Annotated in this window: 34 protein-coding genes; 18 read left to right on the top strand and 16 right to left on the bottom strand. The window is 44.1% G+C overall.

Annotated elements, in window-relative coordinates; genetic code table 11:
* Positions 1-275: 275 nt before the first annotated feature.
* Positions 276-719 (top strand): T3SS (YopN, CesT) and YbjN peptide-binding chaperone 1, encoded by a 444-nt coding sequence (locus ACTIE0_RS06475; RefSeq protein ID WP_006622096.1) that lies wholly within the window; start codon positions 276-278, stop codon positions 717-719.
* A gap of 218 nt (positions 720-937) precedes the next feature.
* Here ACTIE0_RS06475 and ACTIE0_RS06470 read toward each other — a convergent pair whose 3' ends face one another.
* A complete protein-coding gene (locus tag ACTIE0_RS06470) occupies positions 938-1,744 on the bottom strand; it encodes a COP23 domain-containing protein (protein WP_006622094.1) in 807 nt (268 codons plus the stop codon).
* 140 nt (positions 1,745-1,884) lie between these two features.
* On the opposite strand from ACTIE0_RS06470, the gene crtR reads away from it, so the two are divergent.
* The 4 genes from crtR to lepA all read left to right on the top strand — a co-directional run bounded on the left by crtR (position 1,885) and on the right by lepA (position 5,891).
* Positions 1,885-2,790 (top strand): beta-carotene hydroxylase, encoded by a 906-nt coding sequence (crtR, locus tag ACTIE0_RS06465; RefSeq protein ID WP_006618003.1) that lies wholly within the window; start codon positions 1,885-1,887, stop codon positions 2,788-2,790.
* A gap of 10 nt (positions 2,791-2,800) precedes the next feature.
* Positions 2,801-3,394: a signal peptidase I gene (gene lepB, locus ACTIE0_RS06460; RefSeq protein ID WP_006618002.1), complete on the top strand. Its 594-nt coding sequence runs from the start codon at positions 2,801-2,803 to the stop codon at positions 3,392-3,394.
* A gap of 165 nt (positions 3,395-3,559) precedes the next feature.
* Positions 3,560-3,883 (top strand): DUF1825 family protein, encoded by a 324-nt coding sequence (locus tag ACTIE0_RS06455; RefSeq protein ID WP_006618001.1) that lies wholly within the window; start codon positions 3,560-3,562, stop codon positions 3,881-3,883.
* A gap of 193 nt (positions 3,884-4,076) precedes the next feature.
* Positions 4,077-5,891, top strand: a complete 1,815-nt coding sequence (lepA, locus tag ACTIE0_RS06450) for a translation elongation factor 4 (RefSeq protein ID WP_006622093.1) — start codon at positions 4,077-4,079, stop codon at positions 5,889-5,891.
* A gap of 46 nt (positions 5,892-5,937) precedes the next feature.
* On the opposite strand, the gene ACTIE0_RS06445 is transcribed toward lepA, so the two are convergent.
* Positions 5,938-7,413: an MBOAT family O-acyltransferase gene (locus ACTIE0_RS06445; RefSeq protein ID WP_006616477.1), complete on the bottom strand. Its 1,476-nt coding sequence runs from the start codon at positions 7,411-7,413 to the stop codon at positions 5,938-5,940.
* A 102-nt stretch (positions 7,414-7,515) separates the two neighbouring features.
* The gene (locus ACTIE0_RS06440) at positions 7,516-9,246 is read right to left on the bottom strand and encodes a glycoside hydrolase family 10-like protein (RefSeq protein ID WP_006622092.1); all 1,731 of its coding nucleotides are present in this window, start codon (positions 9,244-9,246) and stop codon (positions 7,516-7,518) included.
* Between the two features lie 241 nt (positions 9,247-9,487).
* Here ACTIE0_RS06440 and ACTIE0_RS06435 point away from each other — a divergent pair, with 241 nt between their 5' ends.
* The 6 genes from ACTIE0_RS06435 to ACTIE0_RS06410 all read left to right on the top strand — a co-directional run bounded on the left by ACTIE0_RS06435 (position 9,488) and on the right by ACTIE0_RS06410 (position 21,970).
* Entirely contained in the window at positions 9,488-10,000 is a 513-nt protein-coding gene (locus tag ACTIE0_RS06435; protein ID WP_006622091.1) for a hypothetical protein, read from the top strand.
* Positions 10,001-10,287: 287 nt separating this feature from the next.
* Positions 10,288-14,523 carry a PAS domain S-box protein gene (locus tag ACTIE0_RS06430; RefSeq protein ID WP_006668654.1) on the top strand — a complete coding sequence of 1,412 codons (4,236 nt, stop codon included), beginning with the start codon at positions 10,288-10,290 and terminating at the stop codon, positions 14,521-14,523.
* 179 nt (positions 14,524-14,702) lie between these two features.
* On the top strand, positions 14,703-20,078 hold the full coding sequence (locus ACTIE0_RS06425) for an ATP-binding sensor histidine kinase (protein WP_006668655.1): 5,376 nt from the start codon (positions 14,703-14,705) through the stop codon (positions 20,076-20,078).
* A 110-nt stretch (positions 20,079-20,188) separates the two neighbouring features.
* On the top strand, positions 20,189-20,839 hold the full coding sequence (locus tag ACTIE0_RS06420; protein WP_006668656.1) for a DUF305 domain-containing protein: 651 nt from the start codon (positions 20,189-20,191) through the stop codon (positions 20,837-20,839).
* A 132-nt stretch (positions 20,840-20,971) separates the two neighbouring features.
* The gene (locus ACTIE0_RS06415; RefSeq protein ID WP_006668657.1) at positions 20,972-21,487 is read left to right on the top strand and encodes a hypothetical protein; all 516 of its coding nucleotides are present in this window, start codon (positions 20,972-20,974) and stop codon (positions 21,485-21,487) included.
* 132 nt (positions 21,488-21,619) lie between these two features.
* Positions 21,620-21,970, top strand: coding sequence for a hypothetical protein (locus ACTIE0_RS06410; RefSeq protein WP_006668658.1), 351 nt, complete (start codon positions 21,620-21,622; stop codon positions 21,968-21,970).
* 117 nt (positions 21,971-22,087) lie between these two features.
* Here ACTIE0_RS06410 and ACTIE0_RS06405 read toward each other — a convergent pair whose 3' ends face one another.
* From ACTIE0_RS06405 to ACTIE0_RS06395, 3 genes are all read right to left on the bottom strand, one after another.
* Entirely contained in the window at positions 22,088-22,237 is a 150-nt protein-coding gene (locus ACTIE0_RS06405) for a hypothetical protein (RefSeq protein ID WP_439516861.1), read from the bottom strand.
* A gap of 2 nt (positions 22,238-22,239) precedes the next feature.
* Complete coding sequence (locus ACTIE0_RS06400; protein ID WP_006668660.1) at positions 22,240-23,586, bottom strand: TldD/PmbA family protein; 1,347 nt, start codon at positions 23,584-23,586, stop codon at positions 22,240-22,242.
* Positions 23,587-23,709: 123 nt separating this feature from the next.
* Entirely contained in the window at positions 23,710-25,182 is a 1,473-nt protein-coding gene (locus tag ACTIE0_RS06395; RefSeq protein ID WP_006668661.1) for a TldD/PmbA family protein, read from the bottom strand.
* A 272-nt stretch (positions 25,183-25,454) separates the two neighbouring features.
* Between ACTIE0_RS06395 and clpS the strand changes: the two genes are divergently transcribed.
* Positions 25,455-25,736, top strand: coding sequence for an ATP-dependent Clp protease adapter ClpS (gene clpS / locus ACTIE0_RS06390; protein WP_008054756.1), 282 nt, complete (start codon positions 25,455-25,457; stop codon positions 25,734-25,736).
* Between the two features lie 47 nt (positions 25,737-25,783).
* Positions 25,784-26,647 (top strand): CPBP family intramembrane glutamic endopeptidase, encoded by an 864-nt coding sequence (locus tag ACTIE0_RS06385; RefSeq protein WP_006622077.1) that lies wholly within the window; start codon positions 25,784-25,786, stop codon positions 26,645-26,647.
* On the opposite strand, the gene ACTIE0_RS06380 is transcribed toward ACTIE0_RS06385, so the two are convergent.
* Positions 26,619-26,852, bottom strand: coding sequence for a 2Fe-2S iron-sulfur cluster-binding protein (locus tag ACTIE0_RS06380; RefSeq protein ID WP_006622076.1), 234 nt, complete (start codon positions 26,850-26,852; stop codon positions 26,619-26,621). The genes ACTIE0_RS06385 and ACTIE0_RS06380 overlap by 29 nt on opposite strands.
* A 52-nt stretch (positions 26,853-26,904) precedes the next feature.
* Positions 26,905-27,321 (bottom strand): secondary thiamine-phosphate synthase enzyme YjbQ, encoded by a 417-nt coding sequence (locus tag ACTIE0_RS06375; protein ID WP_006622075.1) that lies wholly within the window; start codon positions 27,319-27,321, stop codon positions 26,905-26,907.
* Between the two features lie 453 nt (positions 27,322-27,774).
* Between ACTIE0_RS06375 and ACTIE0_RS06370 the strand changes: the two genes are divergently transcribed.
* Positions 27,775-30,675 carry a response regulator gene (locus ACTIE0_RS06370; protein WP_006668662.1) on the top strand — a complete coding sequence of 967 codons (2,901 nt, stop codon included), beginning with the start codon at positions 27,775-27,777 and terminating at the stop codon, positions 30,673-30,675.
* 195 nt (positions 30,676-30,870) lie between these two features.
* Here ACTIE0_RS06370 and ACTIE0_RS06365 read toward each other — a convergent pair whose 3' ends face one another.
* Together ACTIE0_RS06365 and ACTIE0_RS06360 are read right to left on the bottom strand one after the other, a co-directional pair.
* Positions 30,871-32,277 carry a (Fe-S)-binding protein gene (locus ACTIE0_RS06365; RefSeq protein ID WP_006622073.1) on the bottom strand — a complete coding sequence of 469 codons (1,407 nt, stop codon included), beginning with the start codon at positions 32,275-32,277 and terminating at the stop codon, positions 30,871-30,873.
* Between the two features lie 58 nt (positions 32,278-32,335).
* Positions 32,336-33,661, bottom strand: coding sequence for an FAD-binding oxidoreductase (locus ACTIE0_RS06360; RefSeq protein WP_006668663.1), 1,326 nt, complete (start codon positions 33,659-33,661; stop codon positions 32,336-32,338).
* Positions 33,662-34,287: 626 nt separating this feature from the next.
* On the opposite strand from ACTIE0_RS06360, the gene ACTIE0_RS06355 reads away from it, so the two are divergent.
* The gene (locus ACTIE0_RS06355) at positions 34,288-37,566 is read left to right on the top strand and encodes an EAL domain-containing protein (RefSeq protein ID WP_006668664.1); all 3,279 of its coding nucleotides are present in this window, start codon (positions 34,288-34,290) and stop codon (positions 37,564-37,566) included.
* 107 nt (positions 37,567-37,673) lie between these two features.
* Positions 37,674-38,396 carry a DUF433 domain-containing protein gene (locus tag ACTIE0_RS06350; RefSeq protein ID WP_006622065.1) on the top strand — a complete coding sequence of 241 codons (723 nt, stop codon included), beginning with the start codon at positions 37,674-37,676 and terminating at the stop codon, positions 38,394-38,396.
* Positions 38,397-38,418: 22 nt separating this feature from the next.
* On the opposite strand, the gene glmS is transcribed toward ACTIE0_RS06350, so the two are convergent.
* The 4 genes from glmS to ACTIE0_RS06330 all read right to left on the bottom strand — a co-directional run bounded on the left by glmS (position 38,419) and on the right by ACTIE0_RS06330 (position 43,452).
* Positions 38,419-40,350, bottom strand: coding sequence for a glutamine--fructose-6-phosphate transaminase (isomerizing) (gene glmS, locus ACTIE0_RS06345; protein ID WP_006622064.1), 1,932 nt, complete (start codon positions 40,348-40,350; stop codon positions 38,419-38,421).
* A gap of 586 nt (positions 40,351-40,936) precedes the next feature.
* Positions 40,937-41,479: an REP-associated tyrosine transposase gene (locus tag ACTIE0_RS06340; protein WP_035759917.1), complete on the bottom strand. Its 543-nt coding sequence runs from the start codon at positions 41,477-41,479 to the stop codon at positions 40,937-40,939.
* Positions 41,480-42,026: 547 nt separating this feature from the next.
* Entirely contained in the window at positions 42,027-42,272 is a 246-nt protein-coding gene (psaC, locus tag ACTIE0_RS06335) for a photosystem I iron-sulfur center protein PsaC (protein WP_006616272.1), read from the bottom strand.
* A 268-nt stretch (positions 42,273-42,540) separates the two neighbouring features.
* Positions 42,541-43,452 (bottom strand): CoB--CoM heterodisulfide reductase iron-sulfur subunit B family protein, encoded by a 912-nt coding sequence (locus ACTIE0_RS06330; RefSeq protein ID WP_006668666.1) that lies wholly within the window; start codon positions 43,450-43,452, stop codon positions 42,541-42,543.
* 210 nt (positions 43,453-43,662) lie between these two features.
* On the opposite strand from ACTIE0_RS06330, the gene acpP reads away from it, so the two are divergent.
* Together acpP and fabF are read left to right on the top strand one after the other, a co-directional pair.
* Positions 43,663-43,911, top strand: a complete 249-nt coding sequence (acpP, locus tag ACTIE0_RS06325) for an acyl carrier protein (RefSeq protein ID WP_006622057.1) — start codon at positions 43,663-43,665, stop codon at positions 43,909-43,911.
* Positions 43,912-43,965: 54 nt separating this feature from the next.
* Positions 43,966-45,222 carry a beta-ketoacyl-ACP synthase II gene (fabF, locus tag ACTIE0_RS06320; RefSeq protein ID WP_006622056.1) on the top strand — a complete coding sequence of 419 codons (1,257 nt, stop codon included), beginning with the start codon at positions 43,966-43,968 and terminating at the stop codon, positions 45,220-45,222.
* Positions 45,223-45,310: 88 nt separating this feature from the next.
* On the opposite strand, the gene murI is transcribed toward fabF, so the two are convergent.
* Positions 45,311-46,165, bottom strand: coding sequence for a glutamate racemase (gene murI, locus ACTIE0_RS06315; RefSeq protein ID WP_006622054.1), 855 nt, complete (start codon positions 46,163-46,165; stop codon positions 45,311-45,313).
* Between the two features lie 59 nt (positions 46,166-46,224).
* Positions 46,225-46,353 carry a hypothetical protein gene (locus ACTIE0_RS06310; RefSeq protein ID WP_006622053.1) on the bottom strand — a complete coding sequence of 43 codons (129 nt, stop codon included), beginning with the start codon at positions 46,351-46,353 and terminating at the stop codon, positions 46,225-46,227.
* Between the last annotated feature and the right edge of the window lie 81 nt (positions 46,354-46,434).

Genomic DNA, 46,434 nt, shown 5'->3' with positions numbered 1-46,434 from the left:
ACTCTACCCAGGGACTGGAACGGTGCTTTTGGAATCTTTCTAAAAGCTTTGCGGGATACCGCCTCTGTTACCTTAACCGGTAATAGTGCTATCGTCGCATTGTCCGGGAACAACCGGAAAAATGTCGCGTAAATGTATCAGATCATGGTTGCCTGGTCGGGATATGATTTGTTGGTTGCCATTAATACCCACTAACACTAAAAAAGTTGTAGTGAGGACATTCTGGCACAAGTGTTTGGTAAAACTATGATCAATATACTGAAAGGGGGAAGCCGATGAAATTCGAGAGTGCAATACAGGAAGCCTGTTATGAGAAAATTACTACTTGGATGAGGGAACTTTACGGTAAATTTCCTTGTGCCAGACAGGATGTGCCGGGACTGGCCCTGTTTATGGGGTCAGCACTGGTGGAGGTGTTTGTTTTTCCGTGGGGAAAAGATGAGGCAATTATTAACACTCGTTCCTATGTGGTGACGGGAACAGAACTTACCCCAGACCTGATGCGGTTTCTGTTGCGGGAAAACAGCAATATGCGCTTTGGAGCCTTTGGCATTGATGATAATGGTGATGTTCTGTTCGAGCATACCATTGTGGGTTCGACCTGCGACAAAATTGAACTGGAATCTTCGGTAAATGCGGTGCTAGAAATTGCTGATGATTATGATGACAAAATTGTGGAGCGTTGGGGAGGAATGCGGGCTTTAGATCGGATTCGCTAGTATTATACTGTGGCCGATCGCTCTACCACCACCAAATTTTATCGAAAATGTCGGGCAGAATACCCCATCCTTTTTGCCAGGTGCGGATGAATGCCCGACCAATATACTCAATCTTCTCGCCGCTATCTACAGACGGCGCGTGACCTCGCTCCGGTTTTTTGGTGTTGACAAATCCTGACCCACCACCAAACCCCCGGATTTGGGGGTTTAAGGGGAGATTAGCGGAAGAAACGGCGATCCATGCGATTTCCAGTGCCGCCGTCTGCTGGGTCTAGGAAAGGTTTTAACAGAATCCCTTGGGAACGATTAGACGAACTCCTGGGAATGATGCCTTCCAGTGTACCAAGGGTTGAGCGTTCATTGACCAAAGTCAAAACTCCCTGGGTACTCTGTCCGCTGTCAGCAATTAACAAATTCTGAAAAATGCGATCGCGCACGACTTCGGCACTTTCGCCAGCCGGAACCGTCAGGACAATCCGACATTGAGGGATATCTTCCGTAGTAGCACAAACAGTGTTGTGGCCATTTTCTACAGCGGTCTGTAAAGCCACCAACCCATCAGGGCGATAGGACTCCAGACGGCTACTAATTTCCTGACAGCGACGTTGGGGAGTCCAACCACCTCCCATTTCACCAGGAACCGCCCAGGGGAAGCCTTGAGTTGGTTGGCTGACGGGATAATACATAACTGTATATTGACCGTTGACCACTTCACAGCGGAACCGGGGAATATTGGCGGTTTCTGTTTCTACTTCTACCTGGGGAATGGGAACTGTCTCCTCTTGCTGGGGAGGAATAGAGGTTTGTGTAGGGATTGGTTGTGGGTTTTGGGGAAAATTAATCCTAGGAAGACCGAGTTGATCAGTAATCTGGGACCAGGAGGGACTAAAATGGCGATCGCCTATGGACAGGGGCCTAGCTGTGGCCGCACCCTGATTGATTACCAGAGGCATGGCTAAGGATAAGCTGATCACCCCGAAAATAGGGGAAAATTTACGCCAACCAAACTTGAATTGTGTAAACATGGAATTTTTTTCCTCCTTCAGGTAAAGTAGTGATATTTTCTTAGGCAAGGTGGCAACTCATTTTGTTTACAAATATTTACAGTTGCTCAGGACTCGCGTAAAATACTCAGGTGTCAAACTTCTAAGGAGTGCAAACAATAATGTCGGAGGGCCAGAAGCTGCTGACGGTTCCCAAGGATTTCCTAGTCCCGGAAGGGGGTTTAAATATAACCCTCCTTATGTTCTTAGGGGCTATTGCGATCGTCATTAGTTCTACTCTAGGTTACTGGTGCTGGCACTGGCCTAATTGGTTCTGTTTTTTGTGTAATGTACTAGCCCTACATCTAGCAGGGACAGTCATTCATGACGCATCCCATAATTCTGCACACCGCGATCGCACCCTGAATGCGATTCTGGGACATGGTAGTGCTTTAATGTTGGGTTTTGCCTTTCCAGTTTTTACCCGGGTCCATATCCAACATCATGCCCATGTTAATGACCCAGACAATGATCCTGATCATTTTGTTTCCACAGGGGGGCCGTTGTGGTTAATTGCAGCCAGATTTTTTTATCACGAGATTTTCTTCTTCCGGCGGCGACTGTGGCGCAAGTATGAGTTACTGGAGTGGTTTTTAAGCCGTATGGTGGTCGTGGTAATTGTCGCCCTAGGGGTTCACTATGATTTTTTGGGCTATATTCTCAACTTCTGGTTTACTCCGGCTTTAGTGGTAGGACTGGCTTTGGGCTTATTCTTTGACTATTTGCCCCATCGTCCTTTTCAAGAACGCAATCGCTGGAAAAATGCCAGGGTTTATCCTAGTGCGCTCCTCAATATTTTGATTTTGGGACAAAACTACCACTTGATCCATCATCTGTGGCCGTCAATTCCCTGGTATAAATATAAACCTGCCTACGAAGCGACTAAACCTCTGTTAGATGCCAAAGGCTCTCCCCAAACCTTGGGATTGCTTAATGGCAAGGACTTCTGGGGTTTCATGTATGATATTTTCCTAGGGATTCGTTTTCACCATCACAAATCGCCTAAGTTGTCTAACTCAGAGGATTGAATCAACCAAAATGAGATCCCAGGAACAAAAACAGGAACCACAAGGGGAAACCAAGCCCAAAGACCCGGCTCCAACCGCTAAAGGGGGGAAATTTCGGGAAAATTTGGTGATTCTGGCGGTGGCTTTGAGTCTATCGTTACTAATCCGCATTTTTGTGGCTGAACCCCGTTATATTCCCTCGGATTCAATGTTCCCGACTTTGGAAATTGGCGATCGCTTAGTGGTAGAAAAGGTTTTATATAGATTCAGTCCTCCCAAGTTTGGGGATATTATTGTTTTTACGCCACCTGGACAGTTAAGGGTTCAAGGCTACACCAAAGACCAAGCATTTATCAAGCGTATTATTGGTGAACCAGGTCAACTGGTGGAAATTCGCGGCGGTAAGGTTTATTTAGATAATGATCCGATCGCAGAAGAGTATATCGCGGAACCTCCTGAGTATGATTGGGGACCGAATTTGGTACCTGACCAACAGTATTTTGTCATGGGAGATAACCGCAACGATAGCAATGATTCCCACATCTGGGGATTTTTACCCCAACAGAACATTATTGGTAGGGCGGCTTGGCGTTTTTGGCCTTGGAAACGATTAGGGCCGATCTAAGATAAAATTTGTCTATAAGGATTATAGCCCGAAGTGGTACGGCAATTGCGACCCTTGGGGGGTACAGTAGCCGAGATTTCGGTGTTACAATTGTAGACAAAATATAGGAGCAATTCCTGGGTTAAGGAATCGCGATCGCCTGTTGTATAAAAGATTTAACCAATTATGAGTTTCTTTGAATCTGAGATTGTACAGCAAGAAGCCAAACAGTTATTTGAGGACTATCAGTCTTTAATCCAACTGGGAAGCGATTATGGGAAATTTGACCGAGAGGGCAAAAAACTGTTTATTGAGAATATGGAATCGATGATGGATCGTTACCGTATCTTTATGAAGCGGTTTGAACTGTCTGAGGATTTCATGGCCCAGATGACTATGGAACAGTTAAAAACTCAACTAGGCCAGTTTGGGATTACCCCTGACCAGATGTTCCAACAAATGCACATGACCCTAGAAAAGATGAAATCGGAACTGGAAAAACAACCTTAGATGGTTTATCCAAAAACTTGAGCCTCAGAAAATGCTGTATATGGCATTTTGGGGGCTTATTTTGTCCGCTACAAGGCTATAACCGGATTTTGGTTTGATCAGTTGTGGGTGCGATCGCTACGGTCGCCAATTTTTTGTTAAAATACGTTAAGCACCCATCCTCCCACTGACTGGTTTTAAAAAGTTACCCCTTATGACTAACGTTCCTGTAACTCGGATTCGTAATTTTTCGATTATTGCTCATATTGATCATGGTAAGTCTACCTTAGCCGATCGCCTACTTCAGCAGACCGGGACTGTCGCTGATCGCCAGATGAAGGAACAGTTCCTAGATTCCATGGATATTGAACGGGAACGGGGGATTACCATCAAACTCCAGGCCGCTCGGATGAATTATACAGCCAAAGATGGTCAGGAATATGTTTTGAATCTGATCGATACTCCTGGCCATGTGGACTTTTCCTATGAGGTATCCCGTTCTTTGGCTGCTTGTGAGGGAGCGCTGTTAGTTGTGGATGCTTCCCAAGGGGTGGAAGCGCAAACCTTGGCTAATGTCTATTTAGCTTTGGAGAATGATTTAGAAATTATCCCAGTCCTCAATAAAATTGATTTACCTGGAGCTGAACCTGAACGGGTCGCTGGGGAAATTGAGGAAATTATTGGTTTAGACTGTTCCGATGCGATCCGCGCTTCTGCTAAGGAAGGTATTGGTATTGGGGAGATTTTGGAGTCTATTGTCAAATTAGTTCCGCCTCCCAAGGATACCGTATCCGAGAAACTGCGGGCGTTGATTTTTGATAGCTATTATGACAGTTATCGTGGGGTGATTGTCTATTTTCGGGTCATGGACGGGACGGTTAAAAAAGGCGATCGCATTCGTTTAATGGCATCTGGTAAAGAATACGAAATTGATGAGTTAGGAGTATTAGCCCCCACTCAAACCCCTGTTGATGAATTGCACGCCGGGGAAGTCGGCTATCTGGGTGCGGCGATTAAGGCTGTGGAAGATGCCCGGGTTGGTGATACCATTACTATGGCTAAAAATCAGGCGGATAACCCTCTCCCTGGATACACAGAGGCTAAACCCATGGTATTTTGTGGGTTATTTCCTATTGATGCTGACCAGTTTCCCGACTTACGAGAAGCCCTCGATCGCCTCAAGTTAAATGATGCTTCTTTGTCATACGAACCTGAAACGTCTAGTGCTATGGGGTTTGGTTTCCGGTGTGGTTTCTTGGGGTTACTACACATGGAAATTGTCCAAGAGAGATTGGAACGAGAATATGACCTAAATTTGATTGTCACTTCTCCTTCTGTGGTCTATAGGGTGACCACTAATACTGGGGAAGTGCTGATGATTGATAACCCGAGTAAATTACCCGAACCTAATCACCGCGAGAAAATAGAGGAACCTTATGTGCGGGTAGAAATGATTACCCCAGAGACTTTTGTGGGTACTTTGATGGAATTAGCCCAAGGTCGGCGGGGTGATTTTCTGGATATGAAATATCTGACTATGGGGCGGACAACTTTGGTTTATGAGGTTCCTTTGGCTGAGGTGGTGACGGACTTTTTTGATCAAATGAAATCGCGATCGCGGGGATATGCCAGTATGGAATATCATTTTGTCGGCTACCGTGAGAATCCTTTGGTTAAGCTGGATATTATGATTAATAAGGATACTGTAGACTCCCTGGCGATGATTGTTCATCGGGATAAAGCCTATAATGTCGGACGGGGAATGGCGGAAAAACTCAAAGAGTTGATTCCTCGCCATCAGTTTAAGGTCCCTATTCAAGCGGCGATCGGTTCTAAGGTGATCGCTAGTGAACATATACCAGCTTTGCGTAAGGACGTTTTAGCTAAGTGTTATGGCGGTGATATTAGCCGTAAAAAGAAATTACTCCAGAAGCAGGCTAAGGGTAAAAAACGGATGAAGGCTTTGGGGTCGGTGGATGTTCCCCAAGAGGCTTTTATGGCGGTTTTAAAACTTAATCAAGATTCCTAATTTCTGGCGATGTGGTTGGGGTATCACTGGGGGGGATTTTGGGGGCTTAAAAGTCAAAATAAATGTAGGGTAAACCACCTTCTGGGGCTAATAATAAGACCGCGAAAAAGCACAGGGGAACTAAAATTAACTTAATCGGCCAGTTGAGTTGTACTTTTAAACCCCGTCGAAATGCGGTGGCGATCGCCATGGCTATGATTACCCCAACTAGAATCCTGGCTAAATCAATTCTTTCAACTCCTAAAGCCTCCACATAAACTAGGTGGGCAAATTGAATGTCGGCGCGGGTGCCCCAAAGGTTTTGCACTACCCAAAATGAATCCTTTAAGTCAGGAAGTCTGAAGAAAATCCAAGTCCAAAAAACCATTAATTGGGTGATAAACCAACTGATAATTATACCTGGAAAAGTTAGCCAAATCCACTCTATTGATAACTGTTTAGATAGGGTGTCTGTCAGTCGGTGAATGACTAAAGCTACCCCGTGTAATACCCCCCATAAAATAAACCCCCAGGCTGCGCCGTGCCAAATTCCCGCAATTAACATGACAATTAGTAAGTTGAGACAGGTGCGCGTGAGTCCCACCCTTGACCCTCCTAGGGGAAAATATAGATAATTTCGCAGCCAGTCCCCTAGGGTGATATGCCATCGTCGCCAAAAATCGGCGATACTGGTGGTAAAATAGGGAGCATCAAAATTTTCTGGTAAGTTTAATCCTAGTAGTAATGCTGTACCTCTGGCTAGGTCTACATAGCCGGTAAAATCTAAATAAAGCTGTAAACCATAAGCCACTGTAGCCAGCCATAAGTCGCCACTTCCAGCCCGTTGTAAGTTTTCAAAACTTAGGTCTACGAAAATACCAATGCGATCGGCAAAAATTCCTTTTTTGACTGCGCCCATAGCCAGCAACCATAAACCATCTGTGATTTTTTCTGGTGTGGGAAATTGCAGGGTTTGGAATTGATTTTTGAGATGATGATAGCGGGTAATTGGGCCGGCAATGAATTTGGGGAATAAGAATTTATAGCTGGTAAATTCTAGTAAAGAATTGGTGGGGGGTGCGCCTCTATATACATCTATTAAATAGGCGATTATTTCAAAGCAGAAAAAACTCAATCCTAAAGGTGGTACAATATAGGAACTTACCCAAACCGCTGCATCTTGAATCTGATTATTATTGAAGATGCCGCCAATGATATTGAGCAGAAAAGGAATATATTTAAAGCCTAGTAATAGTAGGAGGTTGATGGTAATTCCAATCCACAATAAAATCAGGCGGCGACGGTTGAAGGAACTATTGGCAATTTGCCAGTCTTCTAAAGGCTCACCGATAGAGAGGGCTAAACCAAAGTTAAAGAAAATGCACAGTAACAGCAGGGGGATATATTGAATTTGTAGGGAGGCATAAAATATTAAACTGGCTGCTAATAGTATGATTAATCTGCCTTTGCGCCAGGGTGTTAGCCAATAAATCAGGAAGACACAAAACAGGAAGATAGCGTAATCGGTGGAGATAAAAGTCATAAATAGGGAAGTGGGAAGTTGCCATAATAAAGGCGGGTTATCTGCTCAGGGTCAATGGTGACCAATTAAGTGAATTAACCCGCCTCTTGATGAAGTTAGAAATTAACTGACATTAACGATCGCCTCTGAACTTTCGTTAGCCATGCGATCGACCGCTCGGACGGCGTAGGTTCCTGGTGAGACCCTGACCGCTGTGGTATTGCGATCGAGGACTCTCACCAACTGCCAACCATTGGTAAACTGCTGGTATAAAGCCCAAGATCGGATATCATGATCAGGAGATGGATTCCAGGAAATCATCCCGGAACTAGCTTGTAAACCCGTTGGGGGTTGTGGTGGTTCATTGTCTAGCCAAGGCATAGACGGCGGCAGAGCCGGAGTTGGGTAAACAGATGATTTAAATACCTCATTCACACCACTTTGATTATCCCGAAACATCTTCATGCTAAAAAAGATATTTCCCAGGGAAAGCTGATTAGCTTTTTGGCGAGAAATCTGGACTTGTCGCTGAAACTCAGACACCGGCCAACCATTAGCCAATTGACTCAGAAAGTTTCCCGCATAAATATGGCGCTGGAAGGGGTTATTCCGTACCCACCAATCCAATAACACCGGATAGCTCTGTTGTGGGGGGTCAATGCGCCAATAAAGTTGGGGAGAGAGATAATCTAACCATCCCCTATCCATCCATAATTTGACATCAGCAAAGATAGCCTCATATTGATCCATACCCACAATTCCCGGAGCCTTTCCAGGGCGATAAATACCAAAGGGACTAATGCCAAATTTGACATAGGGCTTAATTTCCTTAATCCCCTGATATAGGCGGAATATCATCTGATTGACATTATTTCGCCGCCAGTCAGCCAGGGAGAGATTACCCCCAGCCGCTCGATAGGCGTTGTAGGTTTGTCCGTCCGGGAAAGCAATTCCGGGTTTGGGATAGGGGTAAAAATAATCATCCAGGTGAACCGCATCTATGTCGTAGCGCCGGACAACATCCATAATCACGTTATAGGTGCGGTCTTGTACTTCTTTCGCACCAGGGTCCATCCAAATTAGGTCGCCGTAGCGGTAGGCGTATTGGGGATAAACCGCGGCCATGTGATTGGGTGCAAAAGGACCCCTTTCTGAACCCATGCGGGCGCGATAGGGATTAAACCAGGCGTGGAGTTCAATATTGCGCTTGTGGGATTCTTCAACGGCAAATTGTAGGGGGTCATAGAAGGGATTAGGGGCTTGCCCTTGTCTTCCCGTCAGCCAGGTACTCCAGGGTTCAATTTGGGACTGATAGAAAGCATCGCCAGTGGGGCGAATTTGCAAGACTAGGGCGTTAAGGTTTAATTCCTGCATCCGGTTAAGGATAGCTAGGAGTTCAGATTTTTGTTGGGCTACCGATAGATTGGAAGCTGAGGGCCAGTCAATATTAACTACCGAGGCGACCCATACTCCCCTAAATTCCCGTTGATGGCTGGGTTGATTGGCTTGGGGGCTGTTGCTGGCGGTTTCAAAAGGGTTTGGTAGGGGAATTTGGCTGAGTTCAAAATCCGGCCCTACCTGGGTTGGGGTGGGTGGCGGTTGTGGGGGGTTGGTAATGGCGGAAATTATGCGATCGCCTGCTGCGGCACAATAGGCGTGGGTTTGGCTAAGGACGAATCCGAGAATCAGCCCACATACCCAAATGCCGATTTTTCTCTGGAGGCTAGTGATGGGTTTAACCGTGATAGATTCCCGGTAGCCCCTAAATTTGGCGAGGCGGCGCGAGTCGTTGTTGGATGTCATAGATGGATCTTGAGCAGATAATTTGGTGATGATTTTGGTTAGGATAAACAATTTATCAGATTTGGCCTTATAGTGGCTACTGGCTATGGTAATGCGATCGTCACCAATCCTGAGTAAATAGATATCCGGGACAATAGTTTGGTTCCGGTAATAATATCAGTTGATATCTGAGGTAAAATTTGCTAGAGTTCCGAGATACCTCTGGCAAAAGTCTCAGGAACTTAGAATCCTAGGGCAATAGCCTGTAGGATGGATCGGCAAACCACTAGGTGATTTTGAGGAGATGAGTTTAATGAAGTCTAAACTGTTAGGTGGGTTGTGTGTGCTGATTACAGCATTCATGCCTGTCAAAGCCTTCGCTCAAATTGGAGTTCCCACAACTCCATCAGATTTTGATATCAGATACCAGCGACCAGATCCGCAAACTGGCAGAGTGACTCCCCCCAGGTACTACAGCTTGCCCGATTTGGCTAATCCTTTTCGGACTCTCCCTTCTGCTTTCCGCTATCCGATTATCTATGAATTAGGAGTTAACCGCAACATCAGAAGTGACGCAGTAATCACCGATGAAGTATTTATTCCTAATCTGCCACCAATTCCGGCCGGCATTACCCTAGATAATATTCCCCGCGTCCGCGCTGAATATACCCGCCGGGTTGAGGAGTGGGGCGAACGGGTTCAGGAATGCAAGAGACTTGATCCCCTGATCATTAAAACTGATACCGGAAACCCCGTGTTAATTAATCAACGTTCTGCTGGAAGAATTGTTCTGAACGCTAACAATATTTCTGTTTGTCCCAGATAACAGAATCATAGATTATCCGTTGTTGCCCAGGTGTTGTTGCTAATCCCCTCTTGGTATCAAGACGGGGATTATTTCTATTTAGCACCGAAAATAGACTAAAATTATGCCACCTATGGCGACTGGAAATATTTTGAGCCATAATTAATCATAATCGCATCCGTCTTGGTTTTCTAAGGGTCCGAAAATTTTATGACTGCTCAAGTGATGACTCATCCCTAGGTAGTCCCTAAAGGTGGCACAGGAAACGAGGGAGTCTGCCCACAAGTTCTCTGTTATCTTAATTGATTATGATATTCTCCAATCAAATCCAGGTTTTATCTGCTCATTCCCGTCATAGGGTTAAACCGAAGAAATTAGTCAGACCCGTGATCACCCCAGATAGTCCCCTATCGGCTTTGTTTGAAGCTGGGACAGATGGGATGGTTATAGCAGATGACTTGGGATATTACCTTGATGCTAACCAGGCCGCTTGCCAATTATTTGGGTTGCCACATCAAGATTTGATGGGATGTCGGATTAGTGATTTTGCTGAACCCGGCTTTAATTTTGAGGAAACTTGGCAAGATTTCCTCCACCAAGGGGAGATGCGTGGCTCATTTCGTCTGATACGACCTGATGGTGGTGTGGTGATGGTCGAGTATATGGCTAGGGCTAATTTTTTGCCTAATTGTCATCTGGTAACTTTACGAGATGTTACCGAAATCAAAAGCCTACAAGAACAGGTAGAATCGTTGCAATCTGCCTTAGCCGCCTCTGTCTGTACTCCTGAAAAACTGGGACAGATTACCGCACAAATGGACGCAGAGTATTGTCTGCAACAAATTGGTCGCCACATTCCTGGGATAATTTATAAGTTTTGTCAAAATCTCGATGGTGGGTTTGCTTTTCCCTACAGTAGCGAAGGGTTACGAGAGATTTATGGTATTGAACCAGAAGCCGTGCGGTCTGATGCTAGTGCCCTTTTTAATGCGCTGCATCCTGATGATATACAGTTGGTAGAAGAGTCGATTTTGGCATCGGCGAAAAATTTGACTCCCTGGCTTTGCGAGTATCGTATAACTCACCCTGATGGTCGATTGTTATGGTTGCTTGGTCATGCTACACCCCAACGAGAGCAGGATGGTAGCACGACTTGGTATGGTTATGTGCGAGATATTACTGAGCAAAAAGAAAGTGAAATTGCCCTACGAAGAAGCGAGAGTCAGTTTCGGAATTTGACTGAAAATCTCAATGATATGGTGTTTATTGCTGATGTGGATGGCACTTTTAGTTATGTGAGCCCAAATTTTGAAGAAATTACGGGATATCCCATTGATGAGTTGTTGGGTATTTCTTTTGCCGAGTTTGTACATAGTGAAGATCTGCCAATTTGTGTAGATGCTTTTCATCGAGCTTTATTAGGGGAAAAAGTGCGAGGTGCTGAATATAGGGTGTTACATAAAGATAATCGCTATTACTGGCATTCTACTAATGTGTCGGCGATGAGAAATGATGAAGGTGAGGTGATAGGATGTTTGGGAATTGCCCGATATATTCATGACCGTAAACAGGCGGAAATGGCGGTGCGGGAAAGTCATATTCGTTTAGAAATTGCCCTAGAATCAGCTGATATTGGCACTTGGGATTGGAAGATGCAAACTAATGAGTTGGTTTTATCGGAGGAACATTGGCGGAATTTTATCGGTGCGACGGAAGGGGTGGTTCATCATAATGTTAATGAGTGGATCAGTCGAATTCACCCAGAGGATATGGAATTAGTTTCTGAGAATATGAATCGACATATCCGGGGAGAAATTGATATTTATGAGACTGAACATCGTTTACGATGCGAGGATGGTTCCTATAAATGGGGTTTAGGTATTGGTAAAATTGTGGAGAGGAATCGTTTGGGTGAACCGCTGCGATTTATGGGAATTTATCAGGATATTTCGCAGCGTAAAGCTAATGAACTGGCGCTACAAGAACTGACTAATCAACTGCAAAAAGCTCAAAAAGTGGCGCATCTTGGGAACTGGTCTTTTGAGACTCAAACCCAAAAGGTTACTTGGTCGGAAGAGGTATTTAATCTGTTTGGTATGAGTCCGGAACAAGGTGAGCCGACTTTTGCAGAACATCTGACCAGAATTCACCCTGACGATCGCTCTTTCTTTCAAAATAGGGTTGCGGAAGCTAATAAGGGGATTCCCCAAAACTTCGATTTTCGGGTTGTGCGTGCTGGTGATGAGGTGGCTTATCTGAATGCTCGGATTGAAATAGAACAGCGGGACGAGCAGGTGGTGCGGATGTTTGGGACGGTGATGGATATTACGGAAAGAGTGAAGGCGCAAGAGGAAGTTTATCAATCGCGGGAGTTGTTGCAAACTATTCTTGATGCTCTGCCACAGTCGATATTTTGGAAGGATTCTCATAGTGTGGTTATGGGGTGTAACCAGGCTTTTGCTACGGCTTTCGGTCGTGAAAATACGAGCTTTTTTATAGGAAAAACGGATTATGATTATTGTGTGAGCCGAAAAGAAGCTGAACATTATCGCACTTGCGATCGCCAGGTGATGAATAGCGATCGACCCCAAATCAAATTAATTGAAAATAAAAGCAATGCTGATGGTAGCATTAATTGGGTAGAAACCACTAAAATACCTCTCCATGATGCCGACGGAAAGGTAATTGGTTTGGTGGGAATTTTTGAAGATATTACAGACCGGATACAGGCGGAAAATGCCTTAAAAGAAAGCGAGGCTCAGACCCGCGCTTTGCTGGATGCTATTCCTGATATGATGTTCCGCTATAGATCCGATTATGTTTTGGTTGATTATAAGCCATCTCCACAGGTGACACCGTTAATAGAACCCTCGCAATTTTTGGGTCGAAATATCCATGAAGTCTTGCCTGATTTTCTGGCTATACCAACCAGTCAAGCTATTGCAGAAACCCTAAAAACTCAACAAATTCAGGTGTTGGAATATGAACTAGAAATGCCTGAAGGGGTCCGAAATTATGAGGCGCGGTTTGCTCCCTGTGGTAATGATGTTTTGTCTATTGTTCGAGATATTAGTGAACAGCAAGCGGCTTTAAGGGAACGCCAAAAAGCGGAACAAAAGTTGCAATCTTTGCTGAGTCGCACCCAAACTTTAAATCGGATCAGCACCGAAATTCGCAATTCTCTTAATTTAGATACGATTTTGCAAAATGCTGTCAATGCGATTTTTCAGGAAATTCAAGTTGATATTTGTGCATTTGTATGGTATAGAGCCGATACCAATCCACCCTGCTTAGAAAATGTTAAGGAGCAGAAAAATTCAGGAATACCTAGTTGGATAGGGAGTTATAATATTGATGATTTACCGAAATTATTTTATCATTTATTTCATGGCAAAATATATCGGGTAGATGTAGTTAAGGATAGCCAAGATGAACCCTTAAAAGAATTTTGTCAACAGTCAGGAATTGACAGTTATTTGGTGTTACCTGTGCATACTGCTGGCGGGACAATTGGAGGTTTTGAAATCGGGAGAGTTCAGAGTGATTGTATTAAGGGTTGCGAATGCGATCGCTCTTGGTTAGATGATGAAATAGAACTCCTACAAAATCTGGCAACTCAGGTAGCGATCGCCATTTATCAAGCTCAACTTTATCAGGAGTCCAAAGCCAAAGGTAAGGAATTACAAAAAGCATATCGGGAATTACAAGAAACACAAGTGCAGTTAATTCAAGCTGAAAAAATGTCTAGTTTAGGTCAATTAGTCGCCGGTGTGGCTCATGAAATCAATAACCCAGTTAGTTTTATTTACGGCAATTTAACCCACACTTCTACCTATACGGAATCTTTGTTAGAATTGATTGATACTTATCAAGAATTGTATCCTGACCCTCCCCCAGAAATTAGCGATTTAATTGAGGATATGGATTTAGATTTTATTAAGGATGATTTCCCAAAAATCATTAGTTCAATGACTAATGGAGCCTCCCGGATTCGGGATATTGTTAAATCCCTGCGTACCTTCTCCCGTTTAGATGAAGCCAAGTTAAAATCGGTGGATATTCACGAAAATATTGATAGCACCTTAGTGATTCTCCAAAATCGCGTCAATGGTAGCAATGGAAGTCCGGTAATTCAGGTAATTAAAGACTATGGAGATTTGCCGTCATTTGAATGTTATAGCAGCCTATTAAATCAGGTATTTATGAATTTACTCATTAATGCTATTCAGGCGATCGAGGAAAGACGAAATCTATTAAATACTGCGGCAAACTCTGATTATAGAGGATGTATAAACATCAAAACACGCCTCGCCCAGAAAAAGCAAATATTGATTGCCATAAAAGATAATGGTATTGGCATCAGTCCCGAACATCAAAACAAAGTGTTTAACCCATTCTTTACGACCAAAGCCGTAGGTCAAGGTACAGGGATGGGATTACCAACTAGCTACCAAATTATCACCCAAAATCACCACGGAGAGTTGAGTTTTTCATCAGCCCCAGGGGTGGGGACAGAATTTGTGATCAAGTTACCCTTGGCATAACTGCGAAGTTTGTATTACTCTATAGCACAATTTACAGAAAATTTTGGTTTTATGGGTTAAGCTATCAAAAGTTTAATCACAGACCGCCCACAATTAACTAGACCGAGGCTAGGAAAGCCTGGAAGCGCCTATCTATCCAAGTTCTGATTGAGTCAACCCTATTAACTACAGACTACGCCATGATTATGACTCTTCCCTTGTACAACTTTGGCGAAATTATCTATCAAGGAACCCGCACCATAGTTTATCAGGGTACTAAAACCAGTGATAACCAAGCGGTAATCATTAAGGTTTTACGAAATCCCCATCCGAATTTTAATGAACTGGCTCAGTTTCGCAATCAATATACACTGGCGAAAAATCTGGAACTGGCGGGAATTGTCAAACCTTTATCTTTAGAAAGTTATGGGAATAGTTATGCCTTAGTGATGCCCTATGAGGGACATATTTCTCTGAATCAGTGGGCTCATGAAAAATTATCAATTCCTGATTTTTTATCCATAGGGTTGCAACTGGCAGAAATTCTACACGGCTTATCTCAACAGAAGGTAATTCACAAAGATATTAAACCCGCCAATATCCTGATTCATCCGGAAACCAAAGAAGTTAAACTGATTGATTTTAGCCTAGCTTCATTATTGCCCAAAGAAAATCAGACTATCCAAAATCCTAATATTTTAGAAGGGACTTTAGCTTATTTATCCCCAGAACAAACTGGCAGAATGAATCGTGGCATCGACTACCGCAGTGATTTATATTCTCTGGGAATAACTTTCTATCAATTACTGGCGGGAGAGTTGCCTTTTAATGTTGATGATCCTATGGAATTAGTCTATTGTCATTTGGCTAAAATGGCAACTCCATTACATGAGGTTAACCCTGATGTGCCGAAGGTTTTATCTGATATAGTTGCCAAATTAATGGCAAAAAATGCTGAGGATCGTTATCAGAGTGCTTTGGGACTCAAACATGATTTAGAAAAGTGTTGGCAACAGTGGCAAGAAACTGGTAATATTGGCGAGTTTGCGATCGCCTCTGGTGACTTGAGCGATCGCTTTTTAATTCCCGAAAAACTCTATGGTCGAGAAAACGAAATTGACGAATTATTAGCAGCCTTTGATAGGATAGCTAATGGCGCATCAGAAATTATGTTAGTTGCCGGGTTTTCCGGTATTGGGAAAACCGCCGTAGTCCATGAAGTTCACAAACCGATTACTCGTCAGCAAGGCTATTTTATTCAGGGTAAATTTGACCAATTAAATCATCATATCCCTTTATCTGCTTTTGTGCAAGCACTCAGGGATTTAATGGGGCAATTTTTATCAGAATCTGACCTAGAAATAGCCCAATGGAAAGCCACAATTTTAGCAGCTTTAGGGGATAGCGGACAAGTTTTAATTGAGGTAATTCCCGAACTGGAACAAATCATCGGCCCTCAACCTCCCGTCCCCGAATTATCAGGAACTGCCGCCCAAAATCGGTTTAATTTACTCTTCCAAAAATTTATAGCAGTCTTGACAACTTCTGAGCATCCACTGGTGATATTTTTGGATGATTTACAGTGGGCAGATTTAGCCTCTCTGGAGTTAATGAAGCTATTAATGGAAGAAAAGACCTATCTACTGTTATTGGGGGCTTATCGGGATAATGAAGTGTCTCCCGTGCATCCTTTGATGTTCACAGTAGAAGAACTGAAAAAAATGGGTAAAACGGTTCATACTATTACTTTAAGTCCTCTGGAGTTTGAGGATAGTAATCAGTTAGTGGCGGATACCTTAGCTTGTACATTTGAACTAGCCGATCCTATCACCGAATTAATTAATCGTAAAACCAAAGGAAATCCGTTTTTTATCACTCAGTTTTTGAAAGCATTATATAACGATAAATGTATTAACTTTAATCTAAAAAAACGCTCCTGGGAATGTGATCTAGCCCAAGTTAATTCCCTATCTATCACGGATGATGTAGTTGAGTTTATGGCGACTCAGTTGCAAAAATTACCGGAAGAAACTCAGCAGATATTACAGTTAGCGGCTTGTCTGGGAAATCAGTTTAATTTGGATACATTAGCAATTGTTTGTGAAAAATCACCAACCCAAGTAGCGATCGCTTTATGGAAAGCCCTATTATACGGTTTAATCATCCCGGAAACTCAGCTTTATAAATTATATATAGCTGAGTATAAAACGGAGTTAAACAGTATCCATACTGACAAAGTAGAATACAAATTTTTGCATGACCGGGTACAACAGGCTGCTTATTCACTAATTCCTGAACAGCAAAAACAGGCTACTCATTACCGCATAGGACAACTATTGCTGAAACAAATTCCTCTTGAGTCTAGGGAAGATTACATTTTTGATATCATCAGTAAACTTAACTATGGTATAGCCTTAATTCCCACCCAAAAAGAACGGGATGAATTAGCCAAACTAAACCTGATAGCTTGTCGGAAAGCCAAAGCAGCTACCGCCTATCAAGCGGGTTTAGATTATACCCAGACGGGGTTATATTCACTTGGGGAAAAATCCTGGGAACGACAATATCAAATCACCCTAGAATTTTATAATTTGGGGGCGGAATTAGCTGCCTTGTCCGGTGATTTTGAGACTATGAACACTTTTATTGATGAGGTGATGTCTCATGGTAAAAAGTGGGTAGAAAAAGTGGATGTTTACCGGATTAAAATTCAAGCAAATGTGGCTCAAAATCAGCTAAGTCAGGCTATTGATATTGGTCAAGAGTTTCTGCAAAATATGGGTGTAAATTACCCAGCAAATCCCACCCCAAACGATATTAACCAAGTAGTTGCAGAAGTTATCGAACTCATTGGCGATCGCGATATTGACGACTTAGTTAACCTACCCTTAATGACAGATCTAGAAAAAATCGCGATTTTGCAGATAGCCAATAGTATGATTCCCGTCGCTTATATCTGCAAACCTCCCTTATTTCCCGTGTTTATTTCTTTAGGAGTTAAGCTATCAATTGAATATGGCAATACATCAGCTTCCGCCTTTAGTTATGCCTGTTATGGAGTAATTTGTTGTAATCTCTTACAAGATATAGATAGAGGTTTGAAGTTTGGTCAATTGGCGCTAACATTAGTGAAAAAATTAGACATCAAAACCGCAAAACCAGAAGTTACTCATGTAGTATGTTTATTTATTTTACACAGAAAAAACCATCTTAAAACCGTAGTTTATCTTCTACAAGACAGCTATAAAGAAGCCTTAGAAATTGGCAATCATGAACAAGCTGGATATTGCGCTCAAACCTTTTGCCTCAACTCATTTTGGGGTGGTGAAACTCTAGTCACCTTGGAAAAGCAGTCATCTGGATACTATAACGCTTTACAACGATTGAATCAAATAACCACTGCCAATTACTGTGGAATTTATTGGCAGTCTACTTTAAATTTATTGGGGTTAGCAGTCAACCCTCACATTTTATCAGGTGAAGCGATGGAAGAAACAGAAATTTTGCCTCGCATTACTGATAGTCATGATGTGCTGGGATTGTATATATTTTATCTATATAAAATGATGCTTTCCTATTTATTTGCAGAACTCAAATTAGCTGAAACTTATGCAATTGAGGCTAAAAAATATTTAATTGGTGGTGCTGGTATGATTAGCATTCCCGGATTTTATTTCTATGATTCCCTCACGGCTTTAGGCATTTATGCTCCCGAACATGAACAGAAATCAGAATTGTGGCAGCGTGTAGAAGAGAATCAACAGCATTTAGGTCACTGGGCATATTATGCACCAATGAATCATCAGCATAAGCTGGATTTAATCGAGGCGGAAAAATGTCGAGTTTTAGATCAAAAAGTTGAGGCTATAAATTTATATGACCAGGCAATTTTAGGAGCCAAAAAACACGAATTTATCCAAGAGGAGGCTTTAGCTAATGAACTAGCGGCTAAGTTTTATCTGAATTGGGGTAAAGAAAAGTTGGCAATGGTTTATATGCAGGAAGCCTATTATTGTTATGCGAGGTGGGGCGCAAAAGCTAAAACTGAGCAGTTGGAAAATACCTATCCTAACTTACTAAAACCTATTTTAGAAGCGACGGGATCTAATTTAACTCCTATGGCGACTTTAGCAACTGTGGTTACTCCGAGTATTTCAACTCACACATCTACATCGAGTAATCGTTCGTCGGGTTCGAGTATTAATAATTTGCTGGATTTTTCAGCGATTTTAAAAGCAGCCCAGGCCATCTCTAGTACGATTCAATTAGAGGAACTTTTGCAGCAACTCACTAAGATTATTTTGCAAAATTCTGGGGCTTCACGCTGTGCTTTAATTTTGCCTAACCCTGATGGAAATTGGCTAGTGCGATCGCTTGCTACTCCCCGAAATACGGAACTTTGTGGGGAACTTTTGAGCGAAACTACTAAGGTCCCAGTCAAACTGATTAATTATGTGAAAAATACTAAGAAAGTAGTAGTTATTGATGATATGCAAACGGATTTACCTGTAATTGATAAGTATTTACAGGGACGAAAACCTAAGAGTATGTTATGTTTACCGATTTTAAATCAGGGTAATTTGGTGGGAGTTTTGAGCCTAGAAAATCGTCGGATCAGTGGTGTATTTACGAGCGATCGCCTAGTGGTTGTGAACTTGCTTTGCACTCAGGCGGCTATTTCCCTAGAAAATGCTCGTTTATATCAACAGTCCCAAGATTATGTGGAACAAATTAAACAGTCGCAACTGCAATTAATTCAAGGGGAAAAAATGTCAGCCTTGGGGAATTTAATTGCTGGCGTAGCTCACGAAATTAATAATCCGGTCGGCTTTATTCATGGTAATATTAACGAGGCGATTAAATCCGTGCAGTCTCTGAGTGAATATCTGCAACTATATCAGGAAAAGTTTGTTGATCCTGGGGAAGACATGGTGGCTAAATATGAGGAATTAGAGATTGAGTATCATTTAGAAGATTTGCCAAAAATGTTAGAATCGATGAAACTGGGGTGCGATCGCATTAAAGATATTAGCACCAGTTTAAGGATTTTTTCCAGAGCGGATCTAGATCATCAAGTTTCCTGCGATATTCACCAAGGTATTGATAGCACTTTGTTAATTCTCAAACATCGCCTCAAGGCTAATCAACATCGACCCGCTATTGATATCGTCAAAAACTATGGCAATTTACCTCAAATCAAGTGTTTTCCCGGTCAAATCAACCAAGTTTTTATGAATATTTTGGCTAATGCGATCGATGTTTTAGATGAAGTCGCCATGACTTCAACCTTTGAGAGTCTCAAAATCAATCATCAAATTATTACCATTTCTACCCAGGTTTTGCCTGAGAAAAATTCCGTAGAGATTCGGATTGGAGATAATGGTTCCGGAATGCCAGAGGCACTAAAGTCCCAAATTTTTGATTATTTATTTACCACTAAAGGAGTAGGAAAAGGTACGGGTTTGGGATTAGCGATCGCTCGTCAAATTGTGGTTAATAAGCATCAAGGAAGTTTAGAGGTAGAGTCCGAAATCGATCAAGGTTCCGAATTCCGCATCTGTCTACCGATTGATTAATCCCAGATGTTAGGTAAACATTTGCTATGATATCTATTCCTTGACTCTCCTGTTGACTAGAGAGTTTATAATTGGGGGGGAGTTTAAGATAGTTATCGGTGAGAAAGTTAATGAATGCGAATTTCCGAAAATCAACCTGGAGTTTGATAGCCATATTGGGATTAATTGCGGGTTGTGATTCCGTACCTCCGTCCATAGAGGAACCCATAGAGATCACTGGTGAAACCGTACCAACCATGGATCATGGAGGTATGGATCATGCTGATATGGATTTAGGGCCAGCAGATGAAAACTACGACCTACGCTTTATTGATGCGATGATTCCTCATCATGAAGGTGCAATTATTATGGCACAGGAAGTTTTAGGGAAATCAGACAGACCGGAATTGCAAAATTTAGCAGTAGAAATAATTCAAGCTCAAGCCACAGAAATTGCCCAAATGAGGGAGTGGCGACAAGCCTGGTATCCAGACGCACCAGATACACCAATGGCTTGGAATAATCAAATGAATCACATGATGGAAATGTCTCCGCAACAAATCAGTGCTATGCGGATGGATATGGATTTAGGCGAAGCAGATGATGAGTTTGATCGGCGTTTTCTCAAAGCGATGATTCCTCATCATGAAGGTGCTTTAGTGATGGCTAAAGGCTTACAAGAAAAATCAGATCGCCCAGAAATGCAATCCTTAGCGGAAGACATTTTGACCTCACAGGAGGCAGAAATTGCACAAATGAAAGCATGGCTGGAGGAATGGTAACTTAAATTGAATCTAATTTAGAGCTAGGGGTAACGGACAGATAAACTATCTATAGGCGATCGCGCTAAAATGTGATATTCTCCAATTATTTCTGAAATTCCCTTAATCACCATCCCTTCCCAGAGGATATCAATGAAACGGAAACACTATTATCTACCGGGAATTATTATGTTGCTCGGTACTGCACTCCTAGGGACAGCCCTAGCCAGGGATCTGACAGACCAACAAAGAACAGTTGTCTGCAAACTGAGAGATGTGGTTGAGGAGGCGGGAAGAGACGGTTTCGAGTTAGCATTCTGGCCCGTAATTGGCAAAGGGCCCGCGAGAGTTAGCGCACCGTTAACCCTCAGACTTGATCCTTCTATCGAGTATCTTTTTGTCGGCTATTGCGATGAAAATTGCGCCGATGTGGAGTTACGAGTCAAAACCATGAGTGGGGAAGTGCTGGAATTTCACGAAGATTTAGTCTCAGTTGTTTCCTTTGAGCCTCCATTTGAGGATGACTACGAACTATCCCTAAGAATGACTGATTGTAGTGCTGAAGATGGTTGTGTTTTTGGTATGGGTATCCTAGCGCCTCGTGGTGTCAAGGTTCCCCATTCTTCCAACCTACCTACAGAATTAGCTCAATTTCAATTGTGTGATTGATTTACTTCGTGCCTAACTCCCGCCCGGAGAGTTGATCCGGGCTTTGGCAGTATTTGACATCAGAAACCGGGTTATTGCGGCTACTGGAAAGAGAAGGTTTCTCAGGCTAAAAATAACATCGCCACGCCGAAAATGGCGACTAATGCCCCTAAAAAGGCGCGGAAACTGATAGTTTCTCCCATGGATAAATACTTAACAAATAAAACCGACTCAAGATGGTATAATCCAATCAGACAAACACATAAGGTTTTGGAGATGAAAAAACAGTCTTGTCTTGCCATTTTTGTGGCTTTGTTAATTGCGGCTACAGGTTTTTGTGCTGCCCAGCCCGCTCAAGCACGTGGTATGAGGGGGCTAGGTAGAGCAACAGCACGTTCTGCTCAATATGGTGCTAGAACAGGTGATTGGGATCCATTTTTGATTTTTATTGGCTTAACAGGAGCTGTCGCCGTCATTAAAAGTTTGGGGAACTCAAAAAACTAAGCCGTCACGCTTTTGAACTTGCACTTCATCAGCGAAACTATGCTAACAGACAAAGCGAAAAGCACCTGCAACAGAACCCCAAACTCGCTCATAGGTTTCTAAAATCTCGACCCCGATCTAAACTGGTAAAAAGTTCGCAATTCCGCCTTTAATGAGGTTCAAACCCAGGGGCGGGATTTTGGTGCCGACATTAGCATAAATCACTGATGCGATCGCCCAAAATAACGCCGCCACTAGAGCCGAAATTTCCCCGGTAAATTGGGTCAATATCATCCTTCCCCGGTAATCGATAATCCTTCCACCCAAACCCGAGGAGAAACGCCGCCATCTGTGAGTTTAACTTCTGATTCCACACAGACAATAGACTTGAGTAGTTGTTTAATATCTCCAGCCACGGTAGCGGACTCAATACTAATGCGATCGCCTCCTTTAATCATCCAACCATCAAAGGGTAAAGAAAACGAGCCTTGTATAGATTGTACTCCCGAATGGAGGGCGTGCAACTCATCAATCCAGATCACATTATCAGCAGTATTAATGTTGTAGGATTCGCTATTTTCACCTGTCCCCGGAGCCACACAAAAGAAATTCGGACTCACCGACACTTTCGCCCCCATATTACCATTACCGGTAGGTTGAGCATTCAGGCGGCGGGCGGTAATGGAACTATGGAGAAAATGAGTTAATATACCCTCCTTAATTAGTGCCACTTCTCCCCTCGGTGTTCCCTCACTATCAAAGGTAGTCGCTGCGATATTTGTCGGGTGCAATTCGTAATCACTAACCGATAACATCGGAGAAGCGATCGCCGTCCCAATTGATTCCACCGTAGACAAACTCTGGCGATCCAAGACATTTTGGGCATTAAAAATATTAGAAAACCCCGCCAATATACTCAAAAAAGCCTCTGGGGAAAACATCACCAAATAGCGCCCAGATTTAATCTTTTCATAGTTCAAATGGCTGATAGTTTTCTGGGAAGTTTCCTGTAAGCATCCCTCAATATCCAACCCTTCCAAGCTACGACCCAAACGGTAAGCACCCGCACTGCGAGGCTTTTTACCATCTTCTTCAGTCTTGCTATATAGATAAATCGAGGCATAAGAAAGATGTTCTTGTCGTAAAGCCCCCTCGCTGTTCACATAAAACCGGACTAAATCCCGTTGTGACAACCCATTATAGGGAACCCCCACAATAGCAGGATGGCTATTTAATAACTTATTTTCCGCCTCCAGTAAAGTTTCTAACAGCGTATCCATAGGGGCGGCTTCCGCAGTGCGATCGCCCATGTCTTCTACCGGAGAAGTAGCCAAAGGACTAAAATCAGGTATATGTTCTTTCGCGCCAAAGCTACTAGCTTCCGATGCCGTTTGCAAAGCCAACTCCAAACCCTTGGGGGTCGTGTCATTAGTAGAAGTCACCCCCAGAGTGCCATCCTCATTCCAGACCCTCACCATAATACTAGAACGATTCGACGCTTTCACCTGTTTAGGAACCCCTTGATTAACCTGAGCGCTACTCGATTCTACCGTCGCACCAAACACATCAAACTTGCCGATTCCCAATTTACTCGCCGAATCTTTAACTTCACTAATCAAACTGTCAGTATTCATCATCTAATTAATCGCTGTTTTTTCTAATTACTGTTTCACCAAAGCAACTCAAATTCCCAGAACATTGTCGAACCGGGTTAAGGGAAGATCCCAAAATTGATCACACCCGCCACCCGACCCAGCAATTTATCTTCCTCCCACAGTAATACCATCAACCTTAATATGAGGTTGTCCGACCGTCACATAGACGCTACCGCTGACCGAACCGCAGAACCCCGCCGCCAGTCCGATATCCTGGGAAGACATAGAAATATTGTTCATAATTTCCGTAGCGTAACCGATTAAAGTTGCACCCTTGAGAGGCTTAGTAAGTTTACCATTTTCGATGAGATAAGCCTCTTCCACCGCAAAGTTAAACTTTCCGGTATCGCCGACACTACCGCCACCCATTTTTTTACAGTACAAACCGCGATCGACTGATGCAAATAGGTCATCAACAGAATACTCACCAGGCGCAATATAAGTATTACGCATCCGGCTGGCTGGTGAATAGGTGTAGTTTTGGCGGCGACCGCTTCCGGTTCTGGGATTTCCCGTGCGTCTTTCCCCAGCGCGATCGCACAGAAAATTTTTCAGGATACCATTTTCAATTAAGAGAGTACGCTGGGCAGGCATTCCCTCATCATCCATATCGATAGTGCCAAATGCCTGCTCCGACAGACCCTCATCCCAAGCCGTCAGATTTTCGTGGGCAATTTTCTCACCCTTCTTATCAGCAAAAGGAGTTGTTTTCGTTTCAATAGCGGTAGTTTCCAGTAAATGCCCACAGGCTTCGTGGAAAATCACCCCACCGAAGCGGTTAGCCATCACCACAGGATAATAGCCAGACTCGACATAATCCGCATAAAGCATTTTACCCGCAGATTCTGCCATATCTTCCGCATCAGTTTCATAGTCCCAAGTCCGCAACCAATCCGGGCGACTGGTACTACCGCCACGTTTACTGATAGAACAGCGATGTTCGCCATCTGCACTAATTATCGACGAAACCTGAGATTGAGTCAATCGCACATCCCGCGCAAAAGTGCCATCACTACAGGCTACCAGAACCTCTTGCCAATCTCGGAAATAGGACGAACGCCGAGATTGAACGTGGTTAGCCTTTTTGAGTAGTTGAGCGTTAGCTGCCAACAGGATATCGCCCATCTCTTGCATCGAACTACATTGAGCCAGCCAGCTTTCTTTGCCCTTAGAGGTCGCGTAATCCCGCAATAGTTCCAAATTGACCGAAGGAACAAATCCCACCGCTCCAGGAAGCTGTAAACCCATGATGGATAAGGCTTTTTCCAGGGCTGCACGCAAGCCGCTAAAGGATAAATCATTGGTACTCACATAACAATCTGCATTTCCCTTAAATACGCGAATACCCGCCCCTAAAGACAGACTTGGGGAAACCCCGGTAATGCCGTCATCTTCAGCCAAGCAACTGATCACATTATTGCGCTCTAGGAAAAATTCTACCAGGTCAGCCCCAGCAGCGCGTCCTAAGCCTAGGAGGGTAGACAGGGGCGCTTCCCAACTGTCATCAAAGCGGTCTAGTAGGGGGGAGTAGGTCAGGTTAGGGAGTTCTTTGGTTAGGAGTAATGTACTATTCTGCATAAATGATGGTTTCGGCTGATCACTGTATCCATCTTATTATTAACCATTCTAGTTGTATCTGGTGAGTTCGGACTTCTGGGTTGCACTCAATGGGAGACGCTTGTTAAGCTATTAGTTAGCAGCGCCTCGCCAAGTTATTGTCAATTTGATCAGGAATTGGGCTGAGTCTAGCCAGCCTTCAATAGCCTGATGGTCTGATTATGGCTTTGGTCTGCTTTGGTATCGATAAATTCCCCGATCACTGTAACTTTGTAAACGGAGGAGATGGTTCTGTGTCAACCCAAACCGTAGAAAAGACTTCCACAAATCGGAAGTTAGCACCACGCTATCGGGTTCTGCTCCATAATGATGACTATAACCCCATGGAGTATGTGGTACAAGTGCTGATGAGTACCGTTCCCGGCCTGACTCAACCCCAAGCTGTTAGTATTATGATGGAGGCTCACACTAATGGCTTGGCTTTGGTGATTACCTGCGCCCTCGAACACGCTGAGTTTTATTGTGAAACTTTAAAAAATCATGGCTTGACCAGTACCATAGAACCTGACGAGTAGTGGTAGACTGCTCTGATGGAAGATAATTTCAGCTATATTGCGATCGCTTGTTTAATCTCTCTCACCTAGTCCGCCGCCCTGTCCCGGTTCGGTTGGGGCTGTTTGTGGTTCTATTGCTGCTAATTTGGCTTCCCCTGGCTATTCCCATTTATTGGCTAGGGGGCGACCCCAATTTGGTGAGTATCATTACCCTAGTTTTGCTATATTGTCAGTTTTTGATTTTACTGCAATGGTGGGGAAAATCGGTTTATGGTCAGCCTCGTTATTTGCGGGTCTGTGGTCTGGAAATTAGTCGCCGCAGCGGTGAGGGTTTGTTAATTGGTTTAGGCTTGGGTTGGGTTGGGGTTCTGGGAATATTTGCGATCGCTACTGGGTTCGGCTGGCTCAAGTGGCAACCTTTCCCCGCCAATTTCCCTATAATTATCATTGAGAGTTTATTGGTATCTTTGGGGGTAGGATTTGCTGAGGAGTTGTTATTTAGAGGTTGGCTACTAGAAGAATTACGGCGGGACTATTCCCCCGTCAAATCTCTCTGGGTGAGTAGTGTTATATTCGCCCTACTCCACTTTATCAAACCTTGGGAAGAAATTGTGCGAACCTGGTTACAATTTCCGGGTTTATTGCTATTAGGGATAATTTTAGTTTGGGCAAAAGATGCCACCCGCACCCCTAATCATCCTCATGGTTCTTTGGCGTTAGCCATAGGCTTACACGGCGGTTTAGTTGGTGCTTATTATATCATAAATGTGGGAGAATTAACCATGAATTTAGGAAAAGTTCCCCCCTGGGTGACTGGCATTGATAGAAACCCCTTAGCCGGGTTATTGGGGTTACTGGGTTTAGGGGCGATCGCCATCATTATCCGACAGCTTAACCCCAGTGCTACCAAGCCGGATCAGAATACAGATTAATAGTCATTTTTTCCCTTCCGGCTGGTACAGAACTAATACAAGAGCAGATAATTTCTCCATCATCTAATTCCACCTCGCAGGCGTGACAGGAACCCATTAAACAGCCCGTCGGAATCGAAACTCCCGCGCGGTTAGCCACTTCTAATATAGGTTCTCCTGGTTCAGCTTCCACAGTCACATTATCCGGCAAAAATTCGATTTTCATAGTTAGTTAGTCTCCATGAGAATTTGCAAGTTGTTAATCAATCAAATTTGGACTAATTCCCCATAATATGAATTACCAGTTCTCGATAGGAGCCACGGCGGCGATGTTCCCAGAGATATAGTCCTTGCCAAGTTCCCAATACTAGCCGTCCTTGGGAGATGGGAATTTGCTCAGATGTATTAGTTAAAACACTACGAATATGGGCAGGCATATCGTCCGGTCCTTCCGCGCTGTGGATGTAGTAATCTCCTTCTGGCACTAATTTAGACAGGAAATTTTCCAGGTCTTCTAACACATCAGGATCAGCATTTTCTTGGATAATGAGACTAGCAGAAGTATGGCGGATAAATACCGTACAAATACCCGTTTGGATCTGAGATGTTTCTACAGCTTCCTGAATATAACGGGTAATTTTAGCCAAAGATTTCCCCTGGGTCTTAATTTTCAGAAAGTGTTGATACTGATTCATACAACCATCTCCATATTGACATCATCTCCGGTTTAAAGGCGCGGCGATTCCTAATAGGGGCGGGTTTATACGCGCGACTATTTCCAGCAGGTTATTGGTGAACCCCTCCCGTACAATTCAGGGACGGACAAATCGAGCTTTCCACCTCCGAAGCCGCAGCACGAAAGCAAGTTTAGCTAAAGGTCCCCCGGTGGAAAACTGGAATTTCCGCGTTAATTTCCGCCGGGAGGCTGGGGAGACGATCTAGTGTGTCCCACTTTACCCCCGATTATGTTAATCTTGAACTTATGTTACAGCCTATACCTAGATTATATTGTGGCATCACTATCAATCAGCCTAAAAGGTGGGTCAGAAGGGAATTATCGGGTTATTATCGGCATTTACCGCCTCTGAGCCACCCTAAAGAGCCACCTATTATGGATCAACCCTAACCGCTAAAGAGTGCGTCAGTCAATGTTTCTCCCAACTCCACCCAACTCCGATCCGTTAGTCCTTACCCTTGGTATTAGCGCCATGATTAGTATGGTCGCCAGTTTGACCTTAGTTAGATGGCGAAAACCCGCCAGCGCGGAAATAATAGACACTATCAAGCGATCGCAGTCTTTCCTACAGCAGATGGGTTGTATTGTGATTGTACTATCTTTAGAAGGCAAGATTGTCGAGTGGAATCATGCCGCCGAGGAAATTTCCGGCTATCGACGGGAGGAAGTGATAGATCGCAATTATTGGATGCTATGTCTACCAGAATCAGTCCGTGATGGGGTGAAATTCCGTTATCTGCAAGCGATCGCCACTCAACAGCAAGTTCATGTACATCATATCCTATTGGGTAGTGACGGACGACAACAGCAAGTTAATTTCCAAATAGTTCCTTGGCGTAATTATTGCGGAGAAATTCTAGGTGCGATCGTCACCGGGGAACCCGTAGCTTGTAGTCCCGACGGTTCATGTGAACAAGAATTAGAATGTGAACGACTACAACAACTGATATCCTACCTTCCCCTACCCATCGCCATGTTTGATACAGAAATGCGATACCTGGCTTATTCAGAGGGATGGATTCAGCATTTAAAGCCGCAGATATACTCATTAATCGGTTTAAATCATTATGATGTATTTCCTAACGTAAAAAATGACTGGAAGTTAGCCCATAAAAAAGCCTTGCGCGGCGAAAAAGTGTCGGCTTTAGAGGATTCCTGGATTCGTGAGGATGGTTCTCTGATTTATCATGGTTGGACTGTGGGACCTTGGTATCGTAATTCTGGAGAAGTTGGGGGAGTAATTCTAGTCATTATTCCCTTAAATAATCTAGTCGAAACTCGCAACGCTGCTTTAGATGCCGTTCAATTCAAGTCTCGATTTTTAGCGCAAATGAGTCATGAAATTCGCACCCCCATGAGTGGAGTTTTGGGGATGGTTGAATTGTTAATGCAAACTCATCTCACACCCCAACAAAAAGATTACACCCAAACCATTTATCGCAGCGCTAAACATCTATTAACTGTAATTAACGAAATTCTGGATTTATCCAAACTAGAAGCCGGAGAAACTCACCTAGAATCCCATGACTTTGATTTACAAGATTGCCTAGAAACCGTAGTGGATCTGTTGGCGGTTAAAGCTGAGGATAAACAACTAGAACTAATTATTTTGTTAGAACCGAATCTTCCCCGATATTTAAAGGGTGATGGGATGCGTTTACAGCAGGTTCTAATTAACTTAGTCAATAATGCTATTAAATTTACCAAATCCGGTCATATTATTATCAGAGTGACTCCCAGAGTAATTAGTCAAGATCACATTAATATTTACTTTGCCATAGAAGATACAGGAATGGGGATTTCTGATGAACTTCAACCCCAATTATTTCAGCCTTTTTCCCCTGCTAGTTCCGCCACTAATCGTCAATATGGTGGCACGGGATTAGGTTTATCAATCTGTCAGCACTTAGTGAATTTAATGGGGGGTGAAATTGGGGTTAAGAGCCAAGAAGAAGAAGGCTCTATTTTCTGGTTTAACGCCACTTTTTTACCATCGGAATTATCGGAAACTTCTGCCCCCAAAGAATTGAAAAATATGAGTTTATTGGTAGTTGAAAATAGTAGTTTAGTCAGGCATTCAGTTAGCTGCATAACTCAGCCATGGGGAATACAAGTAGAGACAGCAGATACCTCTAAAATTGCCTTAGATAAATGGCATCATCAACAGGCTAAAGGTTCCCCGTATAATCTGATTCTCATGGATTTAGAGTTACTAGACCGCCATGGTGCTAAATTACTAGGACAGCTTTATAAAACCTCTAGTGATTCGCCAACTCAGCTAATTTTAATGAGTAGTATTAGTCAGCGAAATCGCGCCGAACAGGTGTTAAATTTAGGGGATTTTGTATATTTAGTCAAGCCGATCGCCCCCCTGCGATTACTGCGAAGTTTTGCCAAAGCCCTGGAACTTGATATCCCTAATTTAGACCATCACCTTGATAAGTCTTGGGATGATGTATTGATGGGATCGTCCTTTCCCGAAACTCCCAAACCACCATGTTGTCATCTCTCCCAAACTAACGATAAACTCAGGGCTTCTATACCTCTAAAAATTCTCCTAGCTGAGGATGACTTAGTTAATCAGGAAGTGGTTTTAACTCAACTGCAACAATTGGGTTATGTCGCTGATGCTGTGTCGGACGGAGAAGCGGTTTTACAACATTTAGAAACACAGCATTATGATTTAATCTTAATGGATTGTCAGATGCCTATTTTAGATGGTTATGAAACTACAGCCAGAATTCGCGGTAGCCAAAACTCCCAACGACCTCCTATCATTATCGCTTTAACTGCTAGTGTAATGCCTTCCGATCGCGATCGCTGTCTACAAGTGGGAATGGATGACTACATCACTAAACCTATTGATTTACAGGCTTTAGTCAACGTGATTAATCGTTGGGTTCCGGTTTGTCTGGAAACCCAAAATCCAACACCCACCACAGCCAATCATCAGCCACCTTTAGATAGTCCGGTTGATTGTCCGGTTGATAGCGATCGCCTCAATAAGTTATTTAAGGGAAAAACCGAGTATAAGTATCGTCTGTTAACCACCTTTATCCATCAAGCACAACAACGAATTGAGACTCTCAATAAAGCGATTAATACCTCGAATTTTGCCGAAATCAAACAGCAAGCACACGCCTTGAAAGGGTCTAGCGCCAATGCTGGTATCTTCCACATTCCCGCCATCTCTCAGGAGTTAGAAAACCTCGCCACCCAACAAAACCTGGAAGCTATCCCACCCCTAGTCAAACAGCTTCAGCATCACCTGGACTTGGTGAAAGACTTTGTGGAAATGATGAAAAATCCATAAGCGATCGTCTTCTGCGTCCCACCTGATAATTAACAATTGTAGGGGCGGGTTCTGCTGTCAATTCAATTCCCCACCCGGCTCTAAATAAACCCGCCCCACCCGGTCATTAATTATTAATTATTAATTATTAATTATTAATTGTAGGGAGGGACTGACGCACCTGTGTTAATTAGCTTTTGCTAATCTCAGGGAGAATTAAATTTTCACCCCCCGAATAGAATCATCTAATAACTCCATAGGATGCTTGAGAGTAACCCGCTTTCCTTGTAATTCCAGATGCTTCTTAATTTGCAAAGAACACCCTGGGTTAGCCGAAGCAATTACAGTCGCCCCAGTATTGAGCAGATTTTGTACCTTTTGCTGTCCCAACTCATCCGCCACTTCTGGCTGTAACATATTATAAACCCCGGCGCTACCACAACACAAAGCCGCATCGACAGGTTCTCGCAATTTCACCCCAGGAATTTTGGTTAATAACTCCCTCGGTTGACTGCTAATTTTTTGTCCGTGTAACAGGTGACAAGCATCCTGATATACAATAGTTAAATCCTCCCCTTCCACCAAAGGAGATAAGTGCGCCGTTAACCCCACTTCCGCTAAAAACTCCTGTACATCGCGGACTTTACCTGCAAATTCTTTCGCCTTGTCTCGATATTCGGGATCATCCCTCATAATGTGACCATATTCTTTTAAAGTATGACCACAACCGGCGGCATTAATAATAATAGCATCAACCCCAGTGTCGGCAAAACTATCAATCATTTGTTTAATCAAAACATGGGATTGTTCCGTTTGTCCTTGGTGTTCAGGAAGTGCGGCACAACAGCCTTGAGATTTAGGGATAATCACCTCGCAACCATTAGCCGTTAATACCCTAGCGGTGGCTTCATTTACCGGAGAGAAAAATAGCCTTTGTACACAACCTAAAATCATCCCGACTCGATAGCGTTTTTCCCCTTGTGCGGGAATTACTGTGGGTAAATTGTCCTGAAAAGCACTAGAGTTAATTTCCGGCAAAATTGATTCCATCGCCGCCAGTCTGGGGGAGATTTTGGGCAATAATCCGGTAGACCGCACTAGGTTTTTAATCCCCAATTTTTGATATAAATACAGGGGAACTAACAGGGGACGCAGACGGTCGGGATAGGGAAATAAGCTGAAAATCAATGTGCGAATTAAGCGATCGCCTAAATTTCGGGGAACATTTCTTTCCACCTGGGGACGGGTGGCGGCGATGAGACGGTCATATTGAACCCCAGAAGGACAGGTGGTCACGCAGGCTAAACAACCTAAGCAACTATCAAAATGTTCGCTGGTGGCTTTAGCAAGGGGTGCTTCTCCCTTATTAATAGCATCCATCAGGTAAATTCTACCCCTGGGGGAGTCCATTTCTTTACCTATTACCCGATAACTAGGACAGGTGGCTAAACAAAACCCACAATGAACACAGGTATTAATTAAGTCTGGCGGCGGCGGATTATTCTTGTCAAATCCGGGAAAATTTGCCGAGGGTTCTAGGTGGGGGTTTTGGTCTAAAAAGTTGCTTTCTTTCGCGGGAATTTGATTTAAATTAGCCTCGGAAGACTTATCAAAAGTTTGCATCTTATAAATGGTATGAATGATTAAACTACGGAGTGAATTCGCCTAAACAATCCAGAAGTTAAAGACCAGCAATAAATCGCTGATGATTCAGAAGATTTTGGGGGTCAAATTGCTGCTTAATCTTAGCCATGAGGTCTAAGGCGTTTCCCCGGTATCCCCAAACTTCTATTTGTTGTTTAATGGTTAATGGTGCTTCTAAAACCGACAGGAAACCACCTTGATTATTACACAACTGCCGCAGATTTTGCAACGGCTCTGGTTGAGTCTCATCAAATCGCATTAATCCCAAACCACTGCTACCATGAATGACGGCGGGAGTTTGACATTTCGCCAAAGTGGTGGCTGCGTCCGTGGGAGTGATACCGACTTTACAAATAATGCGATCGCCTTGGGAACCTTGCCAAATTTGCTGTTTTAATTGCTGCCAAAAATCCCCGTCATTTTCCCGAATTATAGTTGAGTTTAAATTGAGTTGATTACCGACTTCTACCAGGCGATCGCCTTGTAGTTCCACACTTTCCCGGATACTTTGAAATCTGACAGCCAAACCCATGGATTTTTCCCCAGAGAGGCGAGCCACTAATTCCGGGGAAATCAAATCCATAGCCACCGGAGTCAAAGCCGAGGCTAAGATAGTTGCAAAACAGGTAGCGATCGCATCTGAATCTCCTGTTAACAGGACCGTATGGGATGCTTCTAAACAGGGATATAAACGCAGGGTAACTTGAGTAATAATGCCCAAAGTTCCGTAGGAACCCGTTAGCAACTTCATCAAGTCATAACCCGCGACATTTTTAACTACCCGACCCCCAGCTTTAGCAATTTTACCATCAGACCGGACAAAAGAAATTCCCAGCAGCATATCGCGGATACCTCGATATCGATGACGCAGAGAACCACTATCTCCAGTAGCAATAATTCCGCCAATAGTAGCATCATCCTGATAGCAGGGGTCAAAGCCTAGGAACTGTCCTTGTTTAGCCAAAATTTGCTGAAGTTCCCGATATTGCATACCAGCTTCTACCGTTACAGTCAGGTCTCCCACCGCGTGTTCAACTAAGCGGTTGATTTTCTGGGTACTAATAGCAATAGAGGGGTTTTTCACCGGGTTTCCCCAGGTAATTTTGCTACCTTTCCCAAAGGGTAAAATTCCTAACTGGTGCCGTGCCGCATAGGTGGTTATTGCAGCTAGTTCCTCCTGAGTGGGGGGATACAGAACGCATTGGATAGCTGAACCTGGGGCGATCGCTGCTTCCAGGTTAGCACGGACAGATTGATCCAGGTCGTCCCAAGTACATAGGTTACTGTTGGCGGCGACGGTGGCTATTTCCTCTAAGTTCAGAGGTTTTGATGTCTGGGATAATTCCTGACTAGCTATAGACATCGCACAGATTGAGTGATTTTACACTTCACTATAGCAGTTTTGCGAAAATCTGCCCCCCTACCTCTTCGACAATAGATAATGGATCTAGCGACGGGTTCCACTGTCAATTACATCTGGCCACGACGGTTTTTCTGGACCCGCCCTAAACCCACCAAACAATCAATCATTGATAATACTGGCGGCGCGGGTTTACCATGACTAGGACCAGGCTATCACCGACCCTACCAACTCTACGGACTCTACCGACGGGGGAGCGATCGCCTTTACCGGATATATGAATAAATATTAAGCATCGTTAAATTTTTATTAAATTTTTGCGGTAGCCAAAGCATCAATTAGCCTTTAGACAGTCGATTTCCAGGAAATTATAACTGTTATCAAAATAGGATAAGATGGATCTGAATACTATGTCAGGTCTACTGATTTTGGGGCAATATCTGGCCATCCGACCAGATAGGTATTTTCTGTGAGTAGATAGGGATCACCGATTATTCAAGCCAAACTTAGGGAAATCAGTATTACTGCTAGGGGTTAATAAGTAGATATCGGGAGGTATATCATAATGATAAATTGTCGATTTTATGCAGGATTGAAGATGACATAAAATTAGCTATAATTATGAAGTTATGAAAATATCAATTCCGCAGCCTAGACGTTATGCGATCGCTTCACTACCATTGGGGGTGAGTTTAGTAGAACCCCTACACCAACTGATTGTTAACCATCAAGAATGGATGGTAATGCAGTTACTACAGTGTTCCGGTCAGACTACCCAACCTTCCATTATAACTCACTTACGGTCAGTGCAGGGTTTAACTTCCCGCATTTCCCTGCTATTAATTGAGATGACTGCAGATCTCACCCCAGGATATCTAGTTTCTGACATGGAAGAAGATTTACAAACGCTGGGGGGAATAAGTGCGATCGCTATTTCGGCGGAAAACCAGACGGATATCTCCGCTGCGGAAATGGTGGAAACTCTCCAACAATATAGACAATGCTATTTAAATCTGATTAAGTTAGGAGAATTTAGCAGCGAACAGGAACACCTATTCTCCCAAGTAGTCGGGGATTTATTTACGGCTATTGAGAGGCAATTTTTTGCGGAAGAAAAACAGCGTCAATATCAGACGATTATTGACCAATATCTTCATGAGCATATCGACGATAGTATTAATCATATTAAAGCCAGCCAAATGGAGAGAATTTTAAATGCCATTAATCTCCCCATATTCATACTTAATCAAGAACATAAAATTATTTTCGCGAATAGGAAAGCCCATGAAACCTTAGTGGTCAATTCTCAAATTCCCCCGGAACTTGAAACCTGGCTAAGAGAGCGATCGCCCCAAATTGCGGACACTAATATCTCAGAAATAGTCGCAGAAATTCCGATTACAAAAGATAATATAACCGAATGGTTTTGCCTGAGACTCTACCCAATTGATAGTCAAGATGGGTCGGATTTCAGAGCGATCGCCATCTGTGAAGATATCACCGATTCCAAGCTGAAAGCCCAACGCCAGCAGCTACAGCAGCAGCACCTAGCCCAAGTGCAAGCCCTGACCAAAACGGGGAGTTGGTGTTTAAATATGAACACCGGAGAAATGATTGTATCAGAGCAATTATATCATATTTTAGGATTAACTCCCCAGCCGACATCCATAAATTTTGAGCAATTGTTGAATCAGATCCATGTCGAGGATCTATATGGTTGGGTGCAAAACTATGCGACATCGCTATTTGTCAAACAAAATTACAGCCTGAACTATCGAATTATACAACCGGATAGTTCTGTTCACTGGGTCAGCCAAGAATCGACCCCAGTAAGCGATCGCCATGGTCAAGTCACCCATATAATCAGCACCATAAAAGCGATCGAGAATCCGGAAATCGTTAACCCTTCCATCACAGCCGAAGCCGCCTTAAGGGAAAGCGAAGCGCGTCTGAGAACCATCATCAGCACCAGCACCAACGGTTTAGTAGTAGTCAACCGTAAAGGACGCGCCCTATTCATTAACCCCGCCGCCGAGGCTTTATTCGGTCGCCCAGCCAGCCAACTGGAAGGGGAACTGATAGGTATTCCCCTAGTCACCAAAGAATCAACCGAATTAGAAATTTTGAGACAGGATGGACAGCTAAAAATCGTCCGTATGCGAGTAGTAGAAATTTCTTGGGAACAGGAAACAGCCTATCTAGCATCCTTAACAGATGTTACCGACTTCAAAAAAACCGAAGATCAGCTGAAAATGTTTTCCCGCGCTTGCGATCAAAGTCCGGTCTCTATTGTGATTACCGACTCCGAGGGAGATATTCAGTATGTGAACCCGAAATTTGAAGAAATCACCGGATATAAAGCAGGAGAGGTAATCGGTCAAAATCCTCGCATCCTGAAATCTGGCTACACCACAGAACCGGAATATGATGTGTTATGGAGACAGATTACATCAGGGAAACAGTGGTCTGGGGAGTTTCACAATAAGAAAAAAAACGGAGAACTCTTCTGGGAACACGCTTCTATATGTCCGATGCGAGATGAAGAAGGTTATATTACCCACTTTATCGCAGTTAAAGAAGATATTACTCAACAGAAACATAACGAGGAAATTTTAGCCCATCAAGCCAACTATGACGCTCTGACCGACCTACCGAACCGAACTTTAATTTTTGATAGACTACGACAAGCAATTACCGAGGCTCAAGTTCATCATAGTAACGTCGCGGTGATGTTTATTGACCTAGACCACTTTAAAAATATTAACGATACCCTAGGTCATGAATTAGGAGATTTTTTGTTAAAAGAAGCCGGGATGAGATTAAGAGGATGTATCCGCAAAACTGATACAGTAGGGCGACTTGGTGGTGATGAGTTTTTATTGATTATCCCCAAGTTAGATGACTTAGTACAGGCTGAATATATTGCTAATCAGGTCTTAGATGTATTGGGTGAACCCTTTAATCTGTGCGGTGAAGAAGCATTTATATCAGCCAGTATTGGTATTGCTAGTTATCCCCAAGATGGCAAGAATGTCAGTACATTGGTGAGAAATGCAGATACGGCTATGTATGCAGCGAAGCAGGAAGGCCGTAATGTTTTCGCATTTTTTACTCAAAATATGAATGATGAGGCTCAAAGTCGGATTATCATTGAAAATCAGCTTCGTCATGCCATAAGCAGAAATGAACTATCTGTGGTGTATCAGCCTTTTATTCATCTGAATACCTCTCAAATTGTTGGGGCTGAGGCTTTGATGCGTTGGTATAATCCCGAACTAGGAAATATTAGACCTGACCAGTTTATTGCTATTGCTGAAGAAAGTCGGTTAATTGTAGATTTGGGAGAGTGGATTTTATCACAAGCCTGTCAAGAGGTGGCTAATTGGCATCAACAGGGAAACAATGGGTTATGGGTGGCGGTGAATATGTCTCCCCGTCAGTTACGGACCCCTAACCTGGTTAATGTGATTATAGAGGCGATCGCTAATAATGGTCTGAGTAGTGATTGCTTAGAGTTAGAAATAACCGAACGTTCCCTGGTGGAAGAAGTTCCGGGAGTGCAAAGTTTAATTAAACAACTGAATCACCTCAAAATCCGTTTGGCGATCGATGATTTTGGCACAGGTTATTCCTCCCTTAGTTATCTAAAGCGATTTCCTTTTAGTGTCTTGAAAATTGATAAATCATTTATTTCGGATCTTCCCGATGATCAAGATGCGATCGCTCTAGTCAAAACCATGATTACTATGGCTCATGGGTTAGGCTTAGTCGTGGTAGCAGAAGGCATTGAAACCACCGCCCAACTCGACTTTCTCTGTAATCAAGGATGTGATTACGGTCAGGGATATCTATTTAGTAAACCTCTACCACCCGCCCAATTTAGGGCTTATCTGCAACGGAACAGTTAACCCCAACCGGTTACACTCCCCTACCTCACCTATTCGCTATAATCTCAAAATATCGTGATTCTAACCAAGCCTACTATTTTTGCTAATCCGCAATATACCCACAACCGATGGTTAAAACATCATCCCTGCTAACTCAACAAAATCTCTATCATGTTCCTATTTACACGATAGCCGATACTGCCCGCTATCTTCATATCCCCCTACCTACCCTCAAAACATGGGTAAATGGACGCAGCTACCCCACCCAAAAAGGAGATCAAGACTTCTTACCCCTCATCCAACGCCCTCAACCGAATATTCCCCAACTCTCCTTTACCAACCTAGTTGAAGCTCACGTCCTCAGAGTCATTCGCACAGTTCATAACGTCCCCCTTCGTCAAGTTAGACTCGCCCTCGACTACATAAGCGAACAATTTAAAACAGAACATCCCCTTGTTCAAAAACAATTTAGCACCGATGGGGTTGACATTTTTATCGAACAATTTGAACGGCTAATTAATGCCTCCCGTTCAGGACAATTAGCCATGAAACAGGTCTTAAATAATCTGTTAACTCGCATAGAATGGGATGAACAAGACATCGCCTCCAGACTCTTCCCTATCATCAACGATCATAGCCACAACTTCCGGGATAAAGTCTTAATCATAGATCCTAATATTTCCTTTGGTAAACCTACCATCACCGGAACAGGCATTCCCACCAAAATTGTCACTCAACTGTTTGATGCCGGGGACTCTATCGAGGATATTGCTGATGATTATAACTGCCAACCCTGGCAAATTCAACAAGCCATTTTATTTGAATCTAACTCACAGGCTGCTATCGGTTAATTTTACCATAAATCGTTATCTATTATTCCACTGTCACCGACTTAGCGAGGTTGCGAGGTTGGTCTACATCTAAGCCCCGTCGTGCCGCTATGTGGTAAGCTAACAATTGCAGGGGAATAACTGTGAGAATGGGTGATAATAACTCATCCACTTCCGGGACTGATAATAAATCATCAAAAATCTCGGCTGACTCGCCGCTGGTTTTGGGTGTCACTCCAATTAATCTAGCATCCCTCGCTTTAGCTTCCTGAGCATTAGAAATCACCTTTTCATAAACCATACCAGGCATTGCGATCGCCACTACCGGAACCTTATCATCCAACAGGGCGATCGGACCGTGTTTCATCTCTCCCGCCGGATATCCTTCCGCGTGAATGTAGCTAATTTCCTTGAGTTTTAAAGCACCCTCCAAAGCGATGGGAAAATTAATTCCCCGACCCAAGAAAATAAAATCCTGAGTATCACTAAAATCATGGGAAAGTTCCCCAATATCCTGTTCATGACTGCTCAGAATCAACTCAATTTGAGAAGGAATTTGTCGCAAACCCTTAATAATTTCCTCAAGGCGAGATACCGATATAGTCTGCCGTCGCCAAGCCAAATCCAAAGCCAACAAATAAAAGGCTATCAATTGAGCCAAAAAAGTCTTAGTAGCCGCCACCCCAATTTCAATACCCGCCCTAGTATCAATCAAATGTGGAACCATTTGCCCCAAAGAACTTTCCGGGCGATTAGTAATCCCTAATAAACGGGGAGCAAACGCCGCCCCAGCATTAATTCTGCGTTGCTGTTCCATAGCCAACGCCGCCAAAGTATCAGCAGTTTCTCCCGACTGAGTAACCCCAATAGTCATCGTATTAGGTCGCAGTGGAATCGGGGAATAACGAGCCTCCGAAGCATATTGAACTGTTGTTGGTAAATCCGCCAACTGTTCTAATAGATATTTCCCCACCAAACTGGCGTGCCAACTGGTACCACAAGCCAATATTTGCACCTGTTCCACACCCTCACATAAAGCATTAGGGAGGTTCAAATTAATCGGAGATAAACTCTTATTAACAGTCGCAGATTTGGAAGTTTTGCTAGTTTCTGGAACCTGCCAATCATCATGAATATAGGCATTGAGACAGTCTCGCACGACCCCTGGTTGTTCGTGAATTTCTTTGAGCATAAAATGCTTAAAGACTTGCTTTTCTACCAGAGTCGGACTCCAGTTGAGAATACGGGGCTTTTTATTAAGACGTTCCCCGTCAAAACTGTAAATCTCAACCCCCAAAGGAGTCAACCGAGCCATTTCGCCGTTATCTAAACTGACAACAGCTTGGGTATAGGGAACTAAAGCGGGAGTATCAGAAGCGCAGAAAAATTCCCCTTGTCCTAAGCCAATAGAAAGGGGTGCTTGTTGGCGGGCAACAATTAACTCATTGGGATAGTCTGCACATAAAACAGCGATCGCAAAAGCCCCATCCAAACGCTTAACCGCGAGACGCACCGCCTCAAAAAAAACCGAAGGGGAACCCGGTTCCGGCTTAGATAGATGTGATAAAAACTCAGAAATCAGATGAGGAATTACCTCCGTATCGGTATCAGATTTAAACTCATATCCCTTTCCCTTCAACTCTTCCCGCAGTTCCCGATAATTTTCAATAATGCCATTTTGAACCACCGCCACCCGTCCATAGGGGTCCAATTGTGGGTGAGCGTTATATTCTTCTGGTTTCCCATGGGTAGCCCAGCGGGTGTGACCAATACCAATTTGGGCTGGCATTTCCACCTGGCTTAACTTATCGCGTAGATTATAGAGTTTACCCTTAGCCCGAAGATAATTAATTTGACCTTCCCAGACCGTAGCGAGTCCAGCCGAGTCATAACCCCGATACTCCAGTTTTTCCAGCCCAGACATGAGAACGTCTGTAGCGATTTGAGTGCCGATATAACCAACAATTCCACACATTAGTATTGGTAACTCCTCAAACTTAGATCATTGGGGTTCTGCGCGATTATACCATAATTGTAGTTGTAGGTTGGGTGAAGCGCAGCGAAACCCAACTTTACCCGATGTCGTGTTGCACCCAACCTACTCTCTGTTGGGTTGCACCCAACCTACCCCATGTTGGGTTGCACTACTCTCTGTTGGGTTGCACCCAACCTACCCTCTGTTGGGTTGCACCCAACCTACCCCATGTTGGGTTGCACCCAACCTACCCTCTGTTGGGTTGCACTACTCTCTGTTGGGTTGCACACAACCTACCCCTGTTGGGTTGCACCCAACCTACTCCTGTTGGGTTCACACAACCTACTCCTGTTGGGTTCACACAACCTACTCCTGTTGGGTTGCACACAACCTACCCTCTGTTGGGTTGCACCCAACCTACTCCTGTTGGGTTGCACACAACCTACCCCTGTTGGGTTGCACACAACCTACCCCTGTTGGGTTCACACAACCTACCCCTGTTAGGTTGCACACAACCTACTCTCTGTTGGGTTGCACACAACCTACCCTCTGTTGGGTGTGGTACATAATACCAATTTATTAAAATTTATTCCCGTCCCACATTCGCATCAAATACAATCTCCGTTTCTGCACCCCAATTAATATCGTAAATACCCTGACGAACATACCTTAAAAAACTTGAATACTGCCAATCCTTTGGGGCTTTGACTAAACCATGCTTAACCGGGTTATAATGAATGTATTCAACATGATTAATAAAATCGGTTTCATCCACAATGCAATGTTCCCAAAAACGACGTTGCCAAATCGCTTTCTCCTGTTTCTGTTGTTTAGATGCCGAAATTTGACCGTGATATTGTCGATCGCATTTTTGGGTAAAATAGTTTTTCACCAAACGCCACCGATTAGAAAAATCGCGATCGCCTTCTGGTAAAGTCCATACGCAGTGTATATGGTTCGGTAAGATAACGCAGGCATTTATATCGAAAGGATATTCCGCCATCACTTCTCGGACAGCCTGCCTTAATAATAAGATATTTTCGGGAAAGCACAAAAACTCTCGTCTCCTGTCTGTTACCACAGTGAAAAAGTATGTGCCACCTTCTATTTTAGCTCTTCGATATTTCATAATTTTAGTGGGTGCGTGCATGGGTTACAGCCTGTTCAGAAATCATCTGATAACCTCTCAAAGTCCCTCTCCCTCTCTGGGATCCAGATTTAGGGTGAGGGCAATGTATTAAGCTACTGGTGAACAAGCTGTAACTGACGGCTTGGGTTCGACTCTCCTTCCACACAAATACAAACCCTATTTGTTGGGTTACGCTGCCCTTCACCTAACCTACTCTACTACACAGAGGGGCTTTGTTGGGCCCGGCTGCGCTTCACCCAACCTACTCCTTTGTTGGGTTGCACCCAACCTACAACTTCACCCAACCTACTCCTTTGTTGGGTTGCACCCAACCTACAGCTTCACCCAACCTACTCCTTTGTTGGGTTGCACCCAACCTACAGCTTCACCCAACCTACTCCTTTGTTGGGTTGCACCCAACCTACAGGGGGACGGAGACAAAAAAAAGAGGGAACAGAGCCCTCTGTGAGTCATCAAATAAATCCGTGAAACTGTGCGGAGGCAGTTTAACCCTAAAAAGATTTGGGTAACTGCCATCAGATCCACTTTAGTAAGCCAGACCCATACTGCGGGTGGTTTCAGCACCCAGGTAAACCCGAACACTGAGGAAGTCAGTAGGACAAGCAGTCTCACACCGCTTACAACCGATGCAGTCTTCGGTACGGGGAGAGGAAGCAATCTGACCAGCTTTACAGCCGTCCCAGGGAACCATCTCTAGGACATCCAGGGGACAAGCACGAACGCACTGGGTGCAACCAATACAGGTATCGTAAATTTTGACGGAATGAGACATTGAATTAAGTTCTCCCAAAGATATCAGGTTTTGACCGTATCTACATATACATGCAGATTAAACGGTTTGCTCAAAGCAGGATTATCGTATATCTTCGATCACTTTAGCTTAGTGTTTGCCTTTCAGGATACACAAGGCGACAAAACTTTAAACTCTGTAATATTTTGCGGACCTAACAGGGAACCGCCAACTTGCTGAATTTCTCCCTAACACGGGAAAAACTACCCCTCACCCACACCTAGTTAGGGGGAGGCAGAATTCTCAATTGTCAATTGTTCATGATCTTCTCTAATACGGGGGTGGTGGAGACAATGTGGTTGTCTAAACCGAGGGCTTGGGGGCTGATACCTAGCGCGATCGCAATGATTTGGGGAAGGTGAAGGACGGGTAAATTGAACGATCGCCCCAGAAATTTCGAGATTTCTGGTTGGCGGGAGTCTAGGTTAAGATGACACAGAGGACAGGGGGTGACCATACAATCAGCCCCAGCGGCGATCGCCTCTTCGATATGATTACCCGCCATTTGGAAAGATTCATTGGTAGCATAACTAGAAATCGGCCAACCGCAGCACTGAGTCCGTCCCCGATAATAAACGGGTGTAGCCCCCAGCGCCCGGAACACATTTTCCATAGACTCCGGTTGATGAGGATCATCATAGATTAACTGATGTTGGGCGCGCAGGAGATAGCAGCCATAGAAAGCGGCACATTTCAAACCGGATAACTTCCTAGTCACCCGGCGCTCAATTTCCGCTAAACCATAATCAGCCACCAAAGCCCATAATAAGTGTTTAACCTCGGTTGCGCCCTTGTAGGGGGTGCAGCTTTCCTTTTGCAGAAGTTGGTTAACCTTTTCCAGATAAGCCGGATCACTATTCTGATAGTCTTTCAGGCGTTCATCAACCCGACCAATCACGCCCTGACAGGTGCTACAGTGAGTGAGTAGGGGTAAGTTCAACTCCTCGGCTAGGGCAAGATTTCGGGCGTTGACAGTATCTTCGAGGAGTTGAGAATCTTCTTTAAAAGTACCCGAACCGCAACAGGAGGCTTTTTTTAACTCGACTAACTCAATTCCCAGAGTTTCGGTCAGCACTTGGGTTGACTGATAAAGTTCCCGACAAGCACCTTGAGCGACACAACCGGGAAAATAGGCATATCTGAGTTTGACAGAAGATGACATAGCAATATTTTTATGAATTGACTGTGGGGGGGGGAAGCACCCATTGTTAATATATCATCTACCCTAGGGAGCGATCGCAGACCTAAAGAAACCATAAAGGTTGCCTCCGCCCCAGGAGCAGAATCTACCAGAAAAGTAGAAAATGATGATCGCGGGGATTACGCTTTCCGATAATATGGAATACGCGGCATCCTATAGAGGAAAAATTCCATGAGTTCAGATACATTTGAAACAGTTAAGAAAATTGTCGCCGAGCAACTAGAAGTTGATCCGGCACAGGTAACACCAGAAGCGAATTTTGTCAATGACTTGGGCGCAGACTCGTTAGATACAGTAGAACTGGTTATGGCATTGGAAGAGGAATTCGATATCGAGATCCCTGACGAAGCAGCCGAAAAAATTACCACAGTCCAAGACGCGGTGAGTTTTATTGATGCTAAGGTAACAGCCTCCGCCTAGGGAGGATTTGCCTGTGTTCTGCATTCTGGGTGGTTAACTTCTGATAGAAAAGTCATGACTGATATGAACCGCAAGCGCGTTGTTGTTACAGGTCTCGGGGCAATTACTCCCATAGGTAATACGATTACTGAGTATTGGGAGGGGTTGTTAACTGGGCGTAATGGAATCGGCCCTATCACTTTATTCGATGCTTCACGCCATGATTGTCGCATTGCTGGAGAGGTGAAGGGATTTGATCCCTGTGACTACATTTCGCGCAAAGAAGCCAAACGCATGGATCGGTTTGCTCAATTTGCAGTGGCGGCGAGTAAACAGGCGATCGCTGATGCGGAATTAGTAATTGATGACCTGAATGCAGACCAGGTGGGAATCATGATTGGTACAGGCATTGGGGGACTCAAAGTTCTCGAGGATCAGCAGGAAGTTTATTTAACTCGTGGCCCAGACCGATGCAGCCCGTTTATGATTCCCATGATGATCGCTAACATGGCGGCTGGACTCACTGCTATACATACGGGAGCTAAAGGACCTAATAGCTGCCCGGTAACAGCCTGTGCAGCCGGGTCTAATGCGGTGGGAGATGCTTTTAGACTAATTCAACGAGGATACGCTCAGGCGATGATCTGTGGCGGTACAGAAGCGGCTGTCACTCCCCTGTCGGTGGCGGGGTTTGCGGCAGCACGAGCCTTGTCTACTCGCAATGATGACCCTCTCCATGCCTGTCGTCCTTTTGATGTGGGACGAGATGGTTTTGTTATGGGTGAAGGTACCGGAATACTGGTTTTGGAAGAGCTGGAATATGCCCTGAGTCGCGGCGCTCGCATTTATGGCGAAATTGTCGGCTATGGTATGACTTGCGACGCTTATCATATGACTTCCCCGGTTCCGGGTGGTATCGGCGCGGCTAAGGCGATCGCTTTGGCGATGAAAGATGGGGGATTAACTCCTGACCAAATTAGCTATATTAACGCTCATGGAACCAGCACCCCCGCTAATGATCCGACGGAAACAGCAGCCATTAAAACGGCTCTGGGTGAACACGCCCATAAAGTGGCGGTGAGTTCCACTAAATCTATGACGGGACACCTGTTAGGAGGTTCTGGGGGTATTGAAGCAGTGGCGGCGGTATTGGCGATCGCCTATGACCAAATTCCCCCCACCATTAACCTGGAAAATCCCGATCCTGAATGTGATTTAGATTATGTTCCTAACCACAGCCGCAGCCAAACTGTCGAGGTGGCTTTATCTAACTCCTTCGGTTTTGGGGGTCATAACATCACCTTAGCATTCCGCAAGTTTAAGGACAGTTAGAACAGGCTACAACCCCCAAAGAAACCCGGTTTCTCTCAGTCAATTTTCTGGTCACCACCAGATTTGTCTGAGCCACCGGGTTTCTCAACTAAATTATCCCATCCCCCACAGAAATGGCTGTTTCCACCCCCGCAGAGGTAAGGGTTGGTAAGGTAATCGACTCGACCGCAGGTGTATATCCTAGCCATTGTACCGACAGATTAGCAAACTGCTCCGCGCAGCCACTTACACAAAAACGGGTCGGTCGCGGTAGGTCGCTATGGCGTAATCCCAGTAATTCTAACTCCTGGACGACTGCTTCGACTAAATGCACTGCTGGATCAACTAATTTTACCGAAGCTGGTAATAGCGATCGCAACACCGGAGCTAAGTGGGGATAGTGGGTGCAACCATAGATTAGGGTATCAATACGCTGCTGTATTAAAGGGGCTAGATATTCTCGCGCCACCTCTAATGTACAAGGGTCATGGATGCGATTTTGTTCAATCAGCGGAACAAAAGCCGGACAACCAACCTGCCAAACTTGCACAGCCGGGTTGATTTCTTGAATCGCCTGACGATAGGCATTGCTCGCCGCCGTCGCTGGGGTCGCAATTACCCCGATCCGCTCACCCTGACTGATAGCTGCCCTGGATCCGGGTAAAATTAAGCCTAAAATTGGTATATCAAACTCAGACCTAACGACTTCTAAAGCCAAGGCGGAACTGGTGTTACAAGCCATCAGCACCATTTTAACATCCTGAGCGACTGCCCAAGTAATAATTTCGCGGACAAATTGCACAATCTCTTCAGGCGATCGTGTCCCGTAAGGTAATCGTGCCGTATCCGCAAAATACAAAATCGATTCATTGGGAAGTTGCCGATACAATTCCCTTAAAACCGTTAAACCCCCCACACCACTATCAAAAATGGCGATTTTCTGTCCTCGTTTATCCCTTGTCATCGGTTGCCTGGCACTTGTTATTATGTTTGATAGGCTAGATGTGCTGTTGTGGAGCACAACTAAGACATCCGACCTGCCTTAACAGATAAATCTGTTCCACTCAAAAGTACATGATCGGGACTAATACGGCGAACACTGTCGCCAAAATTATCATCCTCATCAAGGGTAGCAACAAAAATACTCCCCATTGTTGTTCACGTAAAACTCCTGGGAGGGTTGGAAGCTCCGTGATTGATCGCGGAGAGGAAAACCGACTCAAGCGGCTGACC

This window comes from Limnospira sp. (assembly GCF_051859755.1).
Taxonomy (GTDB): domain Bacteria; phylum Cyanobacteriota; class Cyanobacteriia; order Cyanobacteriales; family Microcoleaceae; genus Limnospira; species Limnospira fusiformis.
The sequence above is the reverse complement of the archived record's forward strand: the minus strand, read 5'-3'. Positions and strand labels throughout refer to the sequence as shown.

Bases quoted from the DNA above. Each gene is read 5' to 3' on its own strand.
- ACTIE0_RS06475 (WP_006622096.1), top strand. From the start codon at position 276: ATGAAATTCGAGAGTGCAATACAGGAAGCCTGTTATGAGAAAATTACT.
- ACTIE0_RS06470 (WP_006622094.1), bottom strand. From the start codon at position 1,744: ATGTTTACACAATTCAAGTTTGGTTGGCGTAAATTTTCCCCTATTTTC.
- crtR (WP_006618003.1), top strand. From the start codon at position 1,885: ATGTCGGAGGGCCAGAAGCTGCTGACGGTTCCCAAGGATTTCCTAGTC.
- lepB (WP_006618002.1), top strand. From the start codon at position 2,801: ATGAGATCCCAGGAACAAAAACAGGAACCACAAGGGGAAACCAAGCCC.
- ACTIE0_RS06455 (WP_006618001.1), top strand. From the start codon at position 3,560: ATGAGTTTCTTTGAATCTGAGATTGTACAGCAAGAAGCCAAACAGTTA.
- lepA (WP_006622093.1), top strand. From the start codon at position 4,077: ATGACTAACGTTCCTGTAACTCGGATTCGTAATTTTTCGATTATTGCT.
- ACTIE0_RS06445 (WP_006616477.1), bottom strand. From the start codon at position 7,413: ATGACTTTTATCTCCACCGATTACGCTATCTTCCTGTTTTGTGTCTTC.
- ACTIE0_RS06435 (WP_006622091.1), top strand. From the start codon at position 9,488: ATGAAGTCTAAACTGTTAGGTGGGTTGTGTGTGCTGATTACAGCATTC.
- ACTIE0_RS06430 (WP_006668654.1), top strand. From the start codon at position 10,288: ATGATATTCTCCAATCAAATCCAGGTTTTATCTGCTCATTCCCGTCAT.
- ACTIE0_RS06425 (WP_006668655.1), top strand. From the start codon at position 14,703: ATGATTATGACTCTTCCCTTGTACAACTTTGGCGAAATTATCTATCAA.
- ACTIE0_RS06420 (WP_006668656.1), top strand. From the start codon at position 20,189: ATGAATGCGAATTTCCGAAAATCAACCTGGAGTTTGATAGCCATATTG.
- ACTIE0_RS06415 (WP_006668657.1), top strand. From the start codon at position 20,972: ATGAAACGGAAACACTATTATCTACCGGGAATTATTATGTTGCTCGGT.
- ACTIE0_RS06410 (WP_006668658.1), top strand. From the start codon at position 21,620: ATGGCGACTAATGCCCCTAAAAAGGCGCGGAAACTGATAGTTTCTCCC.
- ACTIE0_RS06400 (WP_006668660.1), bottom strand. From the start codon at position 23,586: ATGATGAATACTGACAGTTTGATTAGTGAAGTTAAAGATTCGGCGAGT.
- ACTIE0_RS06395 (WP_006668661.1), bottom strand. From the start codon at position 25,182: ATGCAGAATAGTACATTACTCCTAACCAAAGAACTCCCTAACCTGACC.
- ACTIE0_RS06380 (WP_006622076.1), bottom strand. From the start codon at position 26,852: ATGAAAATCGAATTTTTGCCGGATAATGTGACTGTGGAAGCTGAACCA.
- ACTIE0_RS06375 (WP_006622075.1), bottom strand. From the start codon at position 27,321: ATGAATCAGTATCAACACTTTCTGAAAATTAAGACCCAGGGGAAATCT.
- ACTIE0_RS06370 (WP_006668662.1), top strand. From the start codon at position 27,775: ATGTTTCTCCCAACTCCACCCAACTCCGATCCGTTAGTCCTTACCCTT.
- ACTIE0_RS06365 (WP_006622073.1), bottom strand. From the start codon at position 32,277: ATGCAAACTTTTGATAAGTCTTCCGAGGCTAATTTAAATCAAATTCCC.
- ACTIE0_RS06360 (WP_006668663.1), bottom strand. From the start codon at position 33,661: ATGTCTATAGCTAGTCAGGAATTATCCCAGACATCAAAACCTCTGAAC.
- ACTIE0_RS06355 (WP_006668664.1), top strand. From the start codon at position 34,288: ATGAAAATATCAATTCCGCAGCCTAGACGTTATGCGATCGCTTCACTA.
- ACTIE0_RS06350 (WP_006622065.1), top strand. From the start codon at position 37,674: ATGGTTAAAACATCATCCCTGCTAACTCAACAAAATCTCTATCATGTT.
- glmS (WP_006622064.1), bottom strand. From the start codon at position 40,350: ATGTGTGGAATTGTTGGTTATATCGGCACTCAAATCGCTACAGACGTT.
- ACTIE0_RS06340 (WP_035759917.1), bottom strand. From the start codon at position 41,479: ATGAAATATCGAAGAGCTAAAATAGAAGGTGGCACATACTTTTTCACT.
- psaC (WP_006616272.1), bottom strand. From the start codon at position 42,272: ATGTCTCATTCCGTCAAAATTTACGATACCTGTATTGGTTGCACCCAG.
- ACTIE0_RS06330 (WP_006668666.1), bottom strand. From the start codon at position 43,452: ATGTCATCTTCTGTCAAACTCAGATATGCCTATTTTCCCGGTTGTGTC.
- acpP (WP_006622057.1), top strand. From the start codon at position 43,663: ATGAGTTCAGATACATTTGAAACAGTTAAGAAAATTGTCGCCGAGCAA.
- fabF (WP_006622056.1), top strand. From the start codon at position 43,966: ATGACTGATATGAACCGCAAGCGCGTTGTTGTTACAGGTCTCGGGGCA.
- murI (WP_006622054.1), bottom strand. From the start codon at position 46,165: ATGACAAGGGATAAACGAGGACAGAAAATCGCCATTTTTGATAGTGGT.
- ACTIE0_RS06310 (WP_006622053.1), bottom strand. From the start codon at position 46,353: ATGGGGAGTATTTTTGTTGCTACCCTTGATGAGGATGATAATTTTGGC.